The sequence below is a fragment of the Exiguobacterium sp. s28 genome, from assembly GCF_018618135.1.
Taxonomy (GTDB): Bacteria; Bacillota; Bacilli; order Exiguobacteriales; family Exiguobacteriaceae; genus Exiguobacterium; species Exiguobacterium mexicanum_A.
This window is the reverse complement of record NZ_JACSLL010000002.1, coordinates 115344-173014: the sequence shown is the minus strand read 5'-3', so window position 1 is coordinate 173014 and position 57671 is coordinate 115344. Positions and strand designations below refer to the sequence as shown.

The window sequence follows — 57671 nt, the reverse complement described above, 5'->3', positions numbered from 1 at the left end:
ACGGTTTCATCGGTTTGGGAGAGAAAGAAAAGGGGTGAAGGGATGCTCTGGAATACATCAGAGCTACTCAAACAGTTCGATTGGACGACGCTTTGGAGTCCATGGTTCGGATTGTTGATGGTAGGGTTGTACGTCCTCTATGCGGTCGTCACAGAGAGCATGGCGAAGCGAGGGTACGAGTCGACCACGTTGCTACAAAAGTTCAGCATGTTATCCGCTATTTTATTGTATTACATCGGTTTCGGTAGCCCGGTCGATGTGCTCGCGCATATCATCTTCTCGGTGCATATGTTACAGATGGTGCTCGTCTACGTGCTCGCACCGGCGCTCGTCGTGTACGGGATGCCATATTGGGTGTTTGAAAAATTATTTAGCTATAAGGTGATTGGGCCGACGCTCAAATTTATGACAAAACCTTTGATCGCACTCGTTTTGTTCAATGCATTATTCACGTTCTACCATATGCCATTCATTTTTGACTACGTGTTGACGAACTATGGTGTGCACCGCATCTTCCACGGCGCTCTCGTCGTCTTCAGTTTGACGATGTGGTATCCGGTCATTGCACCATTCCTCTCGGAAGAAGAGGAAGGCATGTCTGATTTGAAGCGGATGGTATACATCATCGCCAACGGCGTGTTGTTGACGCCGGCGTGTGCGTTCATCATCTTCAGCCAAGGCATCTTGTATGACGCCTATACAGACGCAGAAACGTTTGCGACCGTGCTCGGCTACTGTATGCCGAACGGGGACGTATCCGGCCTTGATTTGAACGCGCTCATGGGCGCGACGAACAGCGCCCTTGAAGACCAACGCTTCGGTGGGGTATTGATGAAGCTCGGTCAAGAAGTTGTCTACGGTTTCTTCTTCGGCTGGACGTTCTTCGGCTGGGTGCGCCGGACAAAATCGCTTGCGCTCGATGAAGGCATGTCGTTCACACCGCAAGAACCAAAAGAGAAAAAATGAACTAAGTCAAAGGGGAAACTACGATGAACTATCTTGCCTTGATCAGTGTGACATTCATTGTCATTAGTGCTATTTTAGTCGCAATCGGATGGACGATTATCGCGCGTGATCGTCGCAACGTCGACAAACATAAAAAAGTCATGACGGCTGCCGCGATTGCCGCGACAACATTCTTCATTCTTTACGTCTCGCGTACGATTTTTGTCGGCAATACCGCTTTCGGCGGACCTGATTCAGTGAAGCCATACTATTTGGCGTTCATGATCTTCCATATCTTACTCGCGACGACAGGCGGGGTCCTCGGCTTGATCACGCTTTACCTTGGCTATAAAAACAAAGTCGAGAAACACCGGAAAATCGGACCGAAAGCTTCGGTCGTCTGGTTCTTCACGGCGATCACAGGGGTGACGGTATACGTCCTCCTCTACGTCGCCTATGACCCAGGTGAGACGACGAACGTCTTCCGTGCCATTATCGGTGGGTGAATCGAGAGAGGGGGAAGAGGATGAAACGGAATAGCTATATGACGGTCGGTTTGACGGTCGCCATTTTGGTGGCAATCGGCGTGGCCTCGTACTTCTTATTCTTTAAAGAAGAGGACTTGCCCGTCATCCAAGAGCCGACCCCGTTCACGTTGACGAACGCGCTCGACGGTCAGTCGTACAATTCGGACAACGGTAAAGTTAAAATCGTCACGTTCTTTTACACGAACTGCCCGGACATCTGTCCGCTCACGTTGCGCGACTTCATGAAGCTCGAGCAAGAGCTGAAAGCGAACGATCTATACGGGACGGACGTTGAGCTCGTCGCCATCACGGTCGACCCGGAAGTCGATACGGTCCCCGTCTTAGAGAACTACGGGGCGGCGTTCCAAGCCGAACCGACGGGCTGGAAGATGTTGACCGGAGACAAAGCCGACATCGACCGTATCACGCGTCAGCTTCAGTTCTACTATTCGAAAGCGAACAGTGGCCTCGTCACGCATGCGACGACGATGTATATCATCGATCGCAAGCATGACGTGCGCGCGGTCGCCCAAATGGCGACGGCAGGAGAAAAACCTGTCGACATCGAAACCATTATGGAGGACGTGTTAGTACTCGCGGCAGAAAAGGAGTGAAGAAGATGAATGATACGATGGCTGTCATCGGAAATGATTATTCCTACGGAGATGTGACGATTGCCGAACGGGCGATCGAGGATTTGATCGCTTGCAGTGCGATCGAATTCGGATTGCGTGAAGTGAAAGTCGTGTCTCTGTCGAAAGAGCAATACGATTATCAAATCATCGCACCCGTCTCGCTCGTCGAGGCTGAACGCTTGTATCGGTATGTGCGCGATCAGTTCGACTTGTTGCTCGGACAGGTCGATGTGACGCTCAACGTCATCGGAGTATAAAAAATGGAGAACCCCAGCCGGGTTCTCCATTTTTTTGAGCGCACAAAAGAAAAACCCCTTCGCTTATGTAAGGGGTTTTACTTCGAGTGTCTCAGCGAGTGCGGCAAGACGACGCTCGCAATCACGGACGATTTCTTCCGGGAACTCTTCGTCGTACTCGACGCCGTGCGGGTAGTAATGTTTTCCGAGAATCGGTGTCAACATTTTAACGACCGCATGACGGTCCTCGATTTGTCCTTCAATCGCATATACCGGTAAGCGAAGGTAGAACGTCTCGCCTGTCGATTGTTTCTCGTACTTCATGTCATACGTTGCACGCTCATAGTCCCAAGCGCCTTCACGGATGAAATGATGATGATCCATGATCGTCTCGAGCAAACCGAAGCGGATCTCTTTTCCCTCGATGTGGAACTGCTCAAATTTCATCATAATCCCCCTTTTCCCTAATAAACCTCATATGTCATCATATCATATTCGAAAACGTTCTTGGAATAACGTGTGTTCAAATTGTGAAAAAAAGATGAACGCCTCAAGCCTGGGTGTCGAGGTAGTGGGCAATCTTGTCTGTAAGCCTCACACCGAGCGGCAGGAGCCCTTCCGACCCGAAGAAGACGTTGAACTCTAAAATGTAAAATTCACCGTCCGCGACGATGACGTCGAAGGCAGCGTGATTGATGTGAAGCGTCCTGGCGATGTCGAGCACTTCCGCGACGACGTCTTCCGGGATGTCGTCATACGAGAAGTGGGCACCTTGGGCGACGTTGTTCAAGAACGCTTCGCTGACGCGCCAGTACGAACCGACGACTTCTTCACCGATGACGATGATCCGCAGGTCGCGGTCATTCGGGATGTATTGCTGGACGTAGAACGTCTCGTGCTTGTCGACGTATTCGAGCCAGTCCTGTTCATGCTTGATGAGCCAGACGCCTTGTCCCATCGACGACTTGGCCGTCTTGGCGACGAACGGGTACTCGAACTCTTCCAAGACGCGCTCAATCGTGTAAGGGTTTTTCCCGTAGATGAGCGTCTTCGGGATGCGGTGCGGGAACGTCGCCTTGAAGGCGCGCGTCATCTCAATCTTATCGTGCCCGAGGTGATACGTGGCCGGGGACGGGAAAATCGGTTTATTCAGTCCGTAGATGATCGAGTTGACCATCCAATATTCAGGGAACAAGACGAGGTCGGCCGCTCTTACTTTATCGAGCTGGTCGTAATAATATTCAGGTTTCGCATAGTCGGTCTTGATGCCGGCCGAACGAATCATGTTAAATGAGACTTTTTTCATAGCGAGGTGCACGGATGCACCTGTTCACTTCCTTTCTGGTTGGACGCTTGACAGTCACGTTCAATTATAAAGCCGATTGCTTACAGAGGGAATCAAATGTGTTAAAATCATGGCAGAAAGGGTGAAAGCCATGATTATTACTGAACAGACGATCGCCCTGCTCGATCAAACGGAATCGTTAGCCGATTTGATTGAAGCGAGCGAGTCGTTCCAAACATATATCGCCACGAAACAAGCGCGAGCCCAATCGGAGGAAGCGCGCCTCGTGGAACGTGAGTTCTTGCGGATGAAAGAAGATTACGAGTACGTACAGCGGTTCGGGAAACATCACCCGGACCACGATCGCATTAAAAAAGAGATGCATCTCGTCAAACGGCGTCTCGATGTCCAGCCAGAAGTGGCCGCATTTAAAAAAGCGGAACGCAGTTTAGATAAACTGCTCGGGGAAGTGAGTGAGCTGTTGGCCTTCTCGGTTTCTCCAAAAATCAAAGTCCCGACCGGAAACCCGTTCTTCGATGAAGGCGGATGTTCAGGCGGAGGAAGTTGTGGAGGCGGAAGCTGTGGATGTGCCATCTGAGACGTTTGAGTTGAATGGTCGAATCGGGTTCGTCGTCTACGTCCAATCGTTGAAGCAAGTGAAGGCGTTGCGTCGCTATGCGAACCTGTATTACGTGTCAAAGCGGGAGAAGTACGCCTTCTTGTATACCGACCTCGATGGACATGAGGCGATTCTCGAACAAGTGAGCGCGTTGCCGTTCGTCGAAGCGGTCGTCCGCAGTGAGCGGCCGTTCGTCGCGGAGACGTACGAATCGAAGCAGAAATAACACAAAGATGAAGGCGGCACCGCCTTCATCTTTTGTGGTGAAGGAGAACGGAGATGCGAGTGATTTCAGGAGAACGAAAAGGGACCCGACTCAAGGCGGTCCCGGGGTCGGCGACACGACCGACGACAGATAAAGTGAAAGAATCATTATTCAACATCATTGGCCCTTATTTCGCCGGGGGAGATGCGCTTGACCTATACGCCGGGAGCGGCGGGTTAGGGATTGAGGCGTTGTCACGGGGATGTGACCATGCCGTGTTCGTCGACAAGCAACGAAAGGCGATCCAGACGGTCACAGACAATTTGAAGACGACACACTATGAGTCAAAAGCGACGGTGTTGCAACAAGACGCCCGGTCGGTCCTCGACCAACTCGTCTTAAAAGGACAGCCGTTTAAATTGATTTTTATGGATCCGCCATATCATGCGGAAGAACATGTGCCGTTTTTACACATCATTGAGTCGAACCGACTATTGACGGACAACGGGGTCGTCGTCTGCGAACATGGCAGCGATGTGACGTTACCGGATCAGGTCGGGCAGTTGGAAAAAATCAAGGTGCAGCGCTACTCGGACGTGATCACGATCAGCTTCTACGAGTATGCGGCGACCGAGGAGTGAGAACATGTCAAAACGTATCGCGATTTGCCCGGGGAGCTTTGACCCGATTACGAACGGCCATTTAGATATCATCGAGCGGGCGGCAGCCATCTTCGACGAAGTCATCGTCGCCGTGCTCGAAAATTCGAGCAAGGCACCACTGTTTAATGTAGAAGAGCGCCTGTCGCTCATCCGTGAAGTGACGACGCATTTGCCGAACGTCACCGCCGACGCGTTTGGGGGATTGCTCGTCGAATATGCAGCGAAGCGTGAGGCGGCAACGATCGTCCGTGGGCTGCGGGCCGTCTCTGATTTTGAATATGAACTTCAAATCGCATCCATCAATAAAAAGTTGAATGAGAACGTGGAGACGCTCTTTATGATGACAAACAGCCAATATTCGTTCCTAAGCTCGTCAATCGTGAAAGAAGTCGCCAAATACGGGGCGTCCGTCGCTGAACTCGTCCCTGAACAAGTCGAGCACGCCTTGCGTCAAAAGTATAAAGTGAGCCAGGGGCAATGAAGTCGCTCAAAATCGGCTTCGGGTTGCTCGTGGCCGTCTTGATTTTCTTGTTTGTGCCGCTCCCGTATTACATCACCTACCCGGGGGAAGCAACGACGATTGAAGAATTCATGACGGTCGAAGGCGGGGACAAAGAACCCGGCGAGCTACAGATGGTGACCATCTCGCAACGTCGGGCGACTCCGCTTTGGCTCGTCGGCAGTTGGTTCACACCGTTCACCGATGCCAGCCCGGCCAGTCGATACTTGTATGAGGGAGAAGGGGAGGCAGACTACGAGCGAAGACAAGAACTGTTGATGGCATCGTCCCAGCAGGCGGCGATTCAATACGCCTATGAGTTGGCGGACGCCGACGTGACGGTTTCGTTCGAAGGGATGTATGTCTCCGCCCCAATCAGCGGGTCGCTCGCGGCGAACGTCTTGAAACCGGGTGACGTGATCACCGCCATCGACGGCCAGTCGTTCGCGTCGCGTCTCGACTTCATCGAACGTGTCGCTTCGTTCGAAGCCGGCGATGAAGTGTCCGTCACGCTCGAACGGGATGAACGGGAGCTTGAGGTCGATACGCTTATCCAGCCGCTCGACCGGACCGGCGACCGGGTCGGTCTCGGGATTTATGAACCGTTACCGATTCAAGACGTGCGCACAGTCCCGGAAGTCTCGTTCGAACTGACGAACGTCGGAGGACCTTCGGCCGGTCTTATGTTCACGCTTGAAATCTTTGATCAGTTGACACCGGGTGATTTGACAGGTGGGGCTGTGATCGCCGGTACCGGCACGGTCGATGAGACCGGGACCGTGGGACCAATCGGCGGGGCGTGGCAAAAAATCGTCGCCGCCGATCGGGCCGGTGCGTCGGTTTTCTTCGTGCCGGACGGATCAAATTACGATGAGGCGATGGAATCGCTCGACCGCCTAGACAGTGACATCAAAGTCGTTCCGGTCAAGACGGTCGAGGAGGCCATCGATTATTTGGAGTCAATGAATTGAGGGGTTTGTACGTGTTCGACGAGTGACCGATTTCCGAGAGGAAGGCGATACGCCTCGGTCACTCGAGCTTCGAACGCAAGGTCAGGATGGTACTTGCTCATGAGCGGTACGTCTTTTTTTATGCCTTTCAACACGGTTCGTCCAATCGCGTTGAATGCGAGCGGGCGGACGTAAGGCACCTCATCGAAACGCTCTGGCAGCTCATCGCGGCGCCAATGGACGAGCACAGAGACGAGAGCACGTTGAATGGCGGTCCGAGTGTAGCGTCTCGTCAACAGTCGAGCGAGCGCCTGCTCGAACGTCGGCTCGAGACCGGCTTGAATCAAACGCGGTGATAACGAACTGTCGATGCCGACAAGTTGGTCGAGCACATCTTTCGGGGTCGTCCGTAACTTGTACTGCAAGACGGGCCAATAGAGTGACCAGTGTGCCACCGACACGTCCGCAAACAGGGCTCTCGTGGCGTCAGGGACGGCCCGGACCATACCTGTCTCCAAATAGTGGCCGCGCACCCCCGTGGCCGACATGACGTCTGAGACGCTTGGGTCATGGTATCCCGCACCGAGGCGACGAATCGTATGGAGCTCGATCGTCGTCGCCGCTTTCGCATAGTGATAGGCGAGGATATTGTTCGGGAGCGTCAAGTCGAAATCGGGATAGAGCGCACCGAACGCCTCGCTCGACGCTTTGGCCGAGGATCGTCCTTGGTCAAGCGCTTCTTTTAGTGCCGTCTGATAAGCTGGCGTCGCCTCGATGTTTGCGGCCGCGGCCCGTCTCACGGCTGTGATGTCTCCGCTCTCGCTTCCGAACGACAGCGTTTGGCACTGCATGCGTTCGGCGATGGCGACGGCGGCGCTTGCGAACCGGTCGGCACGTTGTACCCCGTAACGGGTCGGCAGTTCCACGACGAGGTCAATCGCGCCCGTCTGGACGGCCGCTTTCGCGCGGCTCCATTTGTCGAACGCCGCCGGTTCCCCGCGTTGGGTGAACTGGGCGCTCATGACGGCGATGACGGCATCGGCGCCCGTTTCGATCCGTGCTCGTTTAGCTTGATGGAGATGCCCGTTATGGAACGGGTTGTACTCAGCGATGATGGCCGTTTTTCGCATAAAATTACTCCTTTGCATTGTCGATTGGATTGGTGTAAGATGGATAAGTACGCTTTGGCAAAGCGCCGTCGTCAACTGATTTTAGTGTAAAGAAAAAACATTGACAAAACAAGTTGGCCTATCTATAATTCATATTGTTGCAATTGAGGTGATTCGGATGAAGTGGTCTATTGCACAGCTACTTAAGCTACGAAACCAGGGTGACAGTTTTGCCATCGATGAGATGGTCGAACTACCAGAGCTTACTCAGCTCCATCCGGATATCCGTTCGATTCGCCCGGTGCATGTGCACGGGGATGCGTCGTTCACATCTAATCAAGTTACATTCAATTTGAAGGTTCAAGGTGACCTGACGTTGCCAGATGCGCGTACGTTGGACGATGTCATCTATGAATTTGATATTGAATCGCTCGAGCCTTTCTTTTTGGAGAATGGGCGTTATACGGAGCAATTCGATGATGTCAATTTGCCAGAAGGAAATACGATTGATCTGCGACCAATCGTAAGAGAGCTCATCATGTTAGACGTCCCGATGCAAGTTTTCGGGAACGAAACAGACAAAACTCAGGTTGAAGGAGAAGGCTGGTCCGTCATTGACGAGCAGCCGGACGACCAACCAAAAATTGACCCGCGCCTCGCGGGCCTCGCCGACTTGTTCTCTAAAAAAGAGGACGAGAACGGCTAACTTTTCAAGGAGGTGGACAACGATGGCAGTACCATTCCGTAGAACGTCGAAAACTCGCAAACGTCTTCGTCGTACTCACTTCAAACTCAACGTACCTGGTATGAACGAGTGCCCGAACTGTGGCGAAATGAAGCTTTCTCACCGTGTATGCAAATCTTGCGGACACTACAACGGTAAAGAAGTAACAAGCAAATAATGCGAAAAGAAGCGGTCTCCTCGGAGATCGCTTCTTTTTTTCTTTTTGGGTCGTGGAAACAGATTGTGGTAAACTTTTGAGTGCAGACTAGACGTGGAGGGATGGCAATGAAGCCGATTAAACGAATTGGGATTATCGGGAACGGCGCCGTCGGCATGCTGATGGCTTCGCTGTTCGAACCGGATTACACGGTGACGCTCTATGGCCGTGTCGACGAGGCGACGACCGTGACGATCGAACGAATCGGCGTCACGAACGGGACGGCTCATGTAAGCCTTTGTCCGGTGACGACACTCGTCGAGTCGGAGCAGGACGTTTTTTTTGTGACGACGAAAGCACACCAGGTCGAGGCGGCGACGGAACGATTGTCAGGGGACGTGCCCGTCTTCATCTGTTCGAACGGGATTGCCCATCTCGACTACGCACGGAAACGAGGGTTTTATCTCGGCGTGGTCGAACATGGCGTGAGCCGCGATGGCGACCGGCTCCAGCATACCGGGCTCGGGCGCATCCGGATTGGCAGCCTCGGCTCGCTCGAAGAGATGTCGTTCAACGCATCTCCACTCGATGTCGTCTGGGAAGCAGACATCGAGCAAGTCGTCACCGAGAAGCTATTCGCGAACGCGATCATCAATCCGATCACAGCGCTCTGTCGTGTCGAAAATGGTGAGGTCGCTTCGCCGCCTTGCCGTGACATCGCTGATGCCGTCTATGCGGAATTGTCCACATTGTTCGACCGGCACGTGCCTTATACATATATCGAGACCATCATTGAAAAAACGGCCCATAACCGCTCTTCCATGTTACGTGACATCGAAGCAGGGCGCCAGACCGAGGTCGACGCCATCTTGACACCGCTGTTGAAACGGGCCGACGAGCGAGGCATCACGTTAACCGTCATTCCCGTCCTACAAAAATTAATTTTAGGAGCGAGCGTATCGTGCTAGTGTATATCGTTTCATTTCCACTCGTCATTTGGTTTATGGTGTATATGATACTTAGAAAAATTATGCCGAAATCGGTTAATACGTTCAAACTCGTCTGTGATGCCGGCGTGGTCCTATGGTTCTACGCGTGTGGGATTTTGCTCGAGGCGATTGTCGGGGTCGATGTGTTCTGGCTGCTGCTAGCCGTCTGTGCCGCCATCTTCCCTGCCAACGCTATTTGGCAGCGGGTGCGTCATGAGGATGTCGTCTATTCGAAGATGTTCGTGCACGGGTGGCGCCTATTGTTTTTGTTGCTCGTCCCGGCCCACTTCGTCTTGTTCACGATCGGCATCGCACGCGAGATGATGTATTAATCGTTTGAAAGGAAGTCGTTATACGTGAGGATAGAGTCGCTAGATGCCATGTACGCCCCGTCGTCTCCGATGATGCAGGTGGAGACAGGCTATTCGAAATGGCTGGACTATAAAGGGATGGACGAACTCGAGGCGAGGGCTGACGAACTGACCGGACGTTCGTTCACGCATTTGCCCGCGCTTGTAACTATATTGCGTGACCAACAAACCGCCCACGGTCCGATGTCTCCCGCGCTCGAATCAAAGCTCGACGCGTTGGCTCGAGGCGAGGCGTTGACGATGGTGACCGGACAGCAAGTCGGGGTATTCGGTGGTCCGTTGTTCGCGGTGTATAAACTGTTGACCGTGATCAAAAAAGCCAAACAGGCAGAAGCGAAACTGAACAAACCGGTCATCCCGATCTTTTGGATGGCGACCGAGGATCACGACTATGCGGAAATCAACCACGTGTTCGTGAGCCAACCGTTGTCGCGTCAATTGCGTAAAGAGGCGCTATCGACGGTCCCGCTCGCCGGCAAGGCATCAATCGGGGAGTTAGAATTCGATCGACTGAAAATTGAGCTCGTGCAAATGCTACAGCGTGTGCTGTTATCAGAGACGGAGACGCCATACACGACGACACTTTATCATGAGCTCGTCGCCGTGCTCCAAGCGAGCCATTCGTTCGCCGAATTTTTCGGGCGGATGATGCGCCGGTTCGTCGGAGAAGACTTCATCCTGTTCGACCCGCACCAACCGGAAGTCCGGGCGCTCGAGCGCGACGCATTCAAGCGGTTGATTCGTGAACACGATCGTCTGAACACGGCGCTACGAGGGGCGTTCGAGGATGGCATGCCACACGTCGACTTGAACCGGGACGCGGCCCATCTGTTCTATCACGACGGCACACGCGAGTTGTTGACGAAACAAGACGGGGTGTTCACGACGAAACGAGGCCATCGATTCACCGAGGCCGAGTTGCTGCAACAAGTCGAGGAGCACCCGGAGCGGTTCTCGAACAACGTCGTGTCACGTCCGCTCATGCAAGACTTCTTGTTCCCGACGCTCGCTTATATCGCCGGTCCGGGGGAAATCGCCTACTGGCTTCAGTTGCGCCCGCTGTTCCATCTCTTTGGTTGGAACATGCCGCTCCTCATCCCACGGCTCGGGGCCGTCCTCGTTTCGACGAACGATGAGAAGAAGCTTGCCCAAGAAGGCGTGACGCTCGTCGATTACTTGACGAACCCGTTGCCGGACCATACGTTCGATGACGAGGCGTTCGACCAGAGTCTTTACGCCTACCGAACGCTCACGGAAGCGCTCGGTCGCGAAGCCGGAAAGCGGGGCCATCGATTTGACGCCAAGGCGCGACACGTACTTGATCGGCTCGCTGACGAGATGCGGGCCGAGGCGAAACGTGACCAATATCGGTTGAACAGTCGACGGATTCATCTGTCGACAAGGCTCTTACCGATGGATGCGCCGCAAGAACGGATCTGGTCGATGGTACCGCTCTTGAATCGTCATGGCCTCGATGTGTTCAAACGGCTATTTGACGCCTACGAACAGTCTGAATCGGAGCGATGTCTCGTTAAACTGTAAAATAAATACCAATGTTTTTTTGATGGTTCCCTGAGCAATCAGGGAATCTTTTTTGTTTGTTACCTTTTTGTTTCCTCTTTTCGCTAAAAACCTATGCGGCGCTTGACATTTTTATGATAAAGTAAACGTAATAAAATAGTTGAAAAATGTAGGTTGAGAGGGTTTTTGTATGTTTGAGCATGAAACGGTTTTAAAAATGGAGTCCATTGAGGGATTGAATATTAAGCCAGACGGGATTTATGTCGATTGTACGTTAGGAGGAGCCGGTCACAGCGAAGAGATTGTCAAGCGTTTGACGACAGGCCATCTGTACGCCTTTGACCAAGACGACGTCGCGCTCAAGCACGCGAGTGAGCGGTTGGCTCCATATGAGGACCGGGTTACGTTCATTAAAAGCAACTTCGTCCATTTGAAAGATGAACTGCTGGCACGGGGAATCACTCAGGTCGATGGGGTATTGTTTGACCTTGGCGTGTCTTCGCCGCAGCTCGATGAGGCCGAACGTGGCTTTAGCTACAATTACGACGCGCCGTTAGATATGCGCATGGACCGTTCGCGTGAGCTATCGGCTTACCATGTCGTCAACGAATGGCCATTCGGGGACCTTGCCCGCATCTTCTTTACATACGGGGAAGAGAAATTCTCGAAACAGATCGCCCGCAAGATCGAGCAAGCCCGTGCCGTCAAGCCGATCGAGACGACGTTTGAACTCGTCGAGTTGATCAAAGACGCGATTCCGGCGCCGGCACGACGAAAAGGCGGACACCCTGCGAAACGAACGTTCCAGGCGATCCGCATCGCCGTCAACGATGAATTGAACGTGTTCGACCGCGCCGTCCAAGACGCGATCGATCTACTCGCCATCGGTGGACGGATTTGTGTCATCACGTTCCACTCGTTAGAAGATCGGATTTGTAAGCAAGTCTTCAAAGAGAGAAGCCAGCATCCGCCGTTACCACCAGGATTGCCGGTCATCCCGAAAGAGTTTGAACCCGAGTTGAAGTTGATCACGCGCAAGCCGATCACGGCCGGGGACGTTGAACTTGAAGACAACCGCCGGGCCCGTTCAGCCAAGCTTCGGGTCGCAGAAAAACAAAAATAGACTGTACGTAGGAGGGATACCTGATGCCAGAAGCTGCTCGCAAGGCTTTGCAGCCTCAAATTTCGCCGAATCGCAATCCGATTCCGCAAGAACGACCAATACCAGCTCCAAAACGACGTACGTTGACTTTGTTCGAATCCATCCTGTACCCGACCATGATCTGTTCAGTTGTCTTGTTCGGTGGCATCACGGTATCGAAACATAACGAAGCGTACAACATCATGCGCGACACGGCTCTGATCACACAAGAGACGAACACGATCGCGAAAGAGAATGAAGAATTGAAGTATGAGATCGCCCAACTAAGCTCACCTGAGAGAATCTATGCGATTGCTGAAAAGCTCGGAATGCAATTCAATGAGAACAACGTCAAGGTGATTGACTGATGAATTCTCTACAACAGAGTAAAAAAAGAGTGGCGTGGGTGGCGATTGTTTGCTTCACACCACTCTTTTTATTTTTTGTCGGTTGGTTCCTTTATTTGTCCGTCTTCCAGACGTACAAAGGGGAAAACATGCTCGCCTTCGCCGAGGAAGAACGCTGGAAAGCGGTCAGTACGTTAAAAGCGGAGCGGGGCGAGATTTTTGATCGGTTCGGACAACCAATCGCCATCAACATTCCGTCCTATCGAGTCGTGGCCGTGTTGAAGCTCGGCGGCGAGCGGGTAGAAAACAAGACGCTCATGCCCGAAGCGTTTCCTGAGGCCGCGAAGCAACTTGCGACCGTGCTTCCGATGACGGAAGGTGACATCTTGAAACGGCTCGAGCAAAACAAAGACCGTGGGCAAATCGAGTTCGGCGTGCCGGGTCGTGATTTGACGGTCGAACAAAAAGAAGAGATTGAAACGTTCAAGATTCCCGGGATCACGTTCGTCGAAGAACCGAAACGCTATTATCCGAACAAAGTGTTCGCATCAAGCGTCGTCGGATACGCCCAAAAGATTGACCAGAATGGGCGAATCGAACTCGTTGGAGAACTCGGGATTGAAAAGTCACTCAATGACGTCTTGAGCGAGTCGTATGGGCTGTATCGGTTCGAGAAAGATTTGGCCGGCCGTCAACTCGTCTCGAGTGACGAGCAATTGAAGGTTGACCCGGAAGATGGGGCGGACGTCCAACTGACGATCGATCACCGCATTCAACAGCTGCTCGATACGAAGATGGAGGAACTGTATAAAGAGTACAAGCCGAAGAACGCGACGGCGATCATTATGGACCCGAAGACCGGCGAAATCATCGCCTTGTCGGACCGCCCGTCATTCGATCCGAACACGCGTGAAATCAGCTCATACAGCAACTTCTCGGTATCGTCCCGCTTCGAGCCGGGGTCGACGATGAAGATCTTCACGTTGGCCGCTGCCATCAACGAAGGTGTCTACAACCCGAACGAACTGTACAAGTCGGGTTCATATAAGTATGGCAAGACCGTATTCAATGATTACAACATTACCGGATGGGGTACGATTCCTATGGTAGAAGGTGTCTGGCACTCGTCGAACGTCGCCTTTTCGATATTGGCGAACGAACGGCTTGGACTCAGTCGCTACGAGGATTATTTCAAAGCGTTCAAGTTCGACCAACGCACGGGCGTCGATTTACCGGGCGAGGTCAACAGCCAGTTCGATTTCGAGAGCCCGCTCAACGTCTTGATCACAGCATGGGGTCAATCGACGGCCGTCACGCCAATGCAAATCTTGCAAGCGACGTCGGCCATCGCGACCGATGGGACGATGAAGCAACCTCATGTCATTAAAAAAGTCGTAAACCGTGAGACGGGCGAGACGATTCGGACGACGAATCCGAAAGTCGTCGGGCAACCGATCACGGCCGAAGCGGCAAAACAGACGCGGGAAGCACTTGACGGCGTCGTCAATAGTGACGTCGGGACGGGGCAATTGTACGCCCTTGACAACTACCGCGTCATCGGGAAAACCGGGACCGCGCAAATCGCGGAGAACGGGAAGTATTTGAGTGGACAATATATCCATTCGTTCGTCGGCATGGCGCCGGAGGACGATCCAGAACTCGTCATGTATATCGCCGTCGACCGTCCGAACAGCGACTCGTCGACGACGGGACCACGCATCATGGCACCGCTGTTCAAAGACGTGATGGACGTCGCGCTCCGTTACCGGAGTGTCGAGCCAGACAAACAGGCGAAGACGATCGATGCGTCGACGAAGACGACGGAGTCATTCGTCGGGCAAGGACGTGACGAGGCGGTGAAGGCAGCCAAGGCGGCGGCATTCACACCGGTGTCACTCGGCAGTGGCGAAACGGTCATCGCGCAAAGTCCGGTCGAGGGTCAACCGTACGTCGTCGGCGAGCGCTTGCTGTTGAAGACGGATGAGTCGTTCACGATGCCGGTCTTGAAAGGCTGGTCGCTCCGTGATGTGAAACGGTTGGCGACGCTTTACCAATTGAATTTAGAAATAGACGGTACCGGCTTTGTCACGTCCCAGTCGATTGGGAAAGATAAGCCTGTCAAGACCGGGGCGACGTTAAAAGTGAAGCTCCAGTCACCGTCGAACTAACGCAAAGGGATGAAGAGGGCCTCGGCTCTCTTTTCCTTTGTCACAGGAGGAAATGGTTATGGAACAGTTGACGATACAAACACTCGCATCTTGGTTCGGCATGAAGACAGATGATACGCGTGAGGTGCGCCACGTCGCAACCGACTCGCGAGACGATAACGCCGACGGCTTGTTCGTCCCAATCATCGGGGCGCGTGTCGATGGACATGATTATATCGAGGCTGCCGTCAAACAAGGTGCGATCGTGACGTTTTGGGAGCAAGACCGGCCGTTGCCGGAAGGGATTGTCGCCATTCCGGTCGCATCGCCGCTTCAGGCGCTTCAAGAGGCGGCAGCCCGCTACTTGGCAGAGATTGATCCAAAAGTCGTCGCCATCACCGGATCGAACGGAAAGACCTCGACGAAAGATATGATCGCCGTTGTGCTCGGCGAGACGTTCAAGACACACAAGACGGCAGGCAATTTCAACTCGGATGTCGGCTTGCCGCTCACCGTGTTACGGATGCCACGCGATACGGAAGTCGCCGTCCTTGAGATGGGGATGAACGGATTCGGTCAAATTGAATTGTTGTCGAAGCTCGCTAAACCGGATATCGCTTTCGTCACGAATATCGGAGAGTCGCACGGAGAACAAGTCGGGGGGCGCGAGGGGATCGCCAAGGCGAAACTCGAGATTAAAGCCGGTCTGAAACCGGATGGCGTCTTGATCGTCGATGCCGACGAGCCGCTCCTGAGTGAAGCTGGCGGGTACCGCGTCGGTTATGAGGCGACGGCTGACGGAAAGCTCGAGGTCGTGGAGGCGACGTTCGATGCTTCGATTTTCCGTTACAACAACGAGTTATATGAATTGAAAGTGCTCGGCGCCCATCAAATCCGCAACGCCGCCTATGCGATCGCTTGCGGACTCAAGTTCGGATTGGGACACGATACGATCCAACGCGGACTCGATCGGGTCCAGTTGACATCGATGCGGATGGAGAAGCGGATGTTCGGTGATGCGCACTTGATCAATGATGCCTATAACGCCAGCCCGACTTCGATGATCGCCGCCATCGAGACGATGAAAACACTTGAAGGGTTCACGCGACGTGTCCTCGTCCTCGGTGACATGTATGAACTTGGCGCAGATGAAGTCACGCAACACGAAAGTGTCGGCCGTGTCATCACGGCCCCGGTCACGGATTGCGTGCTCATCGGAGAGAAGGCGAAATGGATTGCGAACGGCATTACCGATCCGCGTGTGAACGTGACAACGGTGCCGACCGTCGAGGAAGCGAAAGTGCTTCTCGGCAGTTATCAATGCCCCCAGACTGTGATATTGTTAAAAGCATCGCGAGGACTGGCGCTTGAGCGCTTAGTTCAATAAAGAGAGTAGTGAGGTACGAACATGCTAATCAGTTTAATCGTCTTAATCAGTTCATTATTGACCGTATTGGTCGTCATGCCGCGGGCCATCCCGGCACTGCGTAACTTAAAGTTTGGCCAAGAAATCCGTGACGAAGGTCCGGGTTGGCATCAAAAGAAATCAGGCACTCCGACGATGGGAGGCATCGTCATCTTGCTCGCCCTCATCATCGGATTCCTCGTCTCGGTCGTCTTCGGAGAAGCCGTCGCCGGATTCGGGACGCTCTTGTTCGTGACACTCGCCTTCGGTGTGATCGGCTTCCTTGACGACTACATCAAAGTCGTCAACAAACGTAACCTCGGTTTGACATCGCTCCAGAAATTGATCGGTCAAATCGTCGTCTCCGTCCTGTTCGTCTGGTTCCTCTCACTCGGTGGGGAGCTCGACACGACGATTCAAATCCCGTTCACCTCGATCGCGTTTGAAACGGGTTGGTTCTATGTGGCCATCGTCATCTTCTGGCTTGTCGGTTTCTCGAACGCGGTCAACTTGACGGACGGTCTCGACGGTCTCGTCTCGTTCTCGGCTATCCCGACGTTCGCCTTCTTCGGCATCTATGCCCTCGGGCAAGACGAAGCCGGAATTGCTTGGTTCGCCTTCAGTGCCGTCGGCGCCTTGCTCGGTTTCCTCGTCTTCAATAAATATCCGGCAAAAATCTTCATGGGCGACACGGGGTCGCTCGCCCTCGGCGGTGCGGTCGCAGGTCTCGCCCTCATGCTCAAACTCGAGTTGTTGCTCGTCTTTGTCGGTATCATCTTTGTCATCGAGACGCTCAGCGTCATCTTGCAAGTGCTCTCGTTCAAGACGACGGGCAAACGAATCTTTAAGATGAGCCCGATCCATCACCATTTCGAAATGGTCGGTTGGTCAGAATGGCGCATCGTCTTGACGTTCGGTGGAATTAGTTTGATCACGGCAGTCTTGTCGTTACTACTCATGTAATGGATGGTGGAAGACATGCAACAACAGTGGAACGATAAACGAGTCCTCGTACTCGGCGCGGCACGGAGCGGCATCGCCGCTGCCGCTTACTTAAGAAATGTCGGCGCGAACGTGACCATCAATACCGGGAGCGAACCGTCAACGGAAGAACGGATGAAAATCGAAGCGCTCGGCATCAACGGCGTCTTCGGTTCCCATCCGCTCGAATTGCTCGACACGACGGACATGATCGTCAAAAATCCGGGTATCCCGTATCACATCCCGCTCCTCCAAGCAGCGCTTGAGCGGAACATCCCGATCTATACAGAAGTGGAGCTCGCCTACTTGGCGACTGATGCCACGTTCGTCGCCATCACCGGTTCGAACGGGAAGACGACGACGACGACGCTCGTCCACGAATTGCTCAAAGGGGGAAGTCGTCCGGTGCATGTGGCAGGGAATATCGGTTTCCCGGCCATCGAAGTGGCATCGAAAGCGAAGCAGGGTGACGTCATCGTCATCGAGCTGTCGAGCTTCCAACTGATGGGCGTCGAACAGTTCCATCCGCAAGCGGCGGCACTGTTGAACTTGTCACCGGCGCATTTGGATTACCATGGCGACTTTGACTCGTATGCCGATGCCAAAGGAAACTTGTTCCGGAACATGACGGCCGCAGACCGTGTCGTCGTAAAAGGCAGCGACACGGAAGTGATGAAACGTGTCCCGTCCGGTCTTCCCGCCTCAACGTTCGGTTACGACAGTGGAGACGCACACGTAGTGGACGGTTGGGTCACGCTTCATGGAGAACCGGTCATCCGCGTCGAGGACCTTGCCCTTGGTGGGGCCCATAACGTCGAGAACGTGTTGGCAGCCTTGTTGCTCGTCGAACCGTTCGACATTCCGCGAGCACACATCGAACGCGTCCTTCAGACGTTCGGCGGAGTGGCCCACCGTACAGAGAGCCTCGGACGAGTGCTCGGCCGCCGGGTGTATAACGACTCGAAAGCGACGAACAACGTGGCCGCCGAAGCCGCATTGAACGGTTTCGAGGCCCCGATCGTCTGGGTGTGCGGAGGACTCGAACGTGGCGCCGACCTCACTTCTCTCGTTCCGGCGCTCGGCCGGGTCAAAGCGATTGTCGCTTACGGCGAGACGGCGGAGCGGTTCAAGTCGTTAGGTGAGGCCGAGCAGATTCCGTCGTTCGCGGTCGCTACGCTCGAAGCGGCGGTCCCGCTCGCGTTCGAACAGTCGGCGACTGATGACGTGATCTTATTATCGCCGGCTTGTGCAAGTTGGGATCAATATAAGACGTTCGAAGAGCGCGGCGAACATTTCGTCCGACTCGTGAATGCATATGAGGAGGCCAATCGATGAAAGTTATGATTTCTGGTGGAGGGACGGGTGGACATATCTACCCGGCACTCGCTCTTCTCGACACACTCAAAGCGAGGCACCCGAAGCTCGAGGTGCTTTATATCGGGACTGAGAACGGTCTCGAGGCTGACCTCGTTCCACGGGCGGGCGTCCCGTTCAAATCAATCCGGATTGCCGGACTAAAACGTTCTCTATCGCTAGACAACATCAAGACGGCGTATTGGTTCATTCAATCCGTCCTCACGTTACGTAAAGAGATGAAGACGTTTCGTCCGGATGTCGTTATCGGAACGGGCGGCTTCGTCTCAGGACCGGTCGTCTTTACGGCACAGCAACTCGGAATCCCGACCATCTTGCATGAACAGAACAGCATCCCGGGCTTGACGAACAAGTTCCTCTCGAAGAAAGCCGACCGCGTCGCCTTGTCGTTCGCCGGTTCTGAGTCGCAGTTTCCCGGAGCCAACGTTCGCGTCATCGGGAACCCGCGTGGGAGCGAAGTGTTGAAGACGACCGTAGATGAGGCGGCCGTCCGTGCCAAGTACGGGATCGATGAGCGGCCGATCATCTTGATTTACGGCGGAAGCCGCGGGGCAGAAGCAATCAATCGCGCTGTCATCGAAGCTATTCCCGAGCTCGCGGCTGAACCGGTGAACGTGCTCTACGTGACCGGGAACGTGCACTACGACAACGTCGTGGCCACCGCGCCAACAGCTGAAAACGTCCATGTCTTGCCATACGTCTACGATATGCCTGAGCTTCTCGCTTGCGCGAGCCTCGTCGTGTCACGGGCCGGCGCGTCGACGATCTCGGAGTTGACCGCGCTCGGTCTACCGAGCATCTTGATTCCGAGCCCGTATGTGACGGCCGATCATCAGACGAAAAATGCGTCAGCCCTCGTTGAGAGCGGCGCGGCCGAATTGATCAAAGAAGGAGACTTGACGGGCGAGACACTCGTCAAGTCGATCCGTCACGTATTGGCACATCATACTGAGATGGCAGAAGCATCGAAACGGCTAGGATTCCCGCAAGCTGCGGAATCACTCGCCGACCTCGTCGAAGAAGTCCGCCGATAAAGGAGAATAGACATGGAGACACGTCAGAACACCGTTCGTAGTTTAGAAGACCGTATCCCGTATATGAAAGATCAGCGTCGTAAAAAAGCGAACCGACGCTTGTCGACCATTTTGATCTTATTCGCGGTGCTGATCGCACTCGTCGTATATATGCAGACATCGGTCTCTGACGTGAAGGCGGTGAACGTGAACGGTCTGTCCTGGCTGACAGAAGAGTACGTGCTCGCCGGGACGGACATCGATACGTCCACAAAAATCGTTCAAGTGTCACCGAAGGAGATTGAACGAGAACTCCGCGCCGTGCCTGGAGTGAAAGATGTCGACGTCGACCGCTCATGGTATAACATCGTGACAATCGATGTCGAAGAAGAAAAGATGATCGCGTATTCGCGGACGGATCAAGAAGAAGTCGCGGTACTTGCTGATGGCTCGCTTCATCCGACTGGCGGCATCACCGACCCTGAGAAGTTAAAGGACGGTCCACTCTTGCGTGAATTCACGGACAAAGCTGAACTCGAGAAAATCGCGACTGAGCTTGAACAAGTCGATGACGCGATGCGGGCCCGGATGTCGGAAATCGTGTTCTCGAAACAAGACGGGGAATCGACTCGATATGAGATTTATATGAACGACGGCAACACGATTCAAACGCCAACGTTCAAGCTCAGTCAAACCGTGTCCAAATACGGTGAAATCTATGAAAACATTCCAAAAGGACAACGAGGAACTGTCGTCATGGATGGCGGATATTATTTCGTCCCGTATAAAAAACCGAAAGAATAATCTGATATTTTACAGTCCTTAGACACATAAGGGCTGTTTTTTTATCGATTGTAATCGAATTGACACCCCAAAACCGCTTAATTTGTAGGATTCTACCTTTTCTCACTATCTTATTTGTTGTAAACTTAGACGTGAGATATCTTGCCGGACCTAACAATATTTTTGGATATCTGTAACAATGTAACGGAATTCAAGTATAGAAATTAAAGCGCGGAGGTGTTTCCCTTTTGGAAGCGAATGGTTATGTGGCCGCATTGGATATAGGAACGTCAGAAATTAAGCTCGTCGTGGGTGAATTACTCGGGGGAACGCTTAACATTTTGGCGGAGGGGTGTGCCCCGTCTGCAGGAGTAAAACGTGGCGCCGTCGTCGACATCGATAAGACGGTTCAAGCCATCAAACAAGCCGTCGAACATGCCGAAGCGGCACTCGGTGATCAAATTCGGTCGGTATATGTTGCCATCGAAGGGGAACATATCCAAATCGCCCCATGTCACGGAATCGCGTCGGTCAAACGAGAAGACCAAGAAATCACGGATACAGATGTCATCGAAGTCATCAACTCGGCGCAAGTCATGCGCTTGCCGGACGAGATGAGCGTCATCGATGTGATCCCGTCGTCATTCACGGTCGATCAACAGACAGGTGTCGTCGATCCTCGGGGAATGCTCGGCTATCGTTTAGAGATGCACGGGAAGATGGTAACTGGTTCGAAGACGATTTTACATAGCATTCGTCGCTCCATCGAACGAGCGGGTCTGAAACTCGAAGGATTCGTCCTCGGCAACTTGGCACTCGGTATGAGCGCGGCATCTGTCGACGAAATCGATCTTGGTATCGGATTGATCGATATCGGACATGAAAAGACAACCGTCTCTGTCTTCTATCGGGGCGACCTTGTCTACTCATATATCCTTCCTGTCGGAGGCGATCATATGACACGCGACTTGGTTTACAAGCTCAACTGTAAATACCAGGACGCCAAAGTGGCGAAAGAAGAATACGGACTCGCCCTTGAAGAAATGGCCGACGCATCAGAGGGCTTCTCGTTCACGAACATTAACGGAGAAGTAACGTTCGAACCGCAAGCAGAAATTAGTTATGTTTTAGAGGCAAGAATAGAGGAAATGTTTACGCTTGTGTTGAATAGAGTGCAAAAGGTAGGCGTCCCGACGCTCAGTGGAGGATATCTCCTCTGCGGTGGGGCCGCTGCTTTACCTGGCATCCAAGAATTGGCGACTCGTGTTATGGGTCAAACGACGAGACTGTATCAGCCTTCGTCGATTGGCGTCAGACACCCGAAATACGCGACCGCGGTAGGCGTCCTCAAGTACGTGCTTATGAGCGATCATCACGTCTCGAAGTCACGACTTGAAAAGCCGGAAGAGCGCGTGACCGTCACGAAACCGGACGGCACGATGCCAAACGACCACGACCACGACGTGGATGTGGAGCGGGACGATCGCGAAACGAAAAATGGATTCGGCCGCTTAATGGAAAAACTATTTGGCGTGTAAACTTGACGTTGTGTTAACAATTGGAAATTACGTAGGGGGATACCTGAAATGATGTACTTTGATGAGGCGATTGACGCCGTAGCAAAAATTAAAGTAATTGGAGTCGGTGGTGGCGGTTCAAACGCCGTCAACCGCATGATCGAGCACGGAGTGCAAGGTGTCGAGTTCATCGCCGTCAACACAGACGCGCAAGCACTCAACATGTCAAAAGCAGACGTGAAGCTTCAACTTGGCGCGAAATTGACGCGTGGCCTCGGTGCCGGCGCAAATCCTGATATCGGGAAAAAAGCGGCAGAAGAGAGCCGTGAACAGTTGATTGAAGCGCTTGATGGCGCCGACATGGTCTTCGTCACAGCAGGTATGGGCGGAGGAACCGGGACTGGGGCTGCACCTGTCATCGCTGAGATTTCGAAAGAAATCGGAGCGCTCACAGTCGGTGTCGTCACGAAACCGTTCATGTTCGAAGGACGCAAACGGATGCAACACGCCCAACACGGGATTCAAGCGTTCAAAGAAAAAGTGGATACACTCATCGTTATTCCGAACGATAAGTTGCTTGAAATCGTCGAGCGCAATACGCCGATGATCGAAGCGTTCCGTGAAGCGGATAATGTCCTTCGTCAAGGTGTCCAAGGGATCACGGACTTGATCGCCATCCCTGGACTCATCAACCTCGACTTCGCTGACGTGAAGACGATCATGACAGAAAAAGGCTCGGCCCTCATGGGTGTCGGTGTCGCGACAGGCGAGAACCGTGCCGTCGAGGCAGCGAAGAAAGCCATCTCATCTCCACTTCTCGAGTCTTCAATCGAAGGCGCGAAAGGTGTCTTGATGAACATCACAGGCGGACTCAGCCTCAGCTTGTTCGAAGTCACGGAAGCTGCTCAAATCGTACAAAGTGCCGCTGATGAAGAAGTGAACTTGATTTTCGGTTCGGTCATCAACGAAAACTTGAACGACGAGATCATCGTAACCGTGATCGCAACTGAATTCGCAGAAGAAGCGCAAGGGACGAACCCGTTCCTCCAGCAACCGAAGAAAAAACCGGAAGCTGAAGTGAACCGTGAGGCTCAACCGAAAACGCAAGAAGCTGCGCCACAAGATGAAGGGAACTTCCATAGACCGGTCTATGGCGGGGACGTCCCAGACGAGACGATCAACATCCCAGCGTTCGTAAGACAACGCCGTAACTAAACAACAGGGGGGTGCCGGTTCTCGGCATCCCCTTTTTCTAAAAAAGGAGAATCATATGCGACTGCTACATACATGGGAAACCGAGACGGATCGCTACCGCGCCTACGTCACGACCCGGACCGATGGGCATAACGAAGGCAACGTCGGACTCCACGTCGGAGATGACGCAGACCAGGTCGTCGCCAATCGGAAGCAATTTTTCGAAGCGGCCGGTCTCGACCTCGCTGATTCGGTATGGGCCGACCAAGTGCATCAAACAAACGTCGAAGTCGTCGGAGACGCTGACCGTGGCAGAGGAGCGTACCGTTACGATGAGACGATTCCGGCGACGGACGGTCTCGTCACGACGGTTGACTCGTTACCGCTCGCCCTCGTGTTCGCTGATTGTGTCCCGCTGTTCTTTTGCGCCAAAGACCATGGCGTCATTGGTGTCGCACACGCAGGCTGGAAAGGGACGGTCGGTAACATCGTGGCCTCGATGACCGATGCATTTGCAACATTGGGCGTACCGGAACAAGATATTGATATGTTTGTCGGACCAGCCATCACGGCCGACCATTACGAGGTCGACCGCCGTGTCCTTGATGCGGTCGAAGCTGTCTCGCCGGCAGCTTATGAAGCATCAGTCTCGGACGAACAGGCAGGCCATGCCCATCTATCCCTGCAACGAGTGAACGAGACGCTCGCCGCTGAACGAAATATCGAGGTGACCCAATCGAACTTGTCGACCGTAGCCGATCGAAGCTTTTTCTCGTATCGGAACGGAGATGCCAAACGTCGATTTGCGGCTGTCCTCGTCAAGGAGAAGAAATCGTGAGCATAGCGAATAATGTGAATCAAGTCAGACAGACGATCGACGCGCATCGGACCGATCAAGCGGTGACGCTCATCGCGGTCACGAAATCGGTCGGTCCCGACGTGGCGAACGCCCTCTATGCGGAAGGCATCCGTGACTTCGGCGAAAATCGTCCCGAAGGATTGCTTGAAAAAGTCGAGCAGTTGCCGCCTGATGCCAAGTTTCATTTCATCGGCAGCCTGCAGACACGTAAAGTGAGACAAATTATCGACCATGTGGCAGCGATCCATTCGCTCGACCGCCTCTCGCTCGCCGAAGAAATCAATAAGCGCGCTCAAGGCGTGATCGATTGTTTCGTGCAAGTGAACATATCGGGCGAAGCATCAAAACATGGTCTCGAAAAAGAGGAAGTCATCCCGTTCATCGAGAACTGTAAACAGTATCCTCACGTGCGGATCATCGGATTGATGACGATGGCACCGTTCACAGAGGACGAGACGGTGATTCGGGAGACGTTCCGAAACTTGAGACAATTGCGCGATGACGTCGCAGGTCTTGCCTATCCGCATGCACCGTGTACCGAACTGTCAATGGGGATGTCGAACGACTACACGTTGGCGATCGAAGAAGGCGCATCGTTTGTTCGTATTGGAACCGTACTTGTGCAATAATATATTTTAAGGAGGAATCCGTTATGTCAATCAAAAACAAAATGAAGGACTTCTTTGGACTCGAGGAAGATCCGAACAACCAGTTCGAAGGAGACGAGTATGCTGTCGCCGAAACGAAGACACAACCGATGACGGAGGCAATCGTCAAAACTGAGGACCGTCCGAAAACATCGAACAATATCGTCGCGTTGAACACGAAGAAGAAAGAACGTTCAAAAGTCGTCTTGGCCGAACCGCGTGTATTCGCCGAAGCCCAAGACATCAGCGACCAATTGAAAGAAAACCGGGCCGTCATCGTCAACCTCCAACGGATGTCGAAAGAGCAGTCTCGTCAAGTCGTCAACTTCTTGTCAGGTGTCGTCTATGCGTTAGAAGGGACGATGACGTCGATTGGACATAACACGATTCTATGTACTCCAAACAACATCGAGTTGACGGGATCGATCTCGAATTTGATTTCGGAGGACGAACTCAACAGTAAAGGGTGGTAACTGAATGGAAAATGCTATACCTGCGTTAGGCAACACGATCGTTACATTACTTGGGTATTATAGTTGGGTCTTGATTGCCTATATTTTATTATCGTGGTTCCCAAATGCGCGCGAATCTAAATTTGGTCAAATTTTATCGTATCTATGCGAGCCGTTTTTAAACCCGTTTCGTCGAATCATCCCACCAATCGGCGGGATGCTCGATATCTCCCCAATCGTCGCTTTATTTGTGCTACGGATGGCACAATTTGGAGTGCGAGCGATTTTCGGTATTTAAATGAGCGTCTTCGATCATTATCGTCCGAATGAGCGCCCGTTTGTCGAGCAAGTGCTCGATTGGGTTCAACAAGTCGAGGACAACTATGTGTTTAAAGTGACGGACTTTTTAGATCCACGCGAGCAACAAATCGTCCGGCAACTCGTCGGGAAGCAGCTCGCGATTTATGAGGACGGCGGATTTGAAGGCGCGGAACGGCGTCGACTCATCCTCGCTCCGGACTATTACGAGCTCGACCCGAACGATTTTGATATCGCGATTCGTCAAATCGACTATCCAACCAAATTTGTCGAATTGACGCATCGTCAAGTGACGGGTACGCTCTTGAACGCTGGGTTGAAGCGTCAAAAATTCGGAGATGTCGTCCTCGACGACGGCGTCGCCCAATTCGCGACGACGCGTGAGGCGGTTGGGTTCATCGAGATGAACGTCGACCGGGTCGGCAAGGCCCGGATTCGCATCTCAGAGGTGCCGCCCGAGTCCGTGCTCGTCGTGCCCGAAGTCAAATGGAGCGACGAGTTCGGAATCGTCTCATCACTCCGGTTTGACACGGTCGTCAGCGAAGTGCTCGGATTATCAAGGCAAAAAGCGCAGGCGCTCGTCAAACATGGAGACTGCAAAGTGAATCATAAACCGATTGACGATGCGAGCTTCATCCTTGAACCAGACGATTTGGTCTCGATCCGAGGGTATGGCCGTGTCAAATTGACGGCGATTCTCGGCTCGACGAAACGTGAGAAAATAAAAATCCAGTATGGCATCATACGTTGAACTTAGGAGGAAAGTCGAATGGCGTTGACACCGATTGATATTCATAATAAAGAGTTCTCGACTCGTTTTCGCGGGTACGATATCGATGAGGTCAATGAATTTCTAGATCAAATCATCAAAGAGTTTGAGCTATTGATTCGTGAGAATAGAAGGTACGAAGAACTCGTCAACGATATGCAAGCCCGTATCGACTACTTCTCCTCGATGGAAGACACGTTGAACAAATCGATTATCGTCGCCCAAGAGGCTGCCGAAGAAGTGAAGACGAACGCGGCGAAAGAAGCGAGTCTCATTTTGAAGCAGGCCGAACGCGAGGCGCTCGCCCGTGAGGAAGAAGCGTCACGTAAAGAACAGCTCGCTGAGCGCGAAGTCATTCAAATGCTCAAAAAAGTCGAGTTGTACCGGACCCGCTTCCGCGTCCTCGTCGATGCTCAGATGGAGCTGTTGAACAGCACGGAATGGGACACGATTGTCGGGGAGCCGCCGGTCCAGACGGTTCTTGACGATACGACCGAACTTGCGTATAATGACGACGAAGTCATACCAACCAAACATCACGGATAATACACAATACGTCGATTAGGACACGTCGATAAAGTCATACCTACGAAGCGACTTAGGGAAGGTGCAAGCCTAAGAGAAAGACTTTATCGGTATCCCCTATGAGTGTCGGGCTGAAGTTAGTAAGCGCGACCGCCTGACCTCGTTATCGGTTACCAAGAGCGGTCTCGGGGTTTTCCCTGAGATTAGTAGGGTGGTACCGCGAGTCGACTAACTCGTCCCTATTAGGGGCGGGTTTTTTTGTTGTCAAAAAAAGATGCAGGAGGAGTTTCAATGAACTACAAAGACACACTATTGATGCCTGAAACAGAATTCGCGATGCGCGGAAATCTGCCGAAACGCGAGCCAGCAATGCACGAGGCTTGGGAACAGATGGACCTATATAACCGCGTCCAAGAAAAAAATGCCGGAAAGCCACAATACATCCTGCACGACGGACCTCCGTATGCGAACGGCGACATCCATATGGGCCATGCGCTCAACAAAGTATTGAAAGACATTATCGTCCGTTTCAAATCATTGAACGGCTACCAGTCACCGATGATCCCGGGCTGGGACACACACGGTCTCCCGATCGAGAACGCGCTTCAAAAAGCAGGCGTCAATCGTAAAGAGATGACGGTCGCCGAGTTCCGCGAGAAGTGTGCGGCGTACGCGATGGAACAAGTGAACTCGCAACGCGAGCAGTTCAAGCGTCTCGGACTGATGGCTGACTTTGACAACCCGTATATCACGCTATTGCCGGAATATGAGGCGGCTCAAATCCGCTTGTTCGGGACGATGGCCGAGAAGGGTTACATCTATAAAGGGAAGAAACCGGTCTACTGGTCACCGTCTTCTGAATCGGCCCTCGCCGAGGCAGAAATCGAATACTATGACAAGAAGTCACCGGCGATCTACGTGGCGTTCCAAGTCGTCGACGGCAAAGACGTCTTAGCGACAACGGACCACTTCGTCATCTGGACGACGACACCATGGACGATCCCAGCCAACCTTGGGATCGCGGTCAGCGACGAGTTGACGTACACGCGCATCGAGCACGACGGCAAAGGGTACATCGTTGCCGAAACGCTCGTCGAAGACGTGACGACGGCACTCGGCTGGACGGATTACACGGTGAGCGGTTCTTGGAACGGGCGCGAGTTCGAACACATGACGGCTCAGCACCCGCTTTATGACCGAACATCGCTCGTCATGATCGGCGATCACGTCACGGCTGACGCGACAGGCCTCGTCCATACGGCACCAGGTCACGGGGAAGACGATTACCGTGTCGGACAAGCTTATGGACTCGACGTCCTCTGCCCGGTCGACGACCGTGGTTATATGACAGAGGAGGCGCCAGGTTTCGAAGGTTTGTTCTATGAAGACGCGAACAAACAAATCGGCATGAAGCTTGAAGAGAACGGCTACCTCCTCAACTTGAAATTCATCAAGCACTCGTACCCGCACGACTGGCGTACGAAAAAACCGGTCATCTTCCGCGCCACACCACAATGGTTCGCGTCAATCAAAGATTTCCGTGCCGACATGCTTCGTGAAATCGAAGAAGTGAACTGGGTACCGGAGTGGGGCATGACGCGCCTTTACAACATGGTCCGTGACCGTGGTGACTGGGTCATCAGCCGTCAACGGGCATGGGGCGTCCCGATTCCGATCTTCTACGCCGAAGATGGCACGGAGATCATCACGAACGAGACAATCGACCACATCGCCAACTTGTTCCATGAGCACGGCTCGAACGTCTGGTATGAGCGTGAAGCGAAAGACTTGTTGCCAGAAGGCTTCACACACCCGAACAGCCCGAACGGCGAGTTCCGGAAAGAACTCGACATCATGGACGTCTGGTTTGACTCAGGTTCGTCTCATGCGGGCGTACTCGAACAGCGCGATAACTTGCGCCGTCCGGCCGACTTGTACCTTGAAGGCTCGGACCAATACCGCGGCTGGTTCAACTCGTCACTCTCGACGGCAGTCGCGACGACGGGCAAAGCGCCGTATCGCAACGTGCTCAGCCACGGCTTCGTCCTCGACGGCGACGGCCGTAAAATGTCGAAGTCACTCGGCAACACGATCGCACCGAACGATCTCGTCAAACAATACGGAGCGGAAATCGTCCGTCTTTGGGTATCGTCGGTCGACTATCAGTCGGATGTCCGCGCATCGCACGACAACTTCAAACAAGTGTCGGAAGTCTACCGGAAGATCCGCAACACGTTGCGCTTCTTGCTCGGAAACTTGAACGGGTTCGACCCATCGATGCGTGTCGCCTTCGAAGACATGCCGGAAGCGGACCGCTTCATGGCGACAAAACTCAAGCAACTTCAGACGAAAGTCGTTAAAGCGTACGACACGTTCGATTTCATGGCTGTCTATCACTTGAGCCATAACTTCTGTGTCAACGAATTGTCGTCGTTCTATCTCGACTTCACGAAAGATATTCTGTATATCGAACGTGAAGACGACGCACGTCGTCGTGCCGTTCAAACGGTCATGTATGACACGGTCGTCACGCTCACAAAATTGCTCGCACCAATCCTTCCGCACACAGCGGACGAAGTGTGGCAAGAAGTGCCGGCGAAGACAGCTGATAGCGTCTTCTTGACAGACCTTGAAGCAGTGGCACCGCTCACAGAAGATGAGACGGCATTGCTCGCGAAATGGTCGAAGTTCCTCACCTTCCGTGACGACGTCTTGAAAGCGATCGAGATCGCCCGTGGCGAGAAGTTGATCGGTAAACCGCTCGAGGCGAAACTACAAGTCGCGCCAAAAGGTGAGACGAAACAGTTGCTCGAGACGATCGATAACGTTCGTCAGTTGCTTCAAGTGTCGCAACTCGATTACGTCGAATCGGCCGATGTCGATTATGCGACGGCCGAAATCAGCGTCATGAAGGCTGACGGTGCAGCTTGTGCCCGTTGCTGGACATACTCGACCGAGCTCGGTCAAAATGCTGAACATCCAGAGCTTTGCCCGCGTTGTACTGAAGTCATCGCATAAGCCGGACCGGAGTGGCGATCGTCCACTCCGGTTTCTTATGACTTGAAAGGAGAATCTGATGAAACGTTATTACGGATTAGCACTTTTCCTCATCTTGCTCGACCAAGTAACGAAATGGATTGTCGTCCAGACGATGACGATTGGGCAGTCAATCGAGCTCATCCCAGAATTGCTCTACTTGACGTCTTACCGCAATAAAGGCGCGGCCTGGGGCATGCTCGAAGGGCAGATGGTGTTCTTCTTCATCGTCACCGCGGTCGTCGTCGTCGGATTGATTTATTTCTTGCATAAAGAAGTGAACGGGTTTGATTTGCTCGGTTATAGCGTCGGGTTACTGCTCGCCGGTGCGATCGGGAACTTCATCGACCGTCTGTTCCGTGGTGAAGTCGTCGATTTCGTCGACACGTATCCGTTCGGCTACAACTTCCCAATCTTTAACGTCGCCGATATGGCGCTCACGTTCGGGGTCATCTTCATGATCATCGGCGTCTTGTTCGAAGAAAAATTAAACAAAGAAAGGGGACAATCGTAATGGAAACTTACACATTTGTCGCCGAAGAAAAGGCACGTATTGACAAATGGATGAGCGAACAAAGTGACTGGTCACGTTCGCAAATCCAAGACTGGATCAAGGCGGGGGACCTCCTCGTCAACGGCCAGGTCGTCAAGCCGAACTATAAACTGCAAGAAGGTGACGAAATCGTCGTGACGGTCCCGGAGGCCGTTGAACTCGAAGTGTTGCCAGAGAATATCAAGCTCGACGTCGTTTATGAGGACGAGGATGTCATCGTCGTCAACAAGGCACGCGGCATGGTCGTCCATCCGGCGGCCGGTCATACGTCAGGCACGCTCGTCAACGCACTCCTCTATCACTGTGACGATTTGTCAGGTATTAACGGTGTCAAACGACCAGGCATCGTCCACCGCATCGATAAAGACACGACCGGTCTCCTCATGGTCGCGAAAAACGATGTGGCCCACGAATCGCTTGCGAGCCAGTTGAAGGATCGTAAAATTAAGCGTGAATATATCGCTCTCGTCCACGGCGAAGTTGCCCATGAGCTCGGGACGATCGAGGCGCCAATCGGGCGTGACACGAACGACCGTCAGCGGATGACAGTGACGGACAAGAACGCGAAAGAAGCGATCACGCACTTCCGTCTGCTCGAGCGGTATAAAGACTTCACACTCGTCGAGTGTAAGCTCGAGACGGGACGGACACACCAAATCCGCGTTCATATGCGTTATATCGGCCATCCACTCGCTGGTGACCCGAAATATGGTCCGCGCCGGACGATTCAATTGAACGGACAAGCGCTCCATGCGGCGACGCTCGGTTTCTTCCATCCACGCACGGACGAATGGCTCGAATTCGAGGCGCCGCTCCCGGCCGACTTCGAAGCGGAACTTGCAAAATTGGACAAAATCGAGAAAACGCGTTGACTTTCAACCGATTCCGATTTATAGTCTAGGAAGCATAACACCTTTAAACCCAGTCCAGAGAGGCTGTGAAAGGATTGTGGCCGCGGCCACGACACGTCGATTATTTGAGGCAGAGGTCTGCCCTCACATATGAAGACTTCCTTTTCCAGCCGGATGAGGAAGTCTTCTTTTTTGTATAATTTGAGAGAGGGGGGAAACGTTTGAAACGTTCTACCATATTGGATGAAGCGGCCATCCGCCGTGCACTTACCCGAATCGCTCACGAAATCATCGAGCGCAACAAAGGAACGGACAACGTCGTGCTCGTCGGGATTAAAACCCGAGGCGAGACGCTCGCCGACCGACTCGCCCGCCGCATCGAAGAAATCGAAGGCAAACCGATCGCGCTCGGTAACTTAGACATCACGCTGTACCGGGATGACCTGTCTAAGAAGTCACTCGACCCGGAAGTGAAAGCGACTGAACTGCCACACGACATCAACGGCAAGACGGTCGTCTTGATTGACGATGTCCTCTACACGGGCCGGACAGTGCGAGCCGCCATGGACGCACTCGTCGACCACGGTCGCCCGGATTACATCCAGCTCGCTGTCTTGATCGACCGGGGACACCGCGAGCTACCGATTCGCCCAGACTTCGTCGGCAAGAACGTGCCGACCTCGAAGTCAGAACAAGTCGTCGTCCGACTCAGTGAAGTCGACACGACCGACGAAGTGTTTATCAAACAGCAATAATCCAAAACCTTTAAGGTGGTCCAGAGAGGCCAGGAAGGAGAACCACATATGAAACCCATCCTCAACATCCACGAGCGTCCCGCTCACTTACCGCAATGGCTGCTCTTCAGCCTGCAGCACGTCTTCGCCATGTTCGGAGCGACGATTTTAGTCCCGATTTTGACGGGCCTAAGCACGTCCGTCGCCCTCGTCGCTTCCGGTGTGGCCACGCTCTCATTCCTAGCGATTACCCGCTTCAAAGTCCCGACCTATCTCGGGTCAAGTTTCGCCTACATCGCCCCGATCATCGCCGTCAGCCAGCAATGGGGTGTCGAAGCCGCCTTGTTCGGTGGCATCATCGCCGGATCGGTTTACGGTGTCGTTTCGCTCATCATCTATAAGACAGGTGTGAACTGGTTGCTGCGCCTCTTGCCGCCAGTCGTCGTCGGGCCGGTCATCATGGTCATCGGCTTATCGCTCGCACCGGTCGCCATCGACATGTCGATGAACAAAGACGGTGCCTATAATGGAACGTTCATCACCGTCGCGCTTCTCACGCTCGGCATCACGATGTTCGCTATGACGACGCTCAAAGGAGTATGGGGCGCCGTACCGATCTTATTCGGTATCATCGGTGGTTACATCATCGCCGCCCTGTTCGGCATCATCGACTACTCGGCGCTCGGTCAAGCGAGCTTGTTCCAACTGCCTGACTTCACGATGGTGTTCGTCGACTACATGCCGATGTGGCAAGTCGGAGCACTGCTCGCCATCGTCCCGGTCGCGCTCGTCACGATGACGGAACATATCGGCGACCAAATGGTCACGTCAAAAATCATCGGACGCGAAACGATGAAAGATCCAGGTCTCCATCGGACACTCCTCGGCGACGGGGTCGGGAAAGCGGTCGCCTCGGCGCTCGGTGGTCCACCGTGTACGACTTACGGTGAGAACAACGGGGTCATGGCCATCACGAAAGTGTACAGTGTCTACGTCATCGCCGGAGCAGCGCTCATGGCTATCAGCTTTGGTTTCCTTGGTCACGTCGAAGCGTTCATCTCGACGATCCCGAATCCGGTCAAAGGCGGCATCTCGATCCTCTTGTTCGGAGTCATCGCTTCGAACGGTCTGCGGACGATGGTCGAAAGCAACGTCGACCTCGCTGAGAAACGCAATCTCATCATCGCCTCAGTCATCCTCGTCATCGGACTTGGTGGGGCCATGGTCCAACTCGGAAGCTTCCCGGTGCAAGGGATGGCACTCGCCACAGTCGTCGGGATCCTTTTGAACGCCTTCTTGCCGAAAGAAGAAGCGGTCGACGAAGCTGCTGCCGAAACAACTGAAGATACACGACAAGCAAGTAACTTTTAATTCGATCCCGTGAGGTCGGCAAAGTGAAGGCTCGTTTATTTGGGTGTAGTCTACCCAAATGAAGGCGTCCCTTCACGTAGGTGAAGAGACGCCTTTTCTCTTTGCCTTCACACAAAAGGAGGAGACGAACATGAACATCATCAAACAACAACCGAAGCATTTTGTCAGTCTGGATACGCTCTCGCTCGACGAGATCATGGGATTGATCGAGGAGTCGCTACGCTACAAACAAGGGGACATGCCACCCTTGTTCGACGGCAAGACGGTCGCGAACTTGTTCTTTGAAAACTCGACGCGAACGAAAAATTCGTTTCAAATGGCCGAACGGCACTTGAAAGTACAAGAGATTCCGTTCGACGTGGCGACGTCATCGGTGACGAAAGGCGAGACGCTGTACGACACGTGCAAGACGCTCGAGGCAATCGGGGTCGATGCCCTCGTCATCCGCCATCCGGAGTCGGGTTATTACCATGAACTCGTTGAAAAGTTGAACATCCCGGTGTTGAACGGCGGTGACGGGAGCGGGGAGCACCCCTCGCAGTCACTGTTAGACCTCGTCACGATCTTTGAAGAGTTCAAGACGTTCGAAGGGTTGAACATCGCCATCTGCGGCGACCTCGTCCATAGCCGCGTCGCACGTTCGAACGCAAGCGTATTGAAACGCCTGGGAGCGAACGTCGTCGGCTGCAGCCCCGCCTCTTGGTGGGACGAGTCGATGGGGCTCGAGCATCGGGACCTCGACGATGTGTTAGCGGACTGTGACGTCGTCATGCTGCTCCGCGTCCAGCACGAACGCCACATCATGGGCGACATCTTCTCGAAGGAAGATTATCATGCGCGCTACGGGTTGACGCCCGAACGCGTCGACCGAATGAAAGGACGAGCGATCATCATGCATCCGGCACCGGTCAACCGTGACGTCGAGATCGCCGGCAGTTTGATTGAACATCCGAAGTCGAGGATCTTTCCACAGATGACGAACGGCGTTTACGCCCGGATGGCCATTTTAAATCGAGCATTAGGGGGACAATTATGATACTTCAACACGCAACTTGGTATGACGGGAACACGAAACGGACGACGAATCTATTGATCGAGGACGGCGAAATCCGCTCGATCGACTATGACGGCACGACCGAAGGACATGAAGTGATTGATGCGACAGGGAAGCTCCTCATTCCGGGGCTCGTCGATGTCCACGTTCATTTGCGCGAGCCGGGCGGGGAGAAGAAAGAGACGATCAAAACGGGGACCGAGGCGGCTGCGGCCGGCGGGTTCACCACAATCTGCGCCATGCCGAACACACGTCCCGTCCCGGACGACCGGGCGACGATGGACCAGCTCCTGGCTAAAATCGAGCAAGACGCAAGCGTACGCGTCCTTCCATACGCCGCCATCACGAAACGACAGCTCGGCACCGAACAAGTCGACATGGCTTCGCTCGCAGATGCGTTCGCGTTCACCGATGACGGCGTCGGCGTCCAATCGGCGGCGATGATGCGTGAGGCGATGCGGGAAGCGAAACGTCTCGATAAGGCGGTCGTCGCCCACTGCGAGGACAATACGCTCAAGGCCGGTTCGGTCCATGAAGGCCGGTTCAGTGAAGAACACGGCATCCAAGGCATCCCGAGCCTCGCCGAAAGCATCCATATCGCCCGTGACGTCTTGATCGCCGAAGAGACGGGCTGTCACTATCACGTCTGCCACGTCTCGTCACGACAGTCGGTACGTGTCATCCGCGACGCCAAACGAGCCGGCATCCGGGTGACGGCCGAAGTGACACCGCATCACCTCGTCCTCTGTGAAGACGATATCCCGGGCCTCGACCCGAACTTTAAAATGAATCCGCCGCTCCGGAGCCGTGACGACCGTGAGGCGCTCCTTGAAGGCTTGTTCGACGGGACGATCGATATGATCGCGACGGACCACGCCCCGCACACGGCCGAAGAAAAAGCGGCCGGCATGGAACGGGCCCCGTTCGGCATCACCGGATTCGAGACAGCGTTCCCGCTCTTGTACACGACGTTCGTCAAGACGGGTCAGATGGAAGAAGCGGCGCTCATCGACTGGATGACGAAACGTCCGAGCGACGTGTTCGGGTTACCGTACGGTGTGATTGAAGTCGGACGGGCGGCAGACTTTGCCCTCATCGATACGGAGACGGAGCAAGTGGTCGATCCGACGACATTCCGCTCGAAAGGAAAAAACACACCGTTCGCGGGGATGAAACTGGTAGGCTGGCCGGTCATGACGATCGCGGCTGGAAAAATCGTATATAAGGGGAGATTCGATGAAACGAACATTATGGCTTGAGGACGGCACTTCATTTGTAGGAACAGCATTCGGCGCAGACGTCGAGACGATCGGGGAAGTCGTCTTTCAGACCGGGATGACCGGGTATCAGGAGATGTTGTCGGACCCATCGTACTGCGACCAGCTCATCGTGCTGACGAACCCGTTGATCGGCAACTACGGCGTCAACCGGGAAGATTTTGAGACGACCGTACCGATGGCGAAAGGACTCATCGTGAAAGAAGTGTGCGATTTGCCTTCGAACTTCCGCTCGACCGCAACGCTCAGCGATACGCTTCTCCGCTTCAATATCCCAGGTCTAGCAGGGGTCGACACGCGGATGTTGACGCGTCATCTCCGCTCACGTGGCGTCATGCGCGGCGTCATGGTCGATGGGGAATCGACGTGGGCATCGGTCCAGGATCGCTTTGACGTCCTTCTTCCGACCGATCAAGTCGAGCGCGTCTCGACAAAGCGGGCGTATGTCAGCACGGGCCGCGGGCCGCGTATCGCCCTGATCGACTTCGGTGCGAAGCTCGGCATCATGCGTGAACTCGTGAAGCGCGACTGTGAAGTCGTCGTCTTGCCGCACGACGTGACGGCCGACGAAGTGATGCGCTATGAACCGGACGGCGTCATGCTGTCGAACGGACCGGGGGACCCGAAAGACGTCCCGACGGCGTTGCCGCTCATCGAGCGCCTCATGCCGACACTCCCGATCTTCGGGATCTGTCTCGGCCATCAGTTGATCGCACTCGCGAGCGGGGCCAATACGTTCAAACTCCCGTTCGGCCATCGCGGCGCCAACCATCCGGTGCTCGAACTTGAGACCGGCGCGGTGACGATCACATCCCAAAACCACGGCTACGCGGTCGATGAGGCATCACTCGCGACGACCGGACTCGTCGTCACGCATCGCGCCGTCAACGATGGCACGGTCGAAGGGGTGAAGCACTTGCATCATCCGACGTTCTCGGTCCAATACCATCCGGAAGCGGCACCGGGTCCATATGACGCCAACGACTTATTTGACCGCTTCATGCAGATCGTCCAAGAAAACAAACAGAAAGTAGGAATGTGACATGCCAAAACGACCAGATATTCAGAAAATCCTTGTAATCGGATCCGGCCCGATCGTCATCGGACAGGCGGCAGAATTTGACTATGCTGGTACCCAGGCGTGTCTCGCCTTGAAAGAAGAAGGATACGAGGTCATCCTCGTCAACTCGAACCCGGCCACGATCATGACCGACCCGACGACGGCGGACCGCGTCTACATCGAACCGCTCGAACCGGAGTTCGTCGAGCGGATCATCCGTCAAGAACGTCCGGACGCGCTCCTCGCCACACTCGGCGGGCAGACCGGCCTCAACTTGGCGATGGAACTCGACCGCCGCGGCGTGCTTGAAGATTGCGGCGTCGAATTGCTCGGGACGAAATTATCGGCCATCGAACAGGCTGAGGACCGGGAACAGTTCCGCGACCTCATGTATAAACTCGGGCACGGGGTCCCGGAAAGCGAGATCGTGCAGTCACTCGAGTCGGCTTGGGGCTTTGCGGAACGAATCGGCTACCCGATCATCATCCGTCCGGCGTACACACTCGGAGGAACCGGTGGCGGGATCGCCCATGACCGGAATGAATTTGAGCAGTTCGTCGAATCGGGGCTGAAAGCGAGCCCGGTGACACAAGTGTTGCTCGAAAAATCGATCGCTGGCATGAAAGAAGTCGAGTATGAAGTGATGCGCGATTCGAGCGACCAGGCGATCATCGTCTGTGCGATGGAAAACTTTGATCCGGTCGGGGTCCATACGGGCGACTCGATCGTCTTCGCACCGACACAAACACTGTCTGACCGCGACTATCAGATGCTTCGCAGCGTCTCACTCGACATCATCCGCGCCCTCGGCATCGAAGGCGGATGTAACATCCAATTCGCCCTCGACCCGGACAGCTTCACGTATTACGTCATCGAGGTCAATCCGCGTGTCTCGCGCAGTTCGGCGCTCGCCTCGAAAGCGACGGGGTACCCGATCGCCAAGCTGGCTGCGAAAGTGGCGGTCGGATACAAGTTGTCAGAACTGAAGAACCCGGTGACGGAGACGAGTTACGCCTCGTTCGAACCGGCGCTCGACTATGTCGTCGCCAAAATCCCGCGCTTCGCCTTCGATAAGTTCGAGACGGCTGATCGTCGCCTCGGCACGCAGATGAAAGCGACCGGGGAAGTGATGGCGATCGGCCGTAATTTGGAAGAAGCACTCTTGAAGGCCGTCCGTTCGCTCGAACTCGGGACAGAAGACTTGGCCGTGCCACGCCTCGCGCAACTCAGCACCGCGGAGCTCGACCGCGAGCTGACGACACCGACGGATGAGCGGTTGTGGATGCTCTATGAGGCGCTCCGCCGCGGCTACTCGACAGAACAGTTGCATGAGCTGACAAAAATCGATCGTTTCTTCTTATCGAAACTCGCTCGGATTTGGCAACAAGAAGAGACGCTTCAGCATGAACCGCTTTCGAAAGAACGCCTCATCGAGACGAAACGTCTCGGCTTCAGCGATAAGATGATCGCCCGAATCACGAATGAGACTGTGGAGACGGTGACATCGCTTCGGAACGACTGGGGCATCCGCCCGGTGTATAAGATGGTCGACACGTGTGCGGCCGAGTTCGCTTCGGAGACGCCATACTTTTATGGGACGTACGAAGTCGAGAACGAGGCCGTGAAGACGGACAAACCATCGATTCTCGTCCTCGGTTCGGGACCGATCCGGATCGGGCAAGGTGTCGAATTCGACTACGCGACCGTCCACTCGATTCAGACGATCCGTGACGCAGGCTACGAAGCGATCATCATCAACAATAACCCGGAGACGGTGTCGACCGACTTCTCAATCTCGGACCGGCTCTACTTCGAACCGCTCACGACCGAAGACGTGCTCGAGGTCATCCGCAACGAACAGCCGCTCGGCGTCATCGTCCAGTTCGGCGGCCAGACGGCGATCAATTTGGCGGCCTCGCTCGAAGCAGAAGGGGTCCAAATTTTAGGGACGTCGCTGGAAGATATCGACCGCGCCGAAGACCGGAAAGCGTTCGAAGCGACGCTCTCGGCCGAACGACTCGCCCAACCGCCGGGCAAGACGGCGGTCACGGTCGAAGAGGCCGTCGCTTGCGCCGATATGCTCGGTTATCCGGTACTCGTCCGTCCGTCATACGTGCTCGGAGGCCGGGCGATGGAAATCGTTTATGAGCGCTCGGAGCTCGAACGGTATATGCGCCACGCCGTCGTCGCCTCGAAAGACCGTCCCGTCCTCATCGACCGCTACTTGACGGGCATCGAGATTGAAGTCGATGCCATCTGTGACGGGACCGACGTCTATATCCCGGGCATCATGGAACATATCGAACGGGCCGGGGTCCACTCGGGTGACTCGATCGCCGTGTATCCGCCGCAACGATTGAGTGAGGCATTGAAAGAAAAAGTCGTCGACTACACGATTAAACTCGCCAAGGCGTTCCGAATCAAAGGGTTGCTCAATATCCAGTTCGTCTACGCGGACGACTTATATGTCATCGAGGTCAATCCGCGGGCGAGCCGGACCGTCCCATTCATCTCGAAAGTGACGGGCCTGCCGATCGCGCGCATCGCCACGCAGACGATTCTCGGGACGAGTCTTAAAGATTTAGGGTTAGGGACCGGCCTGCATCCAGAAGCGGACGCGATTTCGGTCAAAGTGCCAGTGTTCAGTTTCGCGAAATTAAAAGAAGTCGATCCGTCGCTCGGGCCGGAAATGAAATCGACCGGTGAAGTCATGGCGACAGACCGTACGCTCGAAAAAGCACTGTATAAAGGGCTCGTCGCCGCCGGCATGACGATCGCCTTGAAAGGGAATGTCCTATTGACGGTCGCCGACCAAGACAAGGAAGAGGCGCTCGACATCGCCCGCCGTTTCAATCGACTCGGATTCCGCCTGATGGCCACGTCCGGTACGGCGCAGGCGCTCTCAGCAGACGGCCTACCGGTCCATCCGGTCGGGAAGATCAATGAGTCTGGTGAGACGATGCTGAGCGTCATCGAACGAGGAGAAGTCGACATCGTCTTGAACACGACGACGCGTGACGCCCTCGCGACGAAAGACGGGTTCATCATCCGTCGGGCCGCGGCCGAGCAAGGCGTGCTCTGCCTGACGTCGCTCGATACGGTCAAGGCGCTGCTCCAAGTCATCGAGAGCCTGTCGTTCCAAACAACGAGTTTGCCGGCGTTCACGACATTCGGGGTGACCGTATGAGACAACTCGCGACCATTTTATCGAACCGATTGATCGCGACAGCGACGATGGAGATGAAAGTCGAAATCGCACCGCAAGAAGTCGCGCCGGGCACGTTCTTTCACGTGAAGACGTCAGAGCTGTTGCGCCGGCCGCTCTCGGTCGCGAACGTCGAAGGCAACGTCGTCACGTTCCTGTATAAAGTCATCGGCAGCGGGACGGCAGATTTGGCCGCTCGTCGGACGGGAGACGTCTTGGACGTCCTCGGACCGCTCGGCAACGGTTTCCCGCTCGAGCAAACAGGCAAGCGTGTCGTCCTCGTCGGTGGGGGCATCGGGGTGCCGCCGCTCTACTACACGCGGCGTCTGCTCGCCGCACGCGGGATTGAGACGGTGGCGATTCTCGGGTTTGATACGAAAACGAGCATTTTTTATGAAGACGCGTTCCGTGAACTGGGGGAGACGATCATCACGACGGTCGACGGAACGTATGGGGAAATGGGATTTGTGACCGGCCCGCTCGCGCGGGTCGAGGCCGATGTGTTGTTCAGCTGTGGACCGGAACCGATGTTGAAGGCAGTCGCCGCATCACATATCGAAGAGCGATATATCTCGATCGAGAATCGGATGGGGTGTGGCATTGGCGCTTGTTTCGCTTGCGTGTGCGAAGCGCCAGGCGGTTACGTCAAAGTGTGCAGTGACGGACCGGTATTTCGTGCGGAAGAGGTGACGCTATGAGATTACACGTCGATTTGCCAGGCTTACAGTTGAAAAATCCGATCATGCCGGCGTCAGGCTGTTTCGGATTCGGTGAAGAGTTCGCCAAACTCTATGACTTATCGATATTAGGCGGTATTATGATTAAGGCGGCGACAGGCGAGTCGCGATTCGGCAACGGCACGCCCCGTGTCGCTGAGACGGCGCAAGGGATGCTGAATGCCATCGGCCTTCAAAACCCAGGTGTCGACGCCATCATCGAAGACAAGCTTCCGTTCCTGTCGGGATTTGATACCGAGATCATCGCCAACGTGGCCGGCTCGACGCCAGAAGAGTATATTCACGTCGCCCGCCAGATGAGTGCCGACCCGACCATTAAAGCGCTCGAGCTGAACATTTCATGTCCGAACGTGAAGTGCGGCGGGATGCAGTTCGGGACCGATCCCGAGATGGCGGCCGAATTGACCCGGCTTGTCAAAGCGGCGTCAACGAAACCGGTTTACGTTAAACTATCACCGAACGTCACGTCGATCACGGCGATGGCCAAGGCGGTCGAAGCGGCCGGTGCCGACGGGATCACGATGATCAACACGCTCGTCGGGATGCGCATCGACGTCACGACCGGGCAACCGATTCTCGCCAATCGAATCGGGGGCTTGTCTGGCCCTGCCGTCAAACCGGTCGCCATTCGGATGGTGTATGAAGTCGCTCAGGCCGTCGATATCCCGATTATCGGGATGGGCGGCGTGCGGACGGTGGACGACGTATTAGAGTTTATCTACGCAGGTGCCTCAGCGGTCGCGGTCGGAACGGCCAATTTTGAGAACCCGTACGTCTGTCAAGAAATCATCGAAGCGTTGCCGGGACGACTTGACGAACTTGGCATCGATCACATTTTAGACATCAGGGGGAAAGCTTATGAACAGACTGTATCTCGCGCTTGATGTCGAGACGGGCGCCGACGCGTTCTGTCTATTGGAACGAATCAATCAGAAACCAGCCGTCAAAGTCGGGATGGAGCTGTTCTATCGGGAAGGAGGGCGTTTTGTCGAGCAACTCGTCGACAATGGATACCCCGTCTTTTTAGACATCAAAGTCCACGACATCCCGGAGACGGCACGGCGGACGCTCCGTCAAATCGGCCGCCTCGGCGTCGAGTTGACGAACGTCCATACACTCGGCGGCGAGACGATGATGCGCTACGCCTTAGACGGCTTACGTGATGTGACCGATACGACGAAATTGATTGGGGTCACCCAGTTGACGTCGACCGATGAACGGATGCTTTCTGAAGAATTAAACATCAAAGGCGGTCTGGAGCAGGCCGTCCTTCGCCAGGCAACCATGGCCGGTCGGGCCGGACTCGACGGGGTCGTCGCGTCCGTGCATGAGGCCCGCGCGATCCACCAAGCACTCGGCTCTTCATTTTTGACCGTGACGCCGGGTATCCGGATGAACGAGACAGTAGACGATCAAGTCCGGACCGCCACACCAAAAGCGGCGCGTGAGGCCGGCGTGTCGGCCATCGTCGTCGGCCGGCCGATCACTCGGGCTGAAGACCCGAACGCCGCATATGAATACTACTTACAGGAATGGAGTCGAACTTATGAGACAAATCGCTGAAGCTTTATTACAGATCGAGGCCGTGACCCTTTCTCCCGAGAACCCGTATACATGGTCGAGCGGGATGAAGAGTCCGATTTATTGTGACAACCGTTTGACGCTCAGCTATCCTGACGTCCGCAATCTCATCATCGATGCGCTCGTCGAAGCGATCCGTCCGCTCAACGCCGATGTCATCGCCGGGACAGCGACAGCGGGAATTCCTCATGCGACGCTTGTCGCCGACCGGCTCGGTTTGCCGCTCGTCTACGTCCGTTCGAGTGCGAAAGGACATGGGAAAGGGAATCAAATCGAAGGTCGGTTCGAGCCTGGCGCTCGTGTCGTCGTGATTGAAGACTTGTTGTCGACCGGTTCATCGAGCATCGAGGCCGCCAAAGCGATCCAGAAAGCGGGCGGGGAAGTGATCAAGATTCAAGCGATCTTTTCCTACAGTCTGAGCCGTCTTCACATCAATTTGTTGGACTCCGGTTTCACTGCGCACGCGCTGATCACACTGTTGGATGTGCTCGACGTCGCCGTCAAGAAGCGCATCATCAGTAAAGAAGAAGCTGCTACTTTACGTGACTGGCGGAATGATCCGACAGGTTGGAGCGCTCGTGTCACATCGTAATCTACCTTTCTAAGAATCCACCTCCGGGCGGATTCTTTTTCAATTGGTAACATGGCATACTGAACGTGTTAGAATAGGGAAAGCAGTTAATAAAGGAGATGTGTATGGCGTATTCTAGAATGAAGGGAAAGTCCTTGAAAGCTCGCTTTCAAGCGATCCCGAAACATCGTAAAATCGCGTTCGGACTCGTCCTCACCGTCTTGCCCCTCATTTTTTTCTTGAATTTATTCATATTCAGCCATGTGTTGGCACTCGGGGACACGTACGAGGACCGATACCAGATGAAGAGGCTTCGGCTCGAGACGGCGCATGGCAACGTCGAATTTGTTCGGAGCACGAATGAGAAGGTTCAGATTGACGTGTTGCAGACGAACTCGAAAGAGCGTCGCATCAAAGTCAAGTCGGTCGGCGACACAATCTCGGTCGTCGAGCGGTATGGCCAACTGAGTCAATTCGGCAGCCGGGCGAGCGATGAGCCGTCCCGCTATAAAATTCGCGTCGCCTTGCCGAGCTCGATGACGTCAATCGATGTCGAGGCCGAGCAAGTGACGGGACAAGGATTGATCGCCAAGACGATCATCTTGGAGGCGAACGCAGTCAATGTAAAGAAACTCGAAAGTGATCGACTTCGTGTCGAGACGCGGAGTGATGCGACACTAGAGACCGTCCGGGTCGTCACGGGAAATATCCGCTCCTATCGGAATGCGACCGTGGGTGACATCGTCGTCAATCAAAGCTTGACGGTTCAGACCGAGGCTGGGACGCTCGCCTACGAGCCGCGCAATGCGACCGGACAAGTGAACGTCACCACGTCCGGCAACGTGACAGCATCCGAGCGGTTCAAGGAAATCGGGGGCGGCGTGTATCATCTGTCGAACTCGAACCGACCGAATATCGAACTCATTTCCGAGACAGGAAAGGTCGAACTTAAATGATCAACAAACGTTACATCCCTAAAGTCGGACTCCGGACATTAAAGACGGGGATTGCCGTCGCCATCACGATCGCCTTGTCGTGGTACGTGTTTGGCATCTATTCAGGCATGGGGGCCATCGCGGCCGTCGTCGCGATGCAACCGACCGTGAAACGGTCATCAAATATCGTCTTCAGTCGAATCTTCGGGACGATTGTCGGGCTCATGTGCGGTCTCTTGATCGTCTACGCGTTCGGGGTCAACCCGATCTCGATCGGGCTCGCCGTCATCGTGGCGCTCACGCTCAACACGACGTTCGATAAGACGCACATGTCGACGTACGCGGCGTTCGCAATCGTGCTCATGCTCGAGAACCCGACGACCGACTTCTTCCATTATGCGTGGACCCGTTCGCTTTTGACGGCCGTCGGTGTTTTCGTCTCGCTCGGAGTGAACTATGCGTTCCTGCCGCCTCGTTATGAAGATCGGTTGCTCAGTGAGATTCGAAAGACATCGGCCTACATGTTCCACCATTGGCGCGAACTTGTCGGATCCCCATCAGAATTGCTCGAGACGCGGGCCCGCATCCTCGGGCATCAGGAGCTGCACATGATGCTACAAGAAGACATGAAAGTGACGAACGTGACATTGAAGCATTTGACGATCAAACAGTATCGTCTATTGATTCACCTTGAGGACAAGCTCGTCTTGCTGCTCGAGAGTCTCGCCGAACACCGTGAGGCACTATTGTTGATGGGTGAGGAAGAGCGCCGGGCGTTCGAATCCGAGTTTTTATATCTCCTTGCGCATCATCACGACATCCTCTACACGTGTGACAAGCCGTATTCGCTGTTCACGTTGCCGCACGAGGATTTATCCGTTTCTGAAATCTTACACGGGCACTTGCTCGACTATCATGAACAGCTCGAAGCGTTCAAACATAATCCGAAATGAAGCAAGGCCCCGTTTTAGCGACGGGGCCTTGCTTCATGATTGATTGAGAGCTCGTCCTTTAGGCGCCTTCGCTTTCCACAGGCAATCCCGGAGCCGCATCGCGACTAGCGTCGCTGCTGGGTCTCCGTCGGATTGCTATCCTGTAGGAGTCTCCGGCGCCACGGACAAGCAATCTTTCATCTTTACGTATTAGAGGAAAAGCAAAAAGAAGCAGGACCAACCGATGCCCGGGCCGGCAGCCGAACTCCTAGGGGAGAGCGATGCAAGGATGACCCCGTAAAGTGCGGTACGCACTGCGGAGGCATCCGCATCGCCCCAGGAACGGAGGGTGCCGGCGAAGGCGATAGTAAGCATCGATTTCTATGCAAGTCACAAACAAGACCACGTCATGTGACGTGGCCTGTACTTACTGCTGGAGTGATTTAACGAGTCGCTCATCCGGCGTGACGTACACCGTCTGCTGATCAGTATAGATGACGAATCCAGGCTTGGCGCCGCTCGGCTTTTTCACATAGCGCGCTTTCGTGTAATCGACCGGCACACCGCTCGAGGCACGGGCCTTCGAGAAGTAGGCGGCGACTGTCGCGGCTTCGAGCAGCGTCGTCTCGTCGGGTTCGCTCGAACGGATGATGACATGGGATCCAGGAATGTCTTTCACGTGGAGCCAAATCTCGTCGCGACGTGCGAACTTGAACGTCAAATAATCGTTTTGCGTATTGTTCTTCCCGACGAAGAACTCTGTCCCCGTCGACGACGTATACGCTTCGAGCGAAATTTTCTTCGTCTGTTTCTTCTTTTGATTCCGTTGTTTCATATAGCCGCCTTCAGCCAATTCTTCTCGAATCTCGACGATATCGGCCGGTGAGGCGACATCGAGTTGGGCGACGAGCGTCTCTAAATACTGAATCTCGGCGTCGTTCAATTCGATTTGCTTTTGCACTTCGATTTTGGCGACTTTCAACTTGTTGTATTTCTTATAGTAAGCTTGTGCGTTTTCGTTTGGCGTCTTGAACGGATTGAGCGGGATGTCGATCATACCGCCTTCTTCGTCGTAGTAGTCGACGACGTGAGCGACGGTCATACCTTTCTCGAGTTGGAACAAGTACGTCGTCAACAGTTCACCGTATTTTTGGAGCTCATCGGACCGTTCCGTCGCCTTCAAGTCGTCGAGCAGACGCTTCCGCTTCAAGATGTTCTTCTCGAGCTCGGACTTGAGCAAACGTTCGACATCATGCGCCTGTTGTTTGACGCGGTCTCGGTTCGCTTTTTCATAGAAGAAGCGGTCGAGGACGTCTTTGCTCGTCTCGTAGCGTTCTTCGGCGGCAATCTCTCCTGACGTGAGCACGATCGGACTGAAACGTTCTTTTCCGGAAGCGAGCTGTTGGAAAACGAACGGTCCTTCGAGGTCGGCCATCACACCGATGAACGCCTCTTCGATGCTCGCCCGGTTCGGGAGTTTGGCCCGATGGACGATTTCTTGTGCAATCTGCGGGCTCAGGCCTGCGAAACTGGCGACAAGTTGTTTATCAAGTTTTCCTGAGTTCCAATCGATTCGCTTCAAGCCGGCCTCACGTTCTGTCAACGGGTCGCACTTGTCTTGGGCCGGCGGCAATAAATAATCGCTGCCCGGCATGATCGTCCGGTACGTGTTCTGTGACGGTGGCAAGTGCTTGATCGCGTCTAAAATTTTGCCGTCCTCGTTCGTCAACACGACGTTCGAGTGCCGTCCCATCAATTCGATATACACTTTCTTGTTCTCTTCGTCGCCGAGCTCGTTTCGTGAACGAATCGACAAGACGATGACACGGTCACGTCCGATTTGTTCGACCGCCGTGATGAAGCCACCTTCGATATGTTTGCGGAGCATCATGCAAAACATCGGGGGTTCTTGCGGGTTCTTGGTCGGATTATCCGTTAATTGGAGCCGCGCGTACATCGCGTTCGCCGAAACGAGCAATTGGACGCTTTGGCGGTTCGATCGGACTTGAATCATCAAGTCGAGGGAATACGGTTGGTGCACGCGATTGATTCGCCCTCCGACAAGAGCTTGTAATTCTGTTACAACACGATATGTCATTAATCCATCATATGCCACTAGTCTCATCACCTTTGTTCTTTTTCTGTCTCTACGTTATCAGATTCATGGAAAATATGGTACGATGAAGTAGGAAATCCGAACTTCTTCTTGCCGGAACAATTGATTGACTGCTATTATAATTAAATGTGATGTTAGAAGATGGAGGTCTTGCAGTGAATTTTAAAGAACGAGGATTATTAATCGTCTTGTCTGGCCCGAGTGGCGTCGGTAAAGGGACAGTGTGCCGCGTGCTCCGTGAGGAAGAGGACAACAACCTTCAATATTCGGTCTCGGCGACGACCCGGAAACCGCGTGAAGGGGAAGTGGAAGGCGTGCATTACTTCTTTAAGACGAGAGAACAATTTGAAGACATGATCGAGCACGATCAATTGCTCGAACACGCTGAATTTGTCGGCAACTATTATGGGACACCGGTCGAATGGGTTCGTGAGACACTCGAGAGCGGAAGAGACGTCATCCTTGAGATTGAAGTCCAAGGTGCTTTCCAAGTGAAAGAGCGTTTCCCGGAAGCGGTCTTTTTATTCTTGGCTCCGCCAAGCTTGCAAGAACTACGCAACCGCTTAGTCGGTCGAGGTACTGAATCGGAAGATGTGATCAAGCAACGCTTGCTCGTCGCCCGGGAAGAAATTGAATTGATGGATGCATACGATTACGTCGTTACGAATGATGAAGTGGACAAAGCGATTGATCGTATCAAAGCGATCGTGACGGCCGAACATTGTAAACGTGAACGTGTCGCATCTCTCTATAAAAAAGCCATGATGGAGGTCATTTAATGTTATACCCTTCGATTGATGCCTTACAACGTATCATCCCGTCGAAATACACGATCGTGACGGTGGCCGCGAAGCGGGCCCGCCAAATCCAGGACGGAAAAGCAGCGAAAATCGCCGTGCCAAAATCGTATAAGCCGGTCGGTCAAGCGCTAGAAGAAATATTCTCGGGTGACACGACAATCATCACGAACGAAAAAAACAACGGATGAATTGTGACCCAAGTCGGATGCGACTTGGGTCTCATTGTCTATAAGGGGGAGAAATGTGAATGTTGAACGATCGGAATATCTTGCTTTGTGTGAGCGGAGGGATTGCGGCGTATAAGGCGTGCGCGCTCACTTCGAAACTCGTCCAGGCCGGTGCGAACGTGCGCGTGGCGATGACGGCCTCAGCCGAGGAGTTCGTCGGGAAAGCGACGTTTCAGGCGCTCAGCCGCAATCCGGTATACACCGACGTGTTCGAGGAACACGACCCGACCAAAATCGCCCACATCGACGTCGTCGACACGAGTGATTTGATCGTCGTCGCACCTGCCACGGCGAACATGATCGCGAAACTCGCGGCCGGTATTGCCGATGACTTCATCACGACCTCGATTTTAGCGGCGAAATGCCCGGTCATCGTCTCACCGGCGATGAACGTCAATATGCTCGAACATCCAGCCACACGCCGCAATATCGAAACGCTCAAAACGTTCGGTTATCAAATCATCGAGCCCGGTGTCGGCAACCTTGCCTGCGGCTGGATCGGCGGGGGACGTCTGCCGGAACCGGAAGACCTCGTCCGGATTATCGAGAGCCAGTTCGTCCCGAAACATCTGCTCGGGAAGAAAGTATTGATCACGGCGGGGCCGACGGTCGAACGCATCGACCCGGTCCGTTTCTTATCGAACGACTCGTCAGGCAAGATGGGCGTCGCGCTCGCCGAGGCGGCCCGCGATATGGGTGCCTTCGTCACGCTCGTCCATGGTCCGCTGCAAGTACCGATTCCGGACGGTGTGACCGCCATCGCCGTCGAATCGGGGAAAGATATGCTCGAGACGGTGCTCGCACGTTTCGATGACCAAGATCTCGTCATCAAATCGGCAGCCGTCGCCGACTATCGTCCGAAGACGGTCCACACCGAGAAACACAAAAAAGTACACGGGCCGTTGACGATCGAGCTTGAAGAGACGACCGATATCTTGAAGACACTCGGTGAGAAGAAGACGCATCAGCTCCTCGTCGGTTTTGCGGCCGAGACGGAGAACCTCGAGCAACATGCACGCGATAAAATCGCCCGTAAGCGGGTCGACTACCTCGTCGCGAATGATGTGTCGCAGCCGGATATCGGCTTCCGCTCTGACGACAACGAGGTCATGTTGTTTCGGGCGGACGGGGCGCATGTCCGCTTGCCTCGTCAAAGCAAACGCGAGCTCGCTGTCGAGTTGCTCACCCACTTTAAGGAAGATTTACGATGATCGCCCACGTCCATGTCGACGCCCCGGTCATCACGATCGACCGTCCGTTCGATTATGAGGTCCCATCCCAGTTCGAGACATTGATCGAGCCGGGCATGCGCGTCTCGGTCCCGTTCGGCTCACGACGCCTGCTCGGGATCGTGACGGGTGTCTCGGAAGGGACGCGTGAAGGCTTGAAGCCACTTGAAGCCCTGTTAGATGAAGAATCATCTCTGACGGACGAGTTGCTCGACTTATCGACACACGTGAAAGAGACGACGCTCTGCTTCCGGTCGTCGGCGCTTCTTGCGATGCTGCCGGCGGCGCTGAAAGTGAGCTACGACAAAGAGATTAAAGGCGAGACGCTACCGGACGGCGTCCGGGCCGGTACCCATCTTTCCGAGTACCCGAAAGAGACGCAGTCCATCATCTTGGCGCTCGCCAAAAAAGGGGACATCTTGCTCGCGCCGGTGTTAAAAGAGAAACGGACGGTCAAGACGGACCTCGTCATCGAACTGATTGATGCGACTGTCATCCCGGCCCGTGCGAAGAAACAACAAGAAGCGATTGAGTTGCTAAAGGACGTACCGCGCATGTATTGGTCGTCGTTACGTCAAATCGGGCTATCGCGCGCCCAATTGCAAAAAATGGAGTCGCTCGGTGCCGTCAAAGTGACCGAGGTCGAACTGAATCGCGACCCGTATGCCACGATCGAACAGGTCGTTGAGACGGTCCAATTGAACGAGAGTCAAGCGACGGCCGTTCATGCCATCCGTGACGCGGAAGCCGGGGAGACGTTGCTCCTGCATGGGGTCACCGGCAGTGGGAAGACAGAAGTCTATCTCGAAGCGATCGGTCAAGTCGTCGATGAAGGCAAACAGGCGATTTTGCTCGTGCCGGAGATTTCGCTCACGCCGATGATGGTGAAACGGTTCAAGCGCCGTTTCGGCGACCGGGTCGCTGTGCTTCATAGCGCTTTGTCGCAAGGGGAAAAATATGATGAATGGCGGAAGATCAAGCGGCGTGAAGTCGATGTCGTCGTCGGGGCACGCTCGGCCATCTTCGCCCCGCTTGAGAACATCGGCCTGCTCATCTTAGATGAAGAGCATGAGACGACGTACAAGCAAGAAGAGAACCCGCGCTATCATGCGCGTGACGTTGCGATTTGGCGGGCCCGTTACCACGGTTGCCCGGTCGTCCTTGGTAGTGCGACCCCGTCACTCGAGTCTTACGCCCGCGCCCAAAAAGGCGTCTATCGCTATCTGCAACTCAGCGAACGGTACGGGGGCGAGATGCCGCCGGTCCATATTATCGATATGCGACGTGAACTCGCCAAAGGCAACACGACGATGTTCTCAGAAGATTTATTTGTCGCCATCAACGACCGCATCGCCAAAAAAGAACAGTGTGTCATCTTGCTCAACCGTCGTGGCTTCACGACGTTCGTCATGTGCCGCGACTGCGGGGAAGGACTCACTTGTCCGCACTGCGCCGTCAACTTGACGTATCACCAACACGGTGACCGGCTCAAATGCCACTACTGCGGCTATGAGATTGGGATGCCATCAAAATGTCCGACATGTGACAGCAAGAAAATCAAACAGTTCGGCACCGGCACGCAAAAGATCGAGACCGAGCTGTTGAACCGCATCCCCGAGGCGCGAATCATCCGGATGGACCAAGACACGACGTCCCGAAAAGGGTCACACGAGCAACTGTTGAAACGCTTCGAGGATGGAGAGGCCGACATTTTGCTCGGCACCCAAATGATCGCCAAAGGACTCGACTTCCCGAACGTCACGCTCGTCGGGGTGCTCGCGGCGGATGCGACACTCGGCATGCCCGATTTCCGGGCGACCGAGCGCACGTTCCAGCTCGTCACCCAAGTCGCGGGGCGGGCCGGTCGAGGAAGTCTACCAGGTGAGGCATACGTGCAGACGTACAATCCCGACCATTACGTCATCGAGACGGCGAGCGAGCACGACTATGAATCCTTTTTCGCTCGCGAGATGCAGTTGCGCCAAGTCGGTAACCATCCACCGTATTGGTACGTCACGCTCGTCACGTTCGCGGCCGAAAGTCCGCTCGTCGCCCAAGCCGAGGCCGAGCTGTTCGCCTCTGATTTCGTCGAGGCGCATGTGGCCCAGTCACGGCTGAACGGACCGATGCCGGCACCGTTGTCTAAACTAAAGAACTTGTTCCGCTATCAGTTGTTCATCAAAACGAAACATCCTGAGGCGCTATATCCGGTCCTCGCCGCGTTGCAACAGGCACGCGCGAAGGCGATCAGTAAAAAAGAGTATCAATTGAGTATCGACGTAAACCCATACGTATTCATGTGAGGTGGAACCAGATGTATAAAGTAGTAGAGATTCCAAATGAGATTTTACGGGTCACGTGTGATCCGGTGACGAAATTTGATAAAAAGTTGCGTCAGACGGTCGATCGACTGTTCGACACGATGTACGAATATGACGGCGTCGGCGTTGCCGCCCCGCAGGTCAACTTGAACCAACGGCTCGCCGTCGTCCATACGGATGATGAGACCGGCCCGCTCGTATTGATCAATCCAGAGATCATCGAGACGTCGGGAAGCGAGGTCGGCCTTGAAGGGTGCTTGAGCATCCCGGGAGAGTTCGGATTCGTCGAACGGCATGAGACGATCGTCGTCAAGACGCAAGACATGAAGGGCCGCTACCAACAAGTGAAGGCGAGCGGTTTCTTCGCCCGGGCGATTCAACATGAGATCGATCATCTCGACGGGGTGTTGTTCACGGACAAACTCGCCGTGCCGGAAAAAGGGACAGATCAACGCATCGTCTTCATGGGGACGCCAACGTTTGCCGTATCCGTACTTGAGCGCTTGCTCGAAGAAGGATACAATGTCGTAGGTGTCGTCTCGCAACCGGACAAGCCGGTCGGACGAAAACGCGAACTGAAACCGACGCCGGTGAAAGAGTGTGCCTTGCGCCACAACATCCCGGTGTTACAGCCTGAAAAGGTGCGCACCGATTATGCGGACATCTTGGCACTTGAACCGGACTTGATCGTGACGGCGGCGTACGGTCAAATTGTTCCGACCGAACTGTTAGAAGCGCCGAAACATGGAGCCATCAACGTCCATGCCTCGCTCTTGCCGAAACATCGGGGTGGTGCTCCAATCCATCAAGCCATCCTCGACGGGGACAAAGAGACGGGCGTCACGATCATGTACATGGTCGATAAGCTCGATGCCGGCGATATGATTGCCAACACGGTCGTACCAATCGAAGAATTGGACACGGTCGGTACGTTGTTCGACAAGCTCGCGGTCGCAGGGTCTGACTTGTTAATCAAGACGCTTCCTGCTTTCCTTGCTGGTTGGATTGAAGCCGTGCCGCAGGACGAGCGTGACGTCACGTTCGCACCGAACATTAGCCGGGAGCGGGAACAGATTGACTGGACCCGTTCCGGCACAGACATTTATAACCATATCAGAGGGATGAATCCGTTCCCGACGGCGTATACGACGATTGCGGGTGAACGGGTCAAACTGTTCTTCGGGTCGAAGACGTCAGGGACGGGTGAACCGGGAACGATTGTACGGCTTGAAGAGGATGGGTTTGTCGTCGCGACAGGTGACGCGGTCGCCATCAAAGTGATCGATTTGCAACCATCTGGTAAAAAACGAATGGACGGGGCCACATTTATGCGTGGGGCCGGCCAAAAGTTACAAGTCGGCGATCGACTAGGAGGATAATATGAACGTACGAGTTGCAGCGCTTGATACGCTAATCAAAATCGAACAAGGCGGCGCCTATTCGACGATTGCGGTCAACGACCTATTGAAACAAAAAAAATTAGCGACGAAAGACGTCGGCCTCTACACGGAGCTCGTCTACGGGACGCTCGGTCGGAAACGGACGCTCGATTATATTTTAGAGAAGCGGGTCCAAAACCCTAAAAAATTGGACAAATTTGTCTTGCCGCTCTTGCGGATGAGCGTCTATCAACTGTTTTATCTCGACAAGATCCCGGATCGGGCCGTGTTGCATGAAGCGGTTGAAATCGCGAAAAAACGGGGCCATTCGGGAACCGGCAAGTTCGTCAATGGCGTCTTGCGCAACGTCGTCCGGGATGGGTTCCCGGATTTGAGCACGCTGCCAGACGCTGAACGGATTGCCATCGAACATAGCCATCCTGATTGGCTCGTCGCCGAATGGGTGGAGACGTATGGTGTCGAAGCGACCGAGGCGATGTGTAAATTGAACAACGAACCCGCGCCGGTCACGGTCCGGGTCAACCGCCAACGTGTCACCGTTGACGAGATGATTGAACGGCTCGCTGAAGTCGATGTCGTCGCCACGCGGTCGGAATTATCAGCGGACGGGCTCGTCATCGAGTCCGGAAACGTTCACGCGACGGCGTTCATCGACATGGGCTTGTTGTCGATTCAAGATGAGAGCTCGATGATCGTCGCCGATGCGCTTCAAGCCGCGAAGACAGAACGCGTGCTCGACGCTTGTGCCGCCCCGGGCGGGAAAGCGATGCATACGGCCGAACGCATGGACGGCGGAACGCTCGTCGCGCTCGACTTGCATCCGCATAAAGCGAAGTTGATTGAACGACAAGCGAAGCGTCTGCATATCGATGGAGTGACCGCACTTGCCCTCGATGCCCGTCAGGCCGGTGACAAGTTTGAACCGGAGAGCTTCGATCGGATTTTGCTCGATGTCCCATGTTCAGGACTCGGCGTCATCCGCCGCAAGCCCGATATCAAATGGACAAAAGACAAATCTGCTCTCGCCGGACTGCCGAAAGTCCAGCGTGAAATCATCGACGCCGTCTTGCCACTCCTCAAACGAGGTGGTACGCTAGTGTACTCGACATGTACGATCGACCCGTCTGAGAATGAGCAGCAGGCCGATTACATTTTGTCGAACGGATTGACGTGGGATGAGACACTCCAGGACCGTCTTCCACAAGTATTGCGCCCGATGGTGTCATCGGACCGCGCTGAACTCAAATTACTCCCGACGACGTTCGGGACGGACGGTTTCTATATCGCCGCATTCAAGAAAGAGGTATAAACATGAATCCAAAAGCAGTTGAAAAAAATCCATTGGTCGGTGCCAAGCCGTCACTCTATTCCCTCACGTATTCAGAACTCGAACAGTGGCTCATCGAAGCAGGAGAAAAATCGTTCCGCGCGAAACAGTTATATGACTGGATGTACGTCAAGCGTGTGACATCGTTCGACGATATGACGAACGTCTCTAAACCGCTCCGCGAGAAATTAGACGCGGCGTTCCAATTGACGACGTTGAAAGAACTCGTCCGTCAAGAATCACAGGACGGCACGATCAAGTTCTTGTTCGAGCTTCAAGACGGTTATTCGATTGAGACGGTGCTCATGCGTCACGAGTACGGCAACTCGGTCTGTGTCACGACACAAGTCGGCTGCCGGATCGGCTGCACATTCTGTGCCTCGACACTCGGCGGTTTGAAACGTAACTTAGAAGCCGGTGAAATCACGGCGCAAGTCCTCGACGTCCAACGCGCGCTCGACGCGAGCGGAGAGCGAGTCGACTCGATCGTCGTCATGGGTATCGGCGAACCGTTCGATAACTACGACGAATTGATGCGCTTCTTGCGCACGGTCAACCACGATGACGGCTTGAACATCGGTTCACGCCATATTACGGTGTCGACGAGTGGGATCGTACCGAAGATTTACAAGTTCGCCGATGAAGGGATGCGCATCAACTTCGCCATTTCGCTTCACGCGCCGACGACAGAGATTCGGACTCGTCTCATGCCGATCAACCGTGCCTACAACTTGGATAAGTTGATGGAAGCCGTCAACTACTATACAGAGAAGAGTGGTCGCCGCATCACGTTCGAATACGGTTTATTCGGTGGTGTCAACGACACGGAAGAACACGCCCATCAGTTGGCGGACTTGTTGAAAGGCGTCAAATGTCACGTCAACTTGATTCCAGTCAACCACGTGCTCGAGCGCGACTACGTCCGCACACCACGTAAACAAATTTTTGCCTTTGAAAAAGTGCTCAAAGACCGAAAAGTGAACGTGACGATTCGTCGCGAACAAGGTTCGGATATCGATGCGGCTTGTGGGCAGCTTCGAGCGAAGGAGCGCGAACAAGAAACGAGGTAATCAGGAAGATGGAATTAGCATACCGAACCGACCGGGGGCAAGTGAGAGCGCAAAACGAGGATGCCGTCTTGATTTTAGGGGACGAGCACGCCGGGATCGCACTCGTGGCCGACGGTATGGGAGGGCATGAAGCCGGGGAGGTCGCGAGTCAGCTCGTCATCGAGCAGTTTCGTCGTGCCTTCCCGACGCTTCCGGCCTCACCGATGGAGATGGAGAATTGGTTTCGCCACAACGTGGAACTGGCCAATGAGCAAGTGCTCGACTTCTCGAAACAAGCGAACCTGCTCATGATGGGGACGACGATCGCCGGTGTCTGCTGGCACGACGAGACGATCGTCATCGTCCACGTCGGGGATAGTCGTGTGTATGCCTTGCGTGACGATAAACTTCAGCAGTTGACAGAAGACCATTCCTACGTGAACGTGTTGAAGCAGCTCGGGGAGTTGACCGAGGAAGAAATGCGCGTCCACCCGAAACGTAATATCATCACCCGTGCGATCGGCTCGAAAGAGCATGTCGAACCTGATCTGCAAGTGTTTGCCGAACCCGAGTTTGACACGATTTTAATCTGTACGGACGGCTTGACGACGCATTTGACCGATGACGAGATCAAGCAAGTCTTGGAACGCCCCGTCTCGGCGGATGTCAAGGCGGATCAATTGATCGATCGAGCCAACCGTTTGGGTGGGAGTGACAACATCACTGTTGCCCTCGTCCAGTTCACAGATAGAAAGAGAGGATGAATCCGATGCGAAGTGGAGAACGAATCAACGATCGTTATCGGATCGAACAGCAAATCGGCAGCGGCGGCATGGCAAATGTCTACCGGGCTCACGATGAGATTTTAAACCGAACCGTCGCCATCAAGGTGTTGCGATCTGAATTCTCGCATAATGAACAATTTATACGCCGGTTTGAACGAGAAGCCCATGCGGCGACGAGTCTGAACCATCCGAATATCGTCGCCATTTACGACGTCGGAGACGAACGCGACATCTATTACATCGTCATGGAACATGTCGACGGGATGACGCTGAAACAATATTTGCAAGAAGAGTACATATCTGTCGACGAGGCGCTTCGCATCATGGGACAGATTTGTGATGCGATCGACCATGCCCATGCGAATCGAATCATTCATCGGGACATCAAACCGCAAAACATGATGATTGATCAGAGCGGCAACGTCAAAGTGACGGACTTTGGGATTGCGGTGGCCATGTCGAACGCGACGCTGACCCATACGATGTCGGTCCTCGGGTCGGTCCACTACTTTTCCCCGGAGCAAGCGCGCGGAAAGTTCGCCGATGAGAAGTCAGATATTTATTCGCTCGGCGCCGTGCTCTATGAACTCGTGACCGGCCGGGTGCCGTTCATCGGCGAGACGCCGGTCGCCGTCGCGTTGCAGCATCTGCAAGACGACCCGATTCGACCGATGGATTTGAACCCGAACATCCCGCAAGCGCTCGAGAACTGTATTATGCAGGCGCTCGCGAAGTCACCGGGCGCACGTCATGCCTCGGTCGCCGCGTTTAAAAAGGATTGCATGACGTCACTTGATTCGGAACGTGCGAATGAACCGAAGCGGTCGAATGCTGAGCAAGATGCGTTTGATCAGACGCTCGTCATGGCGCCGGTCGTACCGGATGAGCCAAACGTCAAAGAGGCGCCGGAGCAACCGGTCGCAGCAAGTGAACCCGTGAAAGACAAACCGAAACGGAAGAAGAAGTGGTGGCTTTGGCTCTTGCTTGCGCTCCTGTTGATCGGTGGCGGGATTGGGGCTTACGTCATCGCTGACGAGATGTCCCGTGCCGTCGTGCCGGACGTCGTCGGCATGACGAGCGACGAGGCGACGACCGAGCTCGAAACGGCCGGTTTTGTCGTCGAGGCAACTGAACGGGCAAGTGACAACATCGCCGCTGGCGACGTCATCTCGCAGACACCGCAAGCCGGACGGAAGCCGAAACGTGGGACGACCGTGACGATTGTCGTCTCGGCCGGAAAAGAGACGGTCGAGATGCCGGATGTTGAAGGACTGTCCCAGTCGTCGGCCGAGCGGACGCTCAAAGATCTTGAGTTCACGGACATCGAGATTCAGTCGGAGGCATCCGAGACGGTCGATAGCGGGGATGTCATCTCCCAATCGATCGCCCCAGGCAACGAGGTCGTCCCATCTGAAGAGACGGTGACGCTCGTCGTCTCGACCGGCAGCAATAAAATCGAACTCGCCAACTTGGCGGGCTATACGTTCGAGGAAGCGACAACGTATGCCGAACAGAATAGCTTGAAAATCGTCAAACGTGATGAGTATTCAACGAGCGTTCCTGCGAATCAAATCATCCGTCAACTCCCGACGGCCGGTACGGCAGTCGACCCGG

At 54.3% G+C, this 57671-nt stretch carries 58 protein-coding genes and 1 pseudogene (1 of these 59 only partly in view); 55 read left to right on the top strand and 4 right to left on the bottom strand.

Annotated elements, in window-relative coordinates:
- The first annotated feature begins 42 nt into the window (after positions 1 to 42).
- From KNP78_RS03245 to KNP78_RS03230, 4 genes are read left to right on the top strand one after another with little or no spacing between them, the layout of a single operon-like run.
- Positions 43 to 966, top strand: a complete 924-nt coding sequence (locus KNP78_RS03245) for a cytochrome c oxidase assembly protein (protein ID WP_034777047.1) — start codon at positions 43 to 45, stop codon at positions 964 to 966.
- Between the two features lie 23 nt (positions 967 to 989).
- Positions 990 to 1451, top strand: a complete 462-nt coding sequence (locus KNP78_RS03240) for a DUF420 domain-containing protein (RefSeq protein ID WP_034777049.1) — start codon at positions 990 to 992, stop codon at positions 1449 to 1451.
- Between the two features lie 20 nt (positions 1452 to 1471).
- Positions 1472 to 2086 (top strand): SCO family protein, encoded by a 615-nt coding sequence (locus tag KNP78_RS03235; protein ID WP_034777051.1) that lies wholly within the window; start codon positions 1472 to 1474, stop codon positions 2084 to 2086.
- A 5-nt stretch (positions 2087 to 2091) separates the two neighbouring features.
- Positions 2092 to 2364 (top strand): hypothetical protein, encoded by a 273-nt coding sequence (locus KNP78_RS03230; RefSeq protein WP_128122992.1) that lies wholly within the window; start codon positions 2092 to 2094, stop codon positions 2362 to 2364.
- 63 nt (positions 2365 to 2427) lie between these two features.
- Here the strand turns inward: KNP78_RS03230 and KNP78_RS03225 are convergent, their stop codons facing one another.
- Positions 2428 to 2790, bottom strand: a complete 363-nt coding sequence (locus KNP78_RS03225; RefSeq protein WP_214823264.1) for a YugN family protein — start codon at positions 2788 to 2790, stop codon at positions 2428 to 2430.
- A 103-nt stretch (positions 2791 to 2893) separates the two neighbouring features.
- Complete coding sequence (locus tag KNP78_RS03220; protein ID WP_251128433.1) at positions 2894 to 3628, bottom strand: ATP-grasp domain-containing protein; 735 nt, start codon at positions 3626 to 3628, stop codon at positions 2894 to 2896.
- A gap of 151 nt (positions 3629 to 3779) precedes the next feature.
- Here KNP78_RS03220 and KNP78_RS03215 point away from each other — a divergent pair, with 151 nt between their 5' ends.
- Genes KNP78_RS03215 through KNP78_RS03195 form a run of 5 tightly spaced genes read left to right on the top strand, consistent with a single transcriptional unit; the run spans position 3780 to position 6584 of the window.
- Entirely contained in the window at positions 3780 to 4226 is a 447-nt protein-coding gene (locus KNP78_RS03215; RefSeq protein ID WP_034777059.1) for a YlbF/YmcA family competence regulator, read from the top strand.
- Positions 4210 to 4473, top strand: coding sequence for a DUF2129 domain-containing protein (locus KNP78_RS03210; RefSeq protein ID WP_021067029.1), 264 nt, complete (start codon positions 4210 to 4212; stop codon positions 4471 to 4473). The genes KNP78_RS03215 and KNP78_RS03210 overlap by 17 nt, the downstream gene beginning before the upstream one ends.
- A gap of 53 nt (positions 4474 to 4526) precedes the next feature.
- Complete coding sequence (gene rsmD, locus KNP78_RS03205; protein ID WP_034777060.1) at positions 4527 to 5093, top strand: 16S rRNA (guanine(966)-N(2))-methyltransferase RsmD; 567 nt, start codon at positions 4527 to 4529, stop codon at positions 5091 to 5093.
- Between the two features lie 4 nt (positions 5094 to 5097).
- The gene (gene coaD / locus KNP78_RS03200) at positions 5098 to 5595 is read left to right on the top strand and encodes a pantetheine-phosphate adenylyltransferase (RefSeq protein WP_034777061.1); all 498 of its coding nucleotides are present in this window, start codon (positions 5098 to 5100) and stop codon (positions 5593 to 5595) included.
- The gene (locus tag KNP78_RS03195) at positions 5592 to 6584 is read left to right on the top strand and encodes a SepM family pheromone-processing serine protease (RefSeq protein WP_214707387.1); all 993 of its coding nucleotides are present in this window, start codon (positions 5592 to 5594) and stop codon (positions 6582 to 6584) included. The genes coaD and KNP78_RS03195 overlap by 4 nt, the downstream gene beginning before the upstream one ends.
- Here KNP78_RS03195 and KNP78_RS03190 read toward each other — a convergent pair.
- Positions 6563 to 7693, bottom strand: coding sequence for a tRNA(Met) cytidine acetate ligase (locus KNP78_RS03190; RefSeq protein ID WP_214823263.1), 1131 nt, complete (start codon positions 7691 to 7693; stop codon positions 6563 to 6565). The two genes, KNP78_RS03195 and KNP78_RS03190, sit on opposite strands and share 22 nt — an antisense overlap.
- Before the next feature lie 157 nt (positions 7694 to 7850).
- Between KNP78_RS03190 and KNP78_RS03185 the strand changes: the two genes are divergently transcribed.
- From KNP78_RS03185 to KNP78_RS03010, 36 genes are all read left to right on the top strand, one after another.
- Positions 7851 to 8378 (top strand): YceD family protein, encoded by a 528-nt coding sequence (locus tag KNP78_RS03185; RefSeq protein WP_034777064.1) that lies wholly within the window; start codon positions 7851 to 7853, stop codon positions 8376 to 8378.
- A gap of 22 nt (positions 8379 to 8400) precedes the next feature.
- Positions 8401 to 8574 (top strand): 50S ribosomal protein L32, encoded by a 174-nt coding sequence (gene rpmF / locus KNP78_RS03180; RefSeq protein WP_015881300.1) that lies wholly within the window; start codon positions 8401 to 8403, stop codon positions 8572 to 8574.
- A 107-nt stretch (positions 8575 to 8681) separates the two neighbouring features.
- Entirely contained in the window at positions 8682 to 9521 is an 840-nt protein-coding gene (locus KNP78_RS03175; protein ID WP_214823262.1) for a 2-dehydropantoate 2-reductase, read from the top strand.
- The gene (locus tag KNP78_RS03170; protein WP_084592783.1) at positions 9515 to 9874 is read left to right on the top strand and encodes a DUF3397 domain-containing protein; all 360 of its coding nucleotides are present in this window, start codon (positions 9515 to 9517) and stop codon (positions 9872 to 9874) included. Before KNP78_RS03175 ends, KNP78_RS03170 begins: the two co-directional genes overlap by 7 nt.
- Positions 9875 to 9898: 24 nt before the next feature.
- The gene (gene bshC / locus KNP78_RS03165; RefSeq protein ID WP_371819166.1) at positions 9899 to 11455 is read left to right on the top strand and encodes a bacillithiol biosynthesis cysteine-adding enzyme BshC; all 1557 of its coding nucleotides are present in this window, start codon (positions 9899 to 9901) and stop codon (positions 11453 to 11455) included.
- 169 nt (positions 11456 to 11624) lie between these two features.
- Positions 11625 to 12557, top strand: coding sequence for a 16S rRNA (cytosine(1402)-N(4))-methyltransferase RsmH (rsmH, locus tag KNP78_RS03160; protein ID WP_034777067.1), 933 nt, complete (start codon positions 11625 to 11627; stop codon positions 12555 to 12557).
- A 23-nt stretch (positions 12558 to 12580) separates the two neighbouring features.
- A complete protein-coding gene (ftsL, locus tag KNP78_RS03155; RefSeq protein WP_235420168.1) occupies positions 12581 to 12943 on the top strand; it encodes a cell division protein FtsL in 363 nt (120 codons plus the stop codon).
- Between the two features lie 38 nt (positions 12944 to 12981).
- Positions 12982 to 15090: a penicillin-binding transpeptidase domain-containing protein gene (locus KNP78_RS03150; RefSeq protein ID WP_235420177.1), complete on the top strand. Its 2109-nt coding sequence runs from the start codon at positions 12982 to 12984 to the stop codon at positions 15088 to 15090.
- A gap of 58 nt (positions 15091 to 15148) precedes the next feature.
- Positions 15149 to 16456: a UDP-N-acetylmuramoyl-tripeptide--D-alanyl-D-alanine ligase gene (locus KNP78_RS03145; RefSeq protein ID WP_251128432.1), complete on the top strand. Its 1308-nt coding sequence runs from the start codon at positions 15149 to 15151 to the stop codon at positions 16454 to 16456.
- Positions 16457 to 16477: 21 nt separating this feature from the next.
- Positions 16478 to 17437, top strand: coding sequence for a phospho-N-acetylmuramoyl-pentapeptide-transferase (gene mraY, locus KNP78_RS03140; RefSeq protein ID WP_034777072.1), 960 nt, complete (start codon positions 16478 to 16480; stop codon positions 17435 to 17437).
- A gap of 15 nt (positions 17438 to 17452) precedes the next feature.
- Entirely contained in the window at positions 17453 to 18790 is a 1338-nt protein-coding gene (gene murD, locus KNP78_RS03135) for a UDP-N-acetylmuramoyl-L-alanine--D-glutamate ligase (RefSeq protein WP_034777074.1), read from the top strand.
- Positions 18787 to 19863: an undecaprenyldiphospho-muramoylpentapeptide beta-N-acetylglucosaminyltransferase gene (murG, locus tag KNP78_RS03130; protein ID WP_214823261.1), complete on the top strand. Its 1077-nt coding sequence runs from the start codon at positions 18787 to 18789 to the stop codon at positions 19861 to 19863. Before murD ends, murG begins: the two co-directional genes overlap by 4 nt.
- A gap of 12 nt (positions 19864 to 19875) precedes the next feature.
- Positions 19876 to 20646, top strand: a complete 771-nt coding sequence (locus tag KNP78_RS03125; RefSeq protein ID WP_214707402.1) for a cell division protein FtsQ/DivIB — start codon at positions 19876 to 19878, stop codon at positions 20644 to 20646.
- Positions 20647 to 20873: 227 nt separating this feature from the next.
- Positions 20874 to 22163 carry a cell division protein FtsA gene (gene ftsA / locus KNP78_RS03120; protein WP_034777079.1) on the top strand — a complete coding sequence of 430 codons (1290 nt, stop codon included), beginning with the start codon at positions 20874 to 20876 and terminating at the stop codon, positions 22161 to 22163.
- Positions 22164 to 22211: 48 nt separating this feature from the next.
- Complete coding sequence (gene ftsZ / locus KNP78_RS03115) at positions 22212 to 23357, top strand: cell division protein FtsZ (protein ID WP_034777081.1); 1146 nt, start codon at positions 22212 to 22214, stop codon at positions 23355 to 23357.
- Between the two features lie 55 nt (positions 23358 to 23412).
- Positions 23413 to 24174 (top strand): peptidoglycan editing factor PgeF, encoded by a 762-nt coding sequence (gene pgeF / locus KNP78_RS03110; RefSeq protein WP_214823260.1) that lies wholly within the window; start codon positions 23413 to 23415, stop codon positions 24172 to 24174.
- Positions 24171 to 24824, top strand: coding sequence for a YggS family pyridoxal phosphate-dependent enzyme (locus KNP78_RS03105; RefSeq protein WP_034777085.1), 654 nt, complete (start codon positions 24171 to 24173; stop codon positions 24822 to 24824). The genes pgeF and KNP78_RS03105 overlap by 4 nt, the downstream gene beginning before the upstream one ends.
- A 23-nt stretch (positions 24825 to 24847) precedes the next feature.
- Positions 24848 to 25315: a cell division protein SepF gene (locus tag KNP78_RS03100; protein WP_029595732.1), complete on the top strand. Its 468-nt coding sequence runs from the start codon at positions 24848 to 24850 to the stop codon at positions 25313 to 25315.
- A gap of 4 nt (positions 25316 to 25319) precedes the next feature.
- Positions 25320 to 25592, top strand: coding sequence for a YggT family protein (locus tag KNP78_RS03095; protein WP_021067051.1), 273 nt, complete (start codon positions 25320 to 25322; stop codon positions 25590 to 25592).
- Positions 25593 to 26363, top strand: coding sequence for a YlmH family RNA-binding protein (locus tag KNP78_RS03090; protein WP_034777088.1), 771 nt, complete (start codon positions 25593 to 25595; stop codon positions 26361 to 26363). It begins immediately after the preceding gene.
- 18 nt (positions 26364 to 26381) lie between these two features.
- On the top strand, positions 26382 to 26927 hold the full coding sequence (locus KNP78_RS03085; RefSeq protein ID WP_021067053.1) for a DivIVA domain-containing protein: 546 nt from the start codon (positions 26382 to 26384) through the stop codon (positions 26925 to 26927).
- 270 nt (positions 26928 to 27197) lie between these two features.
- Positions 27198 to 29924, top strand: coding sequence for an isoleucine--tRNA ligase (gene ileS / locus KNP78_RS03080; RefSeq protein WP_034777090.1), 2727 nt, complete (start codon positions 27198 to 27200; stop codon positions 29922 to 29924).
- Between the two features lie 58 nt (positions 29925 to 29982).
- Positions 29983 to 30456, top strand: coding sequence for a signal peptidase II (lspA, locus tag KNP78_RS03075; protein WP_034777092.1), 474 nt, complete (start codon positions 29983 to 29985; stop codon positions 30454 to 30456).
- Positions 30456 to 31367, top strand: coding sequence for an RluA family pseudouridine synthase (locus tag KNP78_RS03070; protein WP_034777094.1), 912 nt, complete (start codon positions 30456 to 30458; stop codon positions 31365 to 31367). The genes lspA and KNP78_RS03070 overlap by 1 nt, the downstream gene beginning before the upstream one ends.
- Before the next feature lie 200 nt (positions 31368 to 31567).
- Positions 31568 to 32101 carry a bifunctional pyr operon transcriptional regulator/uracil phosphoribosyltransferase PyrR gene (pyrR, locus tag KNP78_RS03065; RefSeq protein WP_034777096.1) on the top strand — a complete coding sequence of 178 codons (534 nt, stop codon included), beginning with the start codon at positions 31568 to 31570 and terminating at the stop codon, positions 32099 to 32101.
- A gap of 48 nt (positions 32102 to 32149) precedes the next feature.
- A complete protein-coding gene (locus tag KNP78_RS03060; protein ID WP_214752666.1) occupies positions 32150 to 33451 on the top strand; it encodes a uracil-xanthine permease family protein in 1302 nt (433 codons plus the stop codon).
- Positions 33452 to 33581: 130 nt separating this feature from the next.
- A complete protein-coding gene (locus KNP78_RS03055) occupies positions 33582 to 34487 on the top strand; it encodes an aspartate carbamoyltransferase catalytic subunit (RefSeq protein WP_034777100.1) in 906 nt (301 codons plus the stop codon).
- A complete protein-coding gene (locus KNP78_RS03050; protein WP_034777102.1) occupies positions 34484 to 35764 on the top strand; it encodes a dihydroorotase in 1281 nt (426 codons plus the stop codon). Before KNP78_RS03055 ends, KNP78_RS03050 begins: the two co-directional genes overlap by 4 nt.
- The gene (locus KNP78_RS03045; RefSeq protein WP_034777104.1) at positions 35742 to 36824 is read left to right on the top strand and encodes a carbamoyl phosphate synthase small subunit; all 1083 of its coding nucleotides are present in this window, start codon (positions 35742 to 35744) and stop codon (positions 36822 to 36824) included. Before KNP78_RS03050 ends, KNP78_RS03045 begins: the two co-directional genes overlap by 23 nt.
- Before the next feature lies 1 nt (position 36825).
- Positions 36826 to 40029 carry a carbamoyl-phosphate synthase large subunit gene (gene carB, locus KNP78_RS03040; protein WP_034777106.1) on the top strand — a complete coding sequence of 1068 codons (3204 nt, stop codon included), beginning with the start codon at positions 36826 to 36828 and terminating at the stop codon, positions 40027 to 40029.
- The gene (locus tag KNP78_RS03035) at positions 40026 to 40745 is read left to right on the top strand and encodes a dihydroorotate dehydrogenase electron transfer subunit (RefSeq protein WP_034777108.1); all 720 of its coding nucleotides are present in this window, start codon (positions 40026 to 40028) and stop codon (positions 40743 to 40745) included. The genes carB and KNP78_RS03035 overlap by 4 nt, the downstream gene beginning before the upstream one ends.
- Positions 40742 to 41668, top strand: coding sequence for a dihydroorotate dehydrogenase (locus KNP78_RS03030; RefSeq protein ID WP_034777110.1), 927 nt, complete (start codon positions 40742 to 40744; stop codon positions 41666 to 41668). The genes KNP78_RS03035 and KNP78_RS03030 overlap by 4 nt, the downstream gene beginning before the upstream one ends.
- Positions 41643 to 42347 (top strand): orotidine-5'-phosphate decarboxylase, encoded by a 705-nt coding sequence (gene pyrF / locus KNP78_RS03025; protein WP_034777112.1) that lies wholly within the window; start codon positions 41643 to 41645, stop codon positions 42345 to 42347. The genes KNP78_RS03030 and pyrF overlap by 26 nt, the downstream gene beginning before the upstream one ends.
- Positions 42331 to 42957 (top strand): orotate phosphoribosyltransferase, encoded by a 627-nt coding sequence (gene pyrE / locus KNP78_RS03020; protein WP_034777114.1) that lies wholly within the window; start codon positions 42331 to 42333, stop codon positions 42955 to 42957. Before pyrF ends, pyrE begins: the two co-directional genes overlap by 17 nt.
- A 134-nt stretch (positions 42958 to 43091) precedes the next feature.
- On the top strand, positions 43092 to 43892 hold the full coding sequence (locus KNP78_RS03015; RefSeq protein WP_251128431.1) for a hypothetical protein: 801 nt from the start codon (positions 43092 to 43094) through the stop codon (positions 43890 to 43892).
- Positions 43889 to 44824, top strand: coding sequence for an FUSC family protein (locus tag KNP78_RS03010; protein WP_034777117.1), 936 nt, complete (start codon positions 43889 to 43891; stop codon positions 44822 to 44824). The genes KNP78_RS03015 and KNP78_RS03010 overlap by 4 nt, the downstream gene beginning before the upstream one ends.
- Positions 44825 to 45230: 406 nt before the next feature.
- Here the strand turns inward: KNP78_RS03010 and KNP78_RS03005 are convergent, their stop codons facing one another.
- Positions 45231 to 46919: an Rqc2 family fibronectin-binding protein gene (locus tag KNP78_RS03005; protein WP_214823258.1), complete on the bottom strand. Its 1689-nt coding sequence runs from the start codon at positions 46917 to 46919 to the stop codon at positions 45231 to 45233.
- 131 nt (positions 46920 to 47050) lie between these two features.
- On the opposite strand from KNP78_RS03005, the gene gmk reads away from it, so the two are divergent.
- From gmk to pknB, 10 genes and pseudogenes are all read left to right on the top strand, one after another.
- On the top strand, positions 47051 to 47698 hold the full coding sequence (gene gmk, locus KNP78_RS03000) for a guanylate kinase (RefSeq protein WP_052090097.1): 648 nt from the start codon (positions 47051 to 47053) through the stop codon (positions 47696 to 47698).
- Positions 47698 to 47907, top strand: coding sequence for a DNA-directed RNA polymerase subunit omega (gene rpoZ / locus KNP78_RS02995; RefSeq protein ID WP_034777123.1), 210 nt, complete (start codon positions 47698 to 47700; stop codon positions 47905 to 47907). Before gmk ends, rpoZ begins: the two co-directional genes overlap by 1 nt.
- Before the next feature lie 59 nt (positions 47908 to 47966).
- Positions 47967 to 49157, top strand: coding sequence for a bifunctional phosphopantothenoylcysteine decarboxylase/phosphopantothenate--cysteine ligase CoaBC (coaBC, locus tag KNP78_RS02990; RefSeq protein WP_034777125.1), 1191 nt, complete (start codon positions 47967 to 47969; stop codon positions 49155 to 49157).
- Positions 49154 to 51478, top strand: coding sequence for a primosomal protein N' (gene priA, locus KNP78_RS02985; RefSeq protein WP_214823257.1), 2325 nt, complete (start codon positions 49154 to 49156; stop codon positions 51476 to 51478). Before coaBC ends, priA begins: the two co-directional genes overlap by 4 nt.
- 11 nt (positions 51479 to 51489) lie before the next feature.
- A pseudogene (def, locus tag KNP78_RS15780) lies at positions 51490 to 51921 on the top strand (peptide deformylase); the annotation flags it as partial.
- A 39-nt stretch (positions 51922 to 51960) separates the two neighbouring features.
- A complete protein-coding gene (gene fmt / locus KNP78_RS02980; protein ID WP_308162237.1) occupies positions 51961 to 52875 on the top strand; it encodes a methionyl-tRNA formyltransferase in 915 nt (304 codons plus the stop codon).
- Between the two features lies 1 nt (position 52876).
- Positions 52877 to 54205, top strand: coding sequence for a 16S rRNA (cytosine(967)-C(5))-methyltransferase RsmB (rsmB, locus tag KNP78_RS02975; RefSeq protein WP_034777128.1), 1329 nt, complete (start codon positions 52877 to 52879; stop codon positions 54203 to 54205).
- A gap of 2 nt (positions 54206 to 54207) precedes the next feature.
- A complete protein-coding gene (gene rlmN, locus KNP78_RS02970; RefSeq protein WP_034777130.1) occupies positions 54208 to 55293 on the top strand; it encodes a dual-specificity RNA methyltransferase RlmN in 1086 nt (361 codons plus the stop codon).
- An 8-nt stretch (positions 55294 to 55301) separates the two neighbouring features.
- Complete coding sequence (locus KNP78_RS02965) at positions 55302 to 56036, top strand: Stp1/IreP family PP2C-type Ser/Thr phosphatase (RefSeq protein ID WP_034777132.1); 735 nt, start codon at positions 55302 to 55304, stop codon at positions 56034 to 56036.
- A gap of 5 nt (positions 56037 to 56041) precedes the next feature.
- Positions 56042 to 57671: the 5' portion of a Stk1 family PASTA domain-containing Ser/Thr kinase gene (pknB, locus tag KNP78_RS02960; RefSeq protein WP_214752682.1), read on the top strand. It continues 308 nt past the right edge of the window; the window shows 1630 of its 1938 coding nt (coding positions 1-1630); it begins with the start codon at positions 56042 to 56044; its stop codon lies beyond the right edge, outside the window.

What these genes read in the sequence shown, in the direction of transcription:
- KNP78_RS03245 (WP_034777047.1), top strand. Translation starts at nt 43, where the DNA reads ATGCTCTGGAATACATCAGAGCTACTCAAACAGTTCGATTGGACGACG.
- KNP78_RS03240 (WP_034777049.1), top strand. Translation starts at nt 990, where the DNA reads ATGAACTATCTTGCCTTGATCAGTGTGACATTCATTGTCATTAGTGCT.
- KNP78_RS03235 (WP_034777051.1), top strand. Translation starts at nt 1,472, where the DNA reads ATGAAACGGAATAGCTATATGACGGTCGGTTTGACGGTCGCCATTTTG.
- KNP78_RS03230 (WP_128122992.1), top strand. Translation starts at nt 2,092, where the DNA reads ATGAATGATACGATGGCTGTCATCGGAAATGATTATTCCTACGGAGAT.
- KNP78_RS03225 (WP_214823264.1), bottom strand. Translation starts at nt 2,790, where the DNA reads ATGAAATTTGAGCAGTTCCACATCGAGGGAAAAGAGATCCGCTTCGGT.
- KNP78_RS03220 (WP_251128433.1), bottom strand. Translation starts at nt 3,628, where the DNA reads ATGATTCGTTCGGCCGGCATCAAGACCGACTATGCGAAACCTGAATAT.
- KNP78_RS03215 (WP_034777059.1), top strand. Translation starts at nt 3,780, where the DNA reads ATGATTATTACTGAACAGACGATCGCCCTGCTCGATCAAACGGAATCG.
- rsmD (WP_034777060.1), top strand. Translation starts at nt 4,527, where the DNA reads ATGCGAGTGATTTCAGGAGAACGAAAAGGGACCCGACTCAAGGCGGTC.
- coaD (WP_034777061.1), top strand. Translation starts at nt 5,098, where the DNA reads ATGTCAAAACGTATCGCGATTTGCCCGGGGAGCTTTGACCCGATTACG.
- KNP78_RS03195 (WP_214707387.1), top strand. Translation starts at nt 5,592, where the DNA reads ATGAAGTCGCTCAAAATCGGCTTCGGGTTGCTCGTGGCCGTCTTGATT.
- KNP78_RS03190 (WP_214823263.1), bottom strand. Translation starts at nt 7,693, where the DNA reads ATGCGAAAAACGGCCATCATCGCTGAGTACAACCCGTTCCATAACGGG.
- KNP78_RS03185 (WP_034777064.1), top strand. Translation starts at nt 7,851, where the DNA reads ATGAAGTGGTCTATTGCACAGCTACTTAAGCTACGAAACCAGGGTGAC.
- rpmF (WP_015881300.1), top strand. Translation starts at nt 8,401, where the DNA reads ATGGCAGTACCATTCCGTAGAACGTCGAAAACTCGCAAACGTCTTCGT.
- KNP78_RS03175 (WP_214823262.1), top strand. Translation starts at nt 8,682, where the DNA reads ATGAAGCCGATTAAACGAATTGGGATTATCGGGAACGGCGCCGTCGGC.
- rsmH (WP_034777067.1), top strand. Translation starts at nt 11,625, where the DNA reads ATGTTTGAGCATGAAACGGTTTTAAAAATGGAGTCCATTGAGGGATTG.
- ftsL (WP_235420168.1), top strand. Translation starts at nt 12,581, where the DNA reads ATGCCAGAAGCTGCTCGCAAGGCTTTGCAGCCTCAAATTTCGCCGAAT.
- KNP78_RS03145 (WP_251128432.1), top strand. Translation starts at nt 15,149, where the DNA reads ATGGAACAGTTGACGATACAAACACTCGCATCTTGGTTCGGCATGAAG.
- mraY (WP_034777072.1), top strand. Translation starts at nt 16,478, where the DNA reads ATGCTAATCAGTTTAATCGTCTTAATCAGTTCATTATTGACCGTATTG.
- murD (WP_034777074.1), top strand. Translation starts at nt 17,453, where the DNA reads ATGCAACAACAGTGGAACGATAAACGAGTCCTCGTACTCGGCGCGGCA.
- murG (WP_214823261.1), top strand. Translation starts at nt 18,787, where the DNA reads ATGAAAGTTATGATTTCTGGTGGAGGGACGGGTGGACATATCTACCCG.
- KNP78_RS03125 (WP_214707402.1), top strand. Translation starts at nt 19,876, where the DNA reads ATGGAGACACGTCAGAACACCGTTCGTAGTTTAGAAGACCGTATCCCG.
- ftsZ (WP_034777081.1), top strand. Translation starts at nt 22,212, where the DNA reads ATGATGTACTTTGATGAGGCGATTGACGCCGTAGCAAAAATTAAAGTA.
- pgeF (WP_214823260.1), top strand. Translation starts at nt 23,413, where the DNA reads ATGCGACTGCTACATACATGGGAAACCGAGACGGATCGCTACCGCGCC.
- KNP78_RS03100 (WP_029595732.1), top strand. Translation starts at nt 24,848, where the DNA reads ATGTCAATCAAAAACAAAATGAAGGACTTCTTTGGACTCGAGGAAGAT.
- KNP78_RS03095 (WP_021067051.1), top strand. Translation starts at nt 25,320, where the DNA reads ATGGAAAATGCTATACCTGCGTTAGGCAACACGATCGTTACATTACTT.
- KNP78_RS03090 (WP_034777088.1), top strand. Translation starts at nt 25,593, where the DNA reads ATGAGCGTCTTCGATCATTATCGTCCGAATGAGCGCCCGTTTGTCGAG.
- KNP78_RS03085 (WP_021067053.1), top strand. Translation starts at nt 26,382, where the DNA reads ATGGCGTTGACACCGATTGATATTCATAATAAAGAGTTCTCGACTCGT.
- ileS (WP_034777090.1), top strand. Translation starts at nt 27,198, where the DNA reads ATGAACTACAAAGACACACTATTGATGCCTGAAACAGAATTCGCGATG.
- lspA (WP_034777092.1), top strand. Translation starts at nt 29,983, where the DNA reads ATGAAACGTTATTACGGATTAGCACTTTTCCTCATCTTGCTCGACCAA.
- KNP78_RS03070 (WP_034777094.1), top strand. Translation starts at nt 30,456, where the DNA reads ATGGAAACTTACACATTTGTCGCCGAAGAAAAGGCACGTATTGACAAA.
- KNP78_RS03060 (WP_214752666.1), top strand. Translation starts at nt 32,150, where the DNA reads ATGAAACCCATCCTCAACATCCACGAGCGTCCCGCTCACTTACCGCAA.
- KNP78_RS03055 (WP_034777100.1), top strand. Translation starts at nt 33,582, where the DNA reads ATGAACATCATCAAACAACAACCGAAGCATTTTGTCAGTCTGGATACG.
- KNP78_RS03050 (WP_034777102.1), top strand. Translation starts at nt 34,484, where the DNA reads ATGATACTTCAACACGCAACTTGGTATGACGGGAACACGAAACGGACG.
- KNP78_RS03045 (WP_034777104.1), top strand. Translation starts at nt 35,742, where the DNA reads ATGAAACGAACATTATGGCTTGAGGACGGCACTTCATTTGTAGGAACA.
- carB (WP_034777106.1), top strand. Translation starts at nt 36,826, where the DNA reads ATGCCAAAACGACCAGATATTCAGAAAATCCTTGTAATCGGATCCGGC.
- KNP78_RS03035 (WP_034777108.1), top strand. Translation starts at nt 40,026, where the DNA reads ATGAGACAACTCGCGACCATTTTATCGAACCGATTGATCGCGACAGCG.
- KNP78_RS03030 (WP_034777110.1), top strand. Translation starts at nt 40,742, where the DNA reads ATGAGATTACACGTCGATTTGCCAGGCTTACAGTTGAAAAATCCGATC.
- pyrF (WP_034777112.1), top strand. Translation starts at nt 41,643, where the DNA reads ATGAACAGACTGTATCTCGCGCTTGATGTCGAGACGGGCGCCGACGCG.
- pyrE (WP_034777114.1), top strand. Translation starts at nt 42,331, where the DNA reads ATGAGACAAATCGCTGAAGCTTTATTACAGATCGAGGCCGTGACCCTT.
- KNP78_RS03010 (WP_034777117.1), top strand. Translation starts at nt 43,889, where the DNA reads ATGATCAACAAACGTTACATCCCTAAAGTCGGACTCCGGACATTAAAG.
- gmk (WP_052090097.1), top strand. Translation starts at nt 47,051, where the DNA reads ATGTTAGAAGATGGAGGTCTTGCAGTGAATTTTAAAGAACGAGGATTA.
- rpoZ (WP_034777123.1), top strand. Translation starts at nt 47,698, where the DNA reads ATGTTATACCCTTCGATTGATGCCTTACAACGTATCATCCCGTCGAAA.
- coaBC (WP_034777125.1), top strand. Translation starts at nt 47,967, where the DNA reads ATGTTGAACGATCGGAATATCTTGCTTTGTGTGAGCGGAGGGATTGCG.
- priA (WP_214823257.1), top strand. Translation starts at nt 49,154, where the DNA reads ATGATCGCCCACGTCCATGTCGACGCCCCGGTCATCACGATCGACCGT.
- fmt (WP_308162237.1), top strand. Translation starts at nt 51,961, where the DNA reads ATGGGGACGCCAACGTTTGCCGTATCCGTACTTGAGCGCTTGCTCGAA.
- rsmB (WP_034777128.1), top strand. Translation starts at nt 52,877, where the DNA reads ATGAACGTACGAGTTGCAGCGCTTGATACGCTAATCAAAATCGAACAA.
- rlmN (WP_034777130.1), top strand. Translation starts at nt 54,208, where the DNA reads ATGAATCCAAAAGCAGTTGAAAAAAATCCATTGGTCGGTGCCAAGCCG.
- KNP78_RS02965 (WP_034777132.1), top strand. Translation starts at nt 55,302, where the DNA reads ATGGAATTAGCATACCGAACCGACCGGGGGCAAGTGAGAGCGCAAAAC.